Source organism: Citrobacter sp. XY323 (assembly GCF_025106035.1).
Taxonomy (GTDB): domain Bacteria; phylum Pseudomonadota; class Gammaproteobacteria; order Enterobacterales; family Enterobacteriaceae; genus Citrobacter; species Citrobacter braakii.
In genome coordinates this window covers 401,683-459,353 of record NZ_JANYUK010000004.1, presented here as the reverse complement: position 1 = coordinate 459,353, position 57,671 = coordinate 401,683, and the positions used below count along the sequence as shown (strand labels likewise).

General features: G+C 52.4%; 51 protein-coding genes and 1 tRNA gene (2 of these 52 only partly in view). 27 read left to right on the top strand and 25 right to left on the bottom strand.

Annotated elements, in window-relative coordinates; genetic code table 11:
* The 6 genes in view from N0B36_RS08645 to N0B36_RS08620 are tightly spaced (each overlapping or abutting the next) and all read left to right on the top strand, a layout consistent with a single transcriptional unit that may run on beyond the window.
* A protein-coding gene (locus N0B36_RS08645) for a heme ABC transporter permease (protein ID WP_016153769.1) crosses the window boundary here: on the top strand, positions 1 to 11 show its final stretch. Its footprint begins 727 nt before the window's first position; only the last 11 of its 738 coding nucleotides appear in the window; its start codon lies beyond the left edge, outside the window; its stop codon occupies positions 9 to 11.
* On the top strand, positions 8 to 220 hold the full coding sequence (ccmD, locus tag N0B36_RS08640; RefSeq protein WP_016157004.1) for a heme exporter protein CcmD: 213 nt from the start codon (positions 8 to 10) through the stop codon (positions 218 to 220). The genes N0B36_RS08645 and ccmD overlap by 4 nt, the downstream gene beginning before the upstream one ends.
* Complete coding sequence (ccmE, locus tag N0B36_RS08635) at positions 217 to 696, top strand: cytochrome c maturation protein CcmE (protein ID WP_016153767.1); 480 nt, start codon at positions 217 to 219, stop codon at positions 694 to 696. Before ccmD ends, ccmE begins: the two co-directional genes overlap by 4 nt.
* Complete coding sequence (locus N0B36_RS08630) at positions 693 to 2,648, top strand: heme lyase CcmF/NrfE family subunit (protein WP_016153766.1); 1,956 nt, start codon at positions 693 to 695, stop codon at positions 2,646 to 2,648. Before ccmE ends, N0B36_RS08630 begins: the two co-directional genes overlap by 4 nt.
* The gene (gene dsbE / locus N0B36_RS08625) at positions 2,645 to 3,202 is read left to right on the top strand and encodes a thiol:disulfide interchange protein DsbE (RefSeq protein WP_003834613.1); all 558 of its coding nucleotides are present in this window, start codon (positions 2,645 to 2,647) and stop codon (positions 3,200 to 3,202) included. The genes N0B36_RS08630 and dsbE overlap by 4 nt, the downstream gene beginning before the upstream one ends.
* Positions 3,199 to 4,248 carry a cytochrome c-type biogenesis protein CcmH gene (locus N0B36_RS08620; RefSeq protein ID WP_259687092.1) on the top strand — a complete coding sequence of 350 codons (1,050 nt, stop codon included), beginning with the start codon at positions 3,199 to 3,201 and terminating at the stop codon, positions 4,246 to 4,248. Before dsbE ends, N0B36_RS08620 begins: the two co-directional genes overlap by 4 nt.
* Positions 4,249 to 4,307: 59 nt before the next feature.
* Here the strand turns inward: N0B36_RS08620 and narP are convergent, their stop codons facing one another.
* The 4 genes from narP to N0B36_RS08600 all read right to left on the bottom strand — a co-directional run bounded on the left by narP (position 4,308) and on the right by N0B36_RS08600 (position 7,333).
* Positions 4,308 to 4,955 (bottom strand): nitrate/nitrite response regulator protein NarP, encoded by a 648-nt coding sequence (narP, locus tag N0B36_RS08615; RefSeq protein ID WP_016153764.1) that lies wholly within the window; start codon positions 4,953 to 4,955, stop codon positions 4,308 to 4,310.
* A gap of 207 nt (positions 4,956 to 5,162) precedes the next feature.
* A tRNA-Pro gene (locus N0B36_RS08610) sits at positions 5,163 to 5,239 on the bottom strand.
* Positions 5,240 to 5,313: 74 nt separating this feature from the next.
* Entirely contained in the window at positions 5,314 to 7,074 is a 1,761-nt protein-coding gene (yejM, locus tag N0B36_RS08605; protein WP_016153760.1) for an LPS biosynthesis-modulating metalloenzyme YejM, read from the bottom strand.
* Between the two features lie 31 nt (positions 7,075 to 7,105).
* Positions 7,106 to 7,333, bottom strand: a complete 228-nt coding sequence (locus N0B36_RS08600; protein ID WP_003027506.1) for a YejL family protein — start codon at positions 7,331 to 7,333, stop codon at positions 7,106 to 7,108.
* Positions 7,334 to 7,467: 134 nt separating this feature from the next.
* Between N0B36_RS08600 and yejK the strand changes: the two genes are divergently transcribed.
* A complete protein-coding gene (gene yejK, locus N0B36_RS08595; RefSeq protein WP_016157002.1) occupies positions 7,468 to 8,475 on the top strand; it encodes a nucleoid-associated protein YejK in 1,008 nt (335 codons plus the stop codon).
* 121 nt (positions 8,476 to 8,596) lie between these two features.
* On the opposite strand, the gene rplY is transcribed toward yejK, so the two are convergent.
* Both rplY and N0B36_RS08585 read right to left on the bottom strand, forming a co-directional pair.
* On the bottom strand, positions 8,597 to 8,881 hold the full coding sequence (gene rplY / locus N0B36_RS08590) for a 50S ribosomal protein L25 (protein WP_016153758.1): 285 nt from the start codon (positions 8,879 to 8,881) through the stop codon (positions 8,597 to 8,599).
* A 124-nt stretch (positions 8,882 to 9,005) separates the two neighbouring features.
* On the bottom strand, positions 9,006 to 10,766 hold the full coding sequence (locus tag N0B36_RS08585) for a DEAD/DEAH box helicase (protein ID WP_259687090.1): 1,761 nt from the start codon (positions 10,764 to 10,766) through the stop codon (positions 9,006 to 9,008).
* 150 nt (positions 10,767 to 10,916) lie between these two features.
* Between N0B36_RS08585 and rsuA the strand changes: the two genes are divergently transcribed.
* The 3 genes from rsuA to N0B36_RS08570 all read left to right on the top strand — a co-directional run bounded on the left by rsuA (position 10,917) and on the right by N0B36_RS08570 (position 13,508).
* The gene (gene rsuA / locus N0B36_RS08580) at positions 10,917 to 11,624 is read left to right on the top strand and encodes a 16S rRNA pseudouridine(516) synthase RsuA (protein ID WP_016153756.1); all 708 of its coding nucleotides are present in this window, start codon (positions 10,917 to 10,919) and stop codon (positions 11,622 to 11,624) included.
* Positions 11,625 to 11,639: 15 nt separating this feature from the next.
* Positions 11,640 to 12,830, top strand: a complete 1,191-nt coding sequence (locus tag N0B36_RS08575; protein ID WP_016153755.1) for a Bcr/CflA family multidrug efflux MFS transporter — start codon at positions 11,640 to 11,642, stop codon at positions 12,828 to 12,830.
* A 333-nt stretch (positions 12,831 to 13,163) separates the two neighbouring features.
* Positions 13,164 to 13,508 (top strand): YejG family protein, encoded by a 345-nt coding sequence (locus N0B36_RS08570; protein WP_029139605.1) that lies wholly within the window; start codon positions 13,164 to 13,166, stop codon positions 13,506 to 13,508.
* A 3-nt stretch (positions 13,509 to 13,511) separates the two neighbouring features.
* On the opposite strand, the gene yejF is transcribed toward N0B36_RS08570, so the two are convergent.
* The 9 genes from yejF to N0B36_RS08525 all read right to left on the bottom strand — a co-directional run bounded on the left by yejF (position 13,512) and on the right by N0B36_RS08525 (position 25,173).
* Positions 13,512 to 15,101 (bottom strand): microcin C ABC transporter ATP-binding protein YejF, encoded by a 1,590-nt coding sequence (gene yejF / locus N0B36_RS08565; RefSeq protein WP_049282330.1) that lies wholly within the window; start codon positions 15,099 to 15,101, stop codon positions 13,512 to 13,514.
* Between the two features lies 1 nt (position 15,102).
* Entirely contained in the window at positions 15,103 to 16,128 is a 1,026-nt protein-coding gene (locus N0B36_RS08560) for an ABC transporter permease (protein WP_200101123.1), read from the bottom strand.
* The gene (locus tag N0B36_RS08555) at positions 16,128 to 17,222 is read right to left on the bottom strand and encodes a microcin C ABC transporter permease YejB (RefSeq protein WP_016153751.1); all 1,095 of its coding nucleotides are present in this window, start codon (positions 17,220 to 17,222) and stop codon (positions 16,128 to 16,130) included. The genes N0B36_RS08560 and N0B36_RS08555 overlap by 1 nt, the downstream gene beginning before the upstream one ends.
* Complete coding sequence (locus N0B36_RS08550) at positions 17,223 to 19,037, bottom strand: extracellular solute-binding protein (RefSeq protein ID WP_047500957.1); 1,815 nt, start codon at positions 19,035 to 19,037, stop codon at positions 17,223 to 17,225. It abuts the gene before it with no gap.
* A 99-nt stretch (positions 19,038 to 19,136) separates the two neighbouring features.
* Complete coding sequence (locus N0B36_RS08545; protein ID WP_200080083.1) at positions 19,137 to 20,696, bottom strand: cyclic di-GMP phosphodiesterase; 1,560 nt, start codon at positions 20,694 to 20,696, stop codon at positions 19,137 to 19,139.
* A gap of 172 nt (positions 20,697 to 20,868) precedes the next feature.
* On the bottom strand, positions 20,869 to 21,438 hold the full coding sequence (gene mepS, locus N0B36_RS08540) for a bifunctional murein DD-endopeptidase/murein LD-carboxypeptidase (RefSeq protein WP_003027474.1): 570 nt from the start codon (positions 21,436 to 21,438) through the stop codon (positions 20,869 to 20,871).
* A gap of 413 nt (positions 21,439 to 21,851) precedes the next feature.
* Entirely contained in the window at positions 21,852 to 22,565 is a 714-nt protein-coding gene (locus N0B36_RS08535; RefSeq protein ID WP_019077242.1) for a phosphatase PAP2 family protein, read from the bottom strand.
* Between the two features lie 35 nt (positions 22,566 to 22,600).
* The gene (locus tag N0B36_RS08530) at positions 22,601 to 23,587 is read right to left on the bottom strand and encodes a GTP-binding protein (protein ID WP_181635326.1); all 987 of its coding nucleotides are present in this window, start codon (positions 23,585 to 23,587) and stop codon (positions 22,601 to 22,603) included.
* Positions 23,588 to 23,706: 119 nt separating this feature from the next.
* Positions 23,707 to 25,173, bottom strand: coding sequence for a mannitol dehydrogenase family protein (locus N0B36_RS08525; protein ID WP_200080084.1), 1,467 nt, complete (start codon positions 25,171 to 25,173; stop codon positions 23,707 to 23,709).
* Positions 25,174 to 25,375: 202 nt separating this feature from the next.
* Between N0B36_RS08525 and uxuA the strand changes: the two genes are divergently transcribed.
* Positions 25,376 to 26,566: a mannonate dehydratase gene (gene uxuA, locus N0B36_RS08520; protein ID WP_200080085.1), complete on the top strand. Its 1,191-nt coding sequence runs from the start codon at positions 25,376 to 25,378 to the stop codon at positions 26,564 to 26,566.
* Between the two features lie 45 nt (positions 26,567 to 26,611).
* On the opposite strand, the gene N0B36_RS08515 is transcribed toward uxuA, so the two are convergent.
* Positions 26,612 to 28,084 carry a PLP-dependent aminotransferase family protein gene (locus N0B36_RS08515; RefSeq protein WP_259687088.1) on the bottom strand — a complete coding sequence of 491 codons (1,473 nt, stop codon included), beginning with the start codon at positions 28,082 to 28,084 and terminating at the stop codon, positions 26,612 to 26,614.
* A gap of 165 nt (positions 28,085 to 28,249) precedes the next feature.
* On the opposite strand from N0B36_RS08515, the gene torC reads away from it, so the two are divergent.
* The 3 genes from torC to torD are packed head-to-tail and all read left to right on the top strand — an operon-like array spanning position 28,250 to position 32,513.
* Positions 28,250 to 29,389: a pentaheme c-type cytochrome TorC gene (torC, locus tag N0B36_RS08510; RefSeq protein ID WP_235116890.1), complete on the top strand. Its 1,140-nt coding sequence runs from the start codon at positions 28,250 to 28,252 to the stop codon at positions 29,387 to 29,389.
* Between the two features lie 3 nt (positions 29,390 to 29,392).
* Positions 29,393 to 31,891: a trimethylamine-N-oxide reductase TorA gene (gene torA / locus N0B36_RS08505; RefSeq protein WP_259687085.1), complete on the top strand. Its 2,499-nt coding sequence runs from the start codon at positions 29,393 to 29,395 to the stop codon at positions 31,889 to 31,891.
* Positions 31,881 to 32,513: a molecular chaperone TorD gene (gene torD / locus N0B36_RS08500; RefSeq protein ID WP_047500967.1), complete on the top strand. Its 633-nt coding sequence runs from the start codon at positions 31,881 to 31,883 to the stop codon at positions 32,511 to 32,513. The genes torA and torD overlap by 11 nt, the downstream gene beginning before the upstream one ends.
* A 56-nt stretch (positions 32,514 to 32,569) precedes the next feature.
* On the opposite strand, the gene yeiP is transcribed toward torD, so the two are convergent.
* Entirely contained in the window at positions 32,570 to 33,142 is a 573-nt protein-coding gene (gene yeiP / locus N0B36_RS08495) for an elongation factor P-like protein YeiP (protein ID WP_016153740.1), read from the bottom strand.
* A 157-nt stretch (positions 33,143 to 33,299) separates the two neighbouring features.
* Between yeiP and N0B36_RS08490 the strand changes: the two genes are divergently transcribed.
* Positions 33,300 to 33,554 carry a YkgJ family cysteine cluster protein gene (locus tag N0B36_RS08490; protein ID WP_016153739.1) on the top strand — a complete coding sequence of 85 codons (255 nt, stop codon included), beginning with the start codon at positions 33,300 to 33,302 and terminating at the stop codon, positions 33,552 to 33,554.
* On the opposite strand, the gene setB is transcribed toward N0B36_RS08490, so the two are convergent.
* Positions 33,551 to 34,732: a sugar efflux transporter SetB gene (setB, locus tag N0B36_RS08485; RefSeq protein WP_016153738.1), complete on the bottom strand. Its 1,182-nt coding sequence runs from the start codon at positions 34,730 to 34,732 to the stop codon at positions 33,551 to 33,553. The two genes, N0B36_RS08490 and setB, sit on opposite strands and share 4 nt — an antisense overlap.
* 368 nt (positions 34,733 to 35,100) lie before the next feature.
* Between setB and fruB the strand changes: the two genes are divergently transcribed.
* Genes fruB through fruA form a run of 3 tightly spaced genes read left to right on the top strand, consistent with a single transcriptional unit; the run spans position 35,101 to position 38,874 of the window.
* Positions 35,101 to 36,231 (top strand): fused PTS fructose transporter subunit IIA/HPr protein, encoded by a 1,131-nt coding sequence (gene fruB / locus N0B36_RS08480; RefSeq protein ID WP_016156988.1) that lies wholly within the window; start codon positions 35,101 to 35,103, stop codon positions 36,229 to 36,231.
* Positions 36,231 to 37,169, top strand: a complete 939-nt coding sequence (gene fruK / locus N0B36_RS08475; RefSeq protein ID WP_003834544.1) for a 1-phosphofructokinase — start codon at positions 36,231 to 36,233, stop codon at positions 37,167 to 37,169. The genes fruB and fruK overlap by 1 nt, the downstream gene beginning before the upstream one ends.
* Positions 37,170 to 37,185: 16 nt before the next feature.
* The gene (gene fruA, locus N0B36_RS08470; RefSeq protein WP_016153736.1) at positions 37,186 to 38,874 is read left to right on the top strand and encodes a PTS fructose transporter subunit IIBC; all 1,689 of its coding nucleotides are present in this window, start codon (positions 37,186 to 37,188) and stop codon (positions 38,872 to 38,874) included.
* 79 nt (positions 38,875 to 38,953) lie between these two features.
* Here the strand turns inward: fruA and N0B36_RS08465 are convergent, their stop codons facing one another.
* Together N0B36_RS08465 and N0B36_RS08460 are read right to left on the bottom strand one after the other, a co-directional pair.
* On the bottom strand, positions 38,954 to 40,252 hold the full coding sequence (locus N0B36_RS08465; protein ID WP_259687084.1) for an anaerobic C4-dicarboxylate transporter: 1,299 nt from the start codon (positions 40,250 to 40,252) through the stop codon (positions 38,954 to 38,956).
* Positions 40,253 to 40,328: 76 nt separating this feature from the next.
* A complete protein-coding gene (locus tag N0B36_RS08460) occupies positions 40,329 to 41,048 on the bottom strand; it encodes an aspartate/glutamate racemase family protein (RefSeq protein ID WP_141875432.1) in 720 nt (239 codons plus the stop codon).
* A 353-nt stretch (positions 41,049 to 41,401) separates the two neighbouring features.
* Here N0B36_RS08460 and hypT point away from each other — a divergent pair, with 353 nt between their 5' ends.
* From hypT to N0B36_RS08440, 4 genes are all read left to right on the top strand, one after another.
* Positions 41,402 to 42,313 (top strand): hypochlorite stress DNA-binding transcriptional regulator HypT, encoded by a 912-nt coding sequence (gene hypT / locus N0B36_RS08455; protein ID WP_019077233.1) that lies wholly within the window; start codon positions 41,402 to 41,404, stop codon positions 42,311 to 42,313.
* Between the two features lie 303 nt (positions 42,314 to 42,616).
* A complete protein-coding gene (locus N0B36_RS08450; RefSeq protein ID WP_200080090.1) occupies positions 42,617 to 43,558 on the top strand; it encodes a pseudouridine kinase in 942 nt (313 codons plus the stop codon).
* Complete coding sequence (locus tag N0B36_RS08445; RefSeq protein WP_016156984.1) at positions 43,546 to 44,481, top strand: pseudouridine-5'-phosphate glycosidase; 936 nt, start codon at positions 43,546 to 43,548, stop codon at positions 44,479 to 44,481. The genes N0B36_RS08450 and N0B36_RS08445 overlap by 13 nt, the downstream gene beginning before the upstream one ends.
* A gap of 96 nt (positions 44,482 to 44,577) precedes the next feature.
* Complete coding sequence (locus N0B36_RS08440) at positions 44,578 to 45,828, top strand: NupC/NupG family nucleoside CNT transporter (RefSeq protein WP_047359178.1); 1,251 nt, start codon at positions 44,578 to 44,580, stop codon at positions 45,826 to 45,828.
* A 43-nt stretch (positions 45,829 to 45,871) separates the two neighbouring features.
* On the opposite strand, the gene N0B36_RS08435 is transcribed toward N0B36_RS08440, so the two are convergent.
* The 3 genes from N0B36_RS08435 to N0B36_RS08425 form a co-directional block, all read right to left on the bottom strand.
* The gene (locus N0B36_RS08435; protein WP_047359177.1) at positions 45,872 to 46,960 is read right to left on the bottom strand and encodes a sugar kinase; all 1,089 of its coding nucleotides are present in this window, start codon (positions 46,958 to 46,960) and stop codon (positions 45,872 to 45,874) included.
* A 2-nt stretch (positions 46,961 to 46,962) separates the two neighbouring features.
* Positions 46,963 to 47,820: a deoxyribonuclease IV gene (gene nfo, locus N0B36_RS08430; RefSeq protein WP_046275457.1), complete on the bottom strand. Its 858-nt coding sequence runs from the start codon at positions 47,818 to 47,820 to the stop codon at positions 46,963 to 46,965.
* Positions 47,821 to 47,891: 71 nt separating this feature from the next.
* Positions 47,892 to 48,941, bottom strand: coding sequence for a YeiH family protein (locus N0B36_RS08425; protein ID WP_016153726.1), 1,050 nt, complete (start codon positions 48,939 to 48,941; stop codon positions 47,892 to 47,894).
* 244 nt (positions 48,942 to 49,185) lie between these two features.
* Between N0B36_RS08425 and yieE the strand changes: the two genes are divergently transcribed.
* Positions 49,186 to 50,058, top strand: a complete 873-nt coding sequence (gene yieE, locus N0B36_RS08420; RefSeq protein ID WP_259687082.1) for a DNA-binding transcriptional regulator YeiE — start codon at positions 49,186 to 49,188, stop codon at positions 50,056 to 50,058.
* A 203-nt stretch (positions 50,059 to 50,261) separates the two neighbouring features.
* The gene (lysP, locus tag N0B36_RS08415) at positions 50,262 to 51,731 is read left to right on the top strand and encodes a lysine-specific permease (RefSeq protein WP_047500979.1); all 1,470 of its coding nucleotides are present in this window, start codon (positions 50,262 to 50,264) and stop codon (positions 51,729 to 51,731) included.
* 64 nt (positions 51,732 to 51,795) lie between these two features.
* Here the strand turns inward: lysP and N0B36_RS08410 are convergent, their stop codons facing one another.
* Both N0B36_RS08410 and fghA read right to left on the bottom strand, forming a co-directional pair.
* Complete coding sequence (locus N0B36_RS08410) at positions 51,796 to 53,781, bottom strand: ligand-gated channel protein (RefSeq protein ID WP_016156980.1); 1,986 nt, start codon at positions 53,779 to 53,781, stop codon at positions 51,796 to 51,798.
* Between the two features lie 348 nt (positions 53,782 to 54,129).
* Entirely contained in the window at positions 54,130 to 54,966 is an 837-nt protein-coding gene (fghA, locus tag N0B36_RS08405; protein ID WP_049042014.1) for an S-formylglutathione hydrolase, read from the bottom strand.
* A 321-nt stretch (positions 54,967 to 55,287) separates the two neighbouring features.
* On the opposite strand from fghA, the gene folE reads away from it, so the two are divergent.
* The 3 genes from folE to galS form a co-directional block, all read left to right on the top strand.
* Positions 55,288 to 55,956 carry a GTP cyclohydrolase I FolE gene (gene folE / locus N0B36_RS08400; RefSeq protein WP_003027410.1) on the top strand — a complete coding sequence of 223 codons (669 nt, stop codon included), beginning with the start codon at positions 55,288 to 55,290 and terminating at the stop codon, positions 55,954 to 55,956.
* 14 nt (positions 55,957 to 55,970) lie between these two features.
* Positions 55,971 to 57,128: a DUF418 domain-containing protein YeiB gene (gene yeiB, locus N0B36_RS08395; protein ID WP_200080091.1), complete on the top strand. Its 1,158-nt coding sequence runs from the start codon at positions 55,971 to 55,973 to the stop codon at positions 57,126 to 57,128.
* Positions 57,129 to 57,272: 144 nt separating this feature from the next.
* On the top strand, positions 57,273 to 57,671 hold the beginning of the coding sequence (gene galS / locus N0B36_RS08390; protein ID WP_047359172.1) for an HTH-type transcriptional regulator GalS. The gene runs 627 nt beyond the window's last position; only the first 399 of its 1,026 coding nucleotides appear in the window; the start codon lies at positions 57,273 to 57,275; the stop codon falls past the right edge of the window.

The following is a 57,671-nucleotide window of genomic DNA, read 5'->3' as shown; positions in this document are numbered from 1 at the left end:
GCCGCCAATGACCCCTGCATTTGCATCATGGAGTGATTTTTTCGCGATGGGCGGTTACGCCTTGTATGTCTGGCTGGCTGTGGCGATGAGCGTTATCCCGCTGGTGGCGCTGGTGCTGCATTCTGCGTTACAGCATCGTGCCATCTTACGCGGTGTCGCGCAGCAGCGGGCGAGAGAAGCGCGTATGCGCGCGGCGCAAGTGCAACGGGAGGCGGCGTGAATATTCGACGTAAAAATCGGTTATGGATAGCCTGCGCGGTCCTGGCAGGTCTGGCTTTGACCATTTCGCTGGTGCTCTACGCGCTGCGTTCCAATATCGATCTGTTCTATACGCCGGGAGAGATACTCTACGGTAAGCGCGAAACGCAGCAAATGCCTGAAGTCGGCCAGCGCCTGCGCGTGGGCGGTATGGTTATGCCTGGCAGCGTAAAGCGCGATCCGCAGTCGTTGAAGGTGAATTTCAGCATCTATGACGCCGAAGGTGTGGTGGATGTCACCTATGAAGGCATTCTGCCGGATCTGTTCCGCGAAGGGCAGGGCGTCGTCGTTCAGGGCGAACTGGACGGGGGAAATCATGTGCAGGCTAAAGAAGTGCTTGCTAAACATGATGAAAATTACACCCCGCCGGAAGTCGAAAAAGCGATGCAGGAAAACCACCGTCGCCCGGAAAGTGTTTATAAGGATAAAACGTCATGATGCCTGAAATTGGCAATGCGCTGTTGTGCCTTGCGCTTGGCGTTGCATTACTGCTGTCGGTCTATCCTCTGTGGGGCGTAGCGCGCGGCGACGTGCGGATGATGGCCTCCGCGCGTCCCTTTGCCTGGGTACTGTTTATCTGTGTGATGGGGGCGTTCCTGATTCTGGTCAACGCCTTCGTGGTTAATGACTTTACCGTGACCTACGTCGCCAGCAACTCCAATACCCAGCTTCCGGTCTGGTATCGGGTGGCGGCGACGTGGGGGGCGCATGAAGGCTCGCTGCTGCTGTGGGTGCTGCTGATGAGCGGCTGGACGTTCGCCGTTGCAGCGTTCAGCCAGCGCATGCCGCTGGATATCGTCGCCCGCGTGCTGGCGGTCATGGGAATGGTCAGCGTCGGTTTCCTGCTGTTTATTCTGTTTACCTCCAACCCGTTTGCCCGCACGTTGCCGAACTTCCCGATTGAAGGACGTGACCTGAACCCGCTGTTGCAGGATCCGGGGCTGATTTTCCATCCGCCGCTGCTGTACATGGGGTATGTCGGCTTCTCGGTCGCCTTTGCGTTTGCGATTGCTGCGCTGATGAGCGGACGACTGGACAGCACATTCGCCCGTTTTTCGCGTCCGTGGACGCTGGCGGCGTGGGTGTTTCTGACGCTGGGCATTGTGCTCGGTTCGGCCTGGGCCTATTACGAGCTGGGCTGGGGCGGCTGGTGGTTCTGGGATCCGGTTGAAAACGCCTCGTTTATGCCATGGCTGGTGGGAACGGCGCTGATGCACTCGTTGTCGGTAACCGAACAGCGCGCCAGCTTTAAAGCCTGGACGCTGTTGCTGTCAATCTGCGCATTCTCACTTTGTCTGTTAGGTACTTTCCTGGTGCGCTCCGGCGTACTGGTGTCGGTGCATGCTTTCGCCTCCGATCCGTCGCGCGGAATGTTTATTCTGGCCTTTATGGTGCTGGTAATTGGCGGCTCCCTGCTGCTGTTTGCGGTGCGCGGTCACAAGGTTCGCTCACGGGTGAACAACGCGCTGTGGTCGCGTGAATCGCTGCTGCTGGGGAATAACGTCCTGCTGATTGCCGCCATGCTGGTGGTGCTACTGGGCACACTGCTGCCGCTGGTGCACAAACAGCTGGGGCTGGGCAGCATTTCGATTGGCGAGCCGTTTTTCAACACCATGTTCACCTGGCTGATGGCGCCGTTCGCACTGTTGTTGGGGATTGGGCCATTAGTGCGCTGGGGCCGTGACCGACCGCGTAAACTGAAAACGTTATTGCTTATCGCGTTTGTCACCACCCTTGTTCTGTCACTGCTGCTGCCGTGGCTGCTTGAGGATCGCATTGCCGCCATGACAGTGGTGGGGCTGGCGATGGCGTGCTGGATATTCGTACTGGCGATGTCCGAAGCGTTCCTGCGTATTTCCCGTGGGACAAAGCTAACGCCAAGCTACTGGGGCATGGTATCGGGTCACGTCGGGCTGGCGATTACCATTGTTGGTATTGCCTTTAGCCAGAACTACAGCGTTGAACGCGATGTGCGCATGAAAGCGGGTGATAGCGTTAGTATCCATAACTATCAGTTCACTTTCCGCGAAGTGAAAGATATTACCGGGCCAAACTACCGGGGTGGCGTTGCCATTATTGGCGTTACCCGAGATGGTAAGCCAGAAGCCACGCTGCATGCGGAAAAACGCTTCTATAACAGCACCAGTTCGATGATGACCGAAGCGGCAATTGACGGCGGATTCACGCGCGATCTTTACGCTGCGCTGGGTGAAGAACTGGATAATGGCGCATGGGCTGTACGCCTGTACTACAAACCGTTTATTCGCTGGATTTGGGCCGGAGGATTGCTGATGGCGCTGGGCGGGTTGTTCTGCCTGTTTGATCCACGCTATCGCCAGCGGACGCGACCTCGCGCCGCGGTGCAAAAAAATGCGTCGGAGGCTGTATGAAGCGCAACGCACTGTTAATTCCGTTTATTATTTTTCTCATCATTGCGGCGGCGCTGTTGTGGCAGCTCGCGCGTAACGCTCAGGGGGACGATCCCACTAATCTGGAATCGGCGCTGATCGGCAAACCTGTTCCGACATTCCGCCTGGAGTCACTGGAAAATCCGGGTCAGCACTATCAGGCCGATGTGCTGACGCAGGGCAAACCGGTATTGCTGAACGTCTGGGCGACCTGGTGCCCAACCTGTCGCGCCGAGCATCAGTATCTGAATCAGCTGTCTGCGCAAGGCGTGCGGGTAGTGGGTCTGAACTATAAAGATGATCGTCAGAAAGCCATTGTCTGGCTGAAAGAGCTGGGTAATCCTTACTCATTAAGTCTGTTTGACGGCGACGGTATGCTCGGTCTGGATCTTGGCGTGTACGGTGCTCCGGAGACGTTCCTGATCGACGGCAAAGGCATTATTCGCTATCGCCATGCCGGCGATCTGAACGCCCGGGTGTGGGAGAGCGAGATCAAACCGTTATGGGACAAGTACAGTAAGGAGGCTGCGCAATGAGATTTTTACTGGGCCTGCTAATGCTGGTTATCTCGGGATCCGCGCTTGCGACTATCGACGTGATGCAGTTTAAGGACGAAGAGCAGGAGCAGCAGTTCCGCCAGCTTACTGAACAACTGCGTTGTCCTAAATGCCAGAACAACAGCATTGCCGATTCTAACTCGATGATTGCTACCGACCTGCGTCAGAAAGTGTACGAACTGATGCAGGAAGGAAAAAGCCAGAAAGAAATTGTCGATTACATGGTGGCGCGCTACGGCAACTTCGTCACGTACGATCCGCCGTTAACGCCGCTCACCGTGCTGCTGTGGGTGATGCCGGTGGTAGCGATTGGTCTGGGGGGCTGGATTATTTTCGCCCGTACTCGCCGACGCGTCCGGGTGAAACAGGAAGCGTTTCCTGACGATATTATTCCGAATGGCAAGCGCGGTGGATTCGGGTTGTTTGTGCCTGGGATCGTGGTGGCGCTGGTGGTTGGCGCAGTAAGCTATTACCAAATCGGCAGCTATAAGCAGGTTCAGGTCTGGCAGCAGGCCACCGCTCAGGCTCCGGCGCTGCTGGAGCGGGCGTTGGATCCGAAAGCGGAACCGCTCAATGAAGAAGATATGGCGCGTCTGGCGCTGGGGCTGCGCACGCGTTTACAAGCCGATCCCGCAAATGTTGAAGGCTGGATCATGCTTGGACGCATTGGCATGGTTCTTGGTAACGCCAGTACGGCCACTGAAGCCTATGCCAATGCCTATCGACTGGATCCTAAAAACAGCGATGCGGCGCTGGGCTATGCGGAAGCGCTGACCCGTTCTTCCGATCCTGATGATAACCGTCGGGGAGGGGAGCTGCTACGCCAACTGGTGCGTGGCGAACATGCCAACGTTCGGGTTCTCAGCATGTACGCTTTCAACGCCTTTGAACAGCAGCGCTTCGGCGAGGCGGTTGCGGCGTGGGAGATGATGCTGAAACTATTACCTGCCAACGATACCCGTCGGGCGGTAATAGAACGGAGCATTAAGCAGGCGATGGAGCAGCTAACGCCGCAGGAGAAATAAGTATCCAGAATAGCCCCGATAGCGCTTCGCATATCGGGGCTATCCGGCCTCTTCATGGATTACTGCATCCCGCGCGTTTGTAAAAACAGGATGGTGGCAGCAACGCGAGAGCGCACATTGAGTTTGCGCAGCAGGTTGCGAATATGCACTTTCACGGTCTGTTCGGAAATATTCAGCACTGACGCAATCTGCTTGTTCGACAGCCCCTGAGCCAGTTCATGCAATACATCCAGTTCACGTTCGGTGAGAATGCTGAAGGGATCTTCTTGTGCACCGAACAGATCGCGTTCGCGCAGATATTCGCTGACGCGTGTGCTAAAAGCTTTACCGCCTTTGGCGCCGCTGCGAATGGCCTCCAGCAAGACTTCAGGATCGCTGTCTTTGAGTAAATAACCATCCGCGCCGGCATCAATTAAGGCGTACACATCGCTGGCTGCATCCGAGACGGTAAGAATAATAATTTGCGCGGTGACGCCATCCCGGCGCAGCGCATTCAGGGTGTCCAGTCCGCTCATGCCTTTCATATTGAGATCCAGCAGGATCACATCCAGGTCCAGACGGTTAGCCAGATCGATAGCGCTGGCGCCGTCACCTGCTTCCGCGACTACGTTAAATGCGGGATCCAGTTGCAATAATTGACTAATTCCTCGCCGCATTAGTGGGTGGTCGTCGACAATCAGCACCCGAAAAGGCGTTGCTTCAGGCATACTATTCTCCTGAGTTTTTATTAGTATCATTATTGTTTTCAGCGCATCACTCGTCTAGTTTCATCGCGCTGATGAGAGGGTAAATTTTACCCCAATTTGTGCATGGGTAAGTAGTAAAACCTGTGCTAAAGGCCGGGGTAATAATAAGGAACGTGGAATCGCGGGCATAAAAAAACCAACCATGAAGGTTGGTTTTTCTGGGATTTTTGGTCGGCACGAGAGGATTTGAACCTCCGACCCCCGACACCCCATGACGGTGCGCTACCAGGCTGCGCTACGTGCCGACGCTATGGCTGCTAATACTACTGCTTTCCGCTGCGAATGCAAGGGGAAGCATCGCTAAGTGATTTATAATTAATCAGTTAGCAATAAATCGTTTCTCATCCGTCAGAACCTGTAGCAGCAGGCTTAGCTGCGGTTTCTGATCTTTTATTTTTTCGCCGCGTAAATCATAGGTCTGATAATTACCGTTGTTGTTCAGCACCAGCGTCATCTCTGGTGTGGTAACGGCCATCGTGCTGCCGTCGGCGGCGGTAACCCAGTAATGGCGGCGGTTTGCATTGAACAGATCCTGCCCCTGCGAGTATTCGTTAGCAGGCGTGCTGACGTGCAGCAGGCGCTGCATGAGCGTTGTCATCAGGTCTGTATGATCGGTCAGGCTATTGATGCGTTGGGCAGGCGTTCCCGGCCAGTGAATAACCAGCGGAACCTGCAGATGGCCACGCGACCAGGCAAAATTGTTCTCTTCCTGAGTCAGCGGCACGCCCCGACCTGCGGTAATAATCACTACCGTGTTGTTCAGTTTACCGGAGTCGCGCAGGGCGCTAAGAATACGGTTAATATTGGCATCCACATCCTGAGCGGCGCTGGCATAGCGTTTGGCAAAGTTCTTCTGGTTGCTGTTATCAAGGTTCGTCCCGTTAAAGGAGACCCACGAGAACCAGCGGTTATCTTCCTGCGCGTAGCGCCCCAGCCAGTTAATCCACTGGCTTGCGGTTTGTTCGTCAGATTGCGTTTGTACGCTTGGCATGGAGAAGTCTGACAGCAGCGCCTGGCGATACAGCGGGCTGGTAAAGCCATCCGAGGAGAATAGCCCTAACTGGTAACCCTGCTGGTTCAGTGCAGTAATCAGCGCCGCAGGCGTACGGGTCGACAAAATGCCGTCCATGTAGCTTGGCGAAACACCATAGAACAGGCCAAAGATGCCGTTATCCGTGGTGTTGCCTGAGCTCATGTGACGCGTAAACGAGATATTCTGCCCGGCGAATTCAGCCAGCGCAGGCATCTGTTTTTCAAAGCGTGAGTAGTTCAGACCGTCGACGGTAATCAGCAGCACGTTCTGACCGGTGCCCATATCGCGATAGCGCAGTTCGCTGAGCGGGTACTGCACGGAAACCGCTTCCGGATTGCCCTGTTCGATCAGGCGACGCTGATACTCTTGCGCATCCAGCAGGCCATGTTTTTCCAGGAATTTACGTGCCGTCATCGGGTAGGAGAGCGGCAGATTCGCACGCTGCATGGTAATCGGGCGATAGAAATTGGCATCCGCCCAGATATACACCACGTGCGAGGCGATAAAGGAAACGAAGAAGAATGCTGCTAACGGTTTGGCAAAATGGCGACGACGCGTCAGGCTGCGCAGCTTTTGCCAGCTCCAGGTCGCAAACAGCATTTCAATTAACAGAATAACCGGTACGCTGATAAACATCAGCTGCCAGTCACGCGCCGCTTCATTCTGGTCTGGGTTGATGACCAGTTCCCAGACGATCGGATTGAGATGCAGGTGGAAGCGGGTGAAAACTTCGCTGTCGATTAGCAACAGCGTCATGCCAGCCGTCGCCAGAATAGCTGATAAGAATCGCATCAGCCTCTGGGACATGACGATAAACGTCAGGGGAAACAGGATCAGCAGATAGGTGGCGAACACCAGAAAGCTAAAATGCCCGACAACGCTCAGGTAGGAATAAACACGACCTGCAAGGGTTGTCGGCCAGTCGGCGACAAACAGGTAACGGCTACCGAGCACCATGGCCAACAGAATGTTGAACAAGGCAAACCAGTGCCCCCAGCTAACCATCTGGGAGACTTTCTCACGGTAGCGTTGACGATGAGTTACCATAAACTGTTGTTCGTTTCCCCGGAGCAGGCTCTTAATGCGCTTGGTCGTCGTTTACCGAAGACTGCAATGCGCGGGCAAAAGAGTTGGCAATCGCCTGGCGCTGGGCCGGTGCGATGCTTGTATTGATAAGGTTAGTCACCATATTTCCCAGTACCATCAGGGAAAGGTCGGTCGGCGCCTTATGTTTTTCCAGTACGTTGAGCATCTCATTCAGCAGTTGTTCAACGTGTTCGTCACTATAGCGGGAAATTTGTGGCATAAATCGAAATCAGTCTGTTCATGAAAGGGCAACATATTACCGTACAGACAGTTTTTTTTCTGCTTTTTTATCTTCTATTGCGTCACTGCCCGGCAGGTGGTTGAATACCGCCCGGTCTAAAAGGAGAGTTTATCATGAGTCTGGATATCAACCAGATTGCCCTGCACCAGCTTATCAAACGTGACGAGCAGAACCTTGAGCTGGTCTTGCGCGATTCATTACTGGAACCGACAGCGACCGTTGTCGATATGATGGCTGAGTTGCATCGGGTGTACAGCGCCAAGAATAAAGCTTATGGCCTGTTTAGCGCAGAGAGTGAACTGGCGCAAACGCTGCGTTTACAGCGTCAGGGCGAAGAGGATTTTCTGGCCTTTAGTCGTGCAGCGACAGGGCGCTTGCGGGACGAACTGGCGAAATATCCTTTTGCTGATGGCGGCATTGTCCTGTTCTGCCATTACCGCTATCTGGCGGTAGAGTATCTGCTGGTTGCCGTGCTGAACAATTTAAGCAGTATGCGCGTCAATGAAAATCTGGATATCAACCCGACGCACTATCTGGATATCAATCATGCGGATATCGTGGCGCGTATTGATTTAACCGAGTGGGAAACCAACCCGGAGTCCACGCGCTATCTGACGTTCCTGAAAGGGCGGGTAGGGCGCAAAGTCGCCGATTTCTTTATGGACTTCCTGGGTGCCAGCGAGGGTCTTAACGCTAAAGCGCAAAACCGCGGCCTGTTGCAGGCGGTCGATGACTTTACCGCCGAGGCGCAACTCGATAAAGCTGAACGCCAGAACGTGCGTCAGCAGGTCTACAGCTACTGCAACGAGCAATTGCAGGCCGGTGAAGAGATCGAGTTGGAGTCGCTGTCCAAAGAGCTTTCCGGCGTCAGTGAAGTCAGCTTCAGCGAATTTACCGCTGATAAAGGCTACGAGCTGGAAGAGAGCTTCCCGGCAGATCGCAGCACGCTGCGCCAGTTAACCAAATTTGCCGGAAGCGGCGGCGGGTTAACCATCAACTTCGACGCCATGTTACTGGGTGAGCGTATTTTCTGGGATCCAGCCACAGATACTTTGACCATCAAAGGTACGCCGCCGAACCTGCGCGATCAGCTACAGCGTCGTACTTCGGGCGGGAAATAAAGCCGTTTGCCGGATGGGGGCGTTAACGCCCCCATCCGGCCTGTGTGATTCATCTTTACCGCCAACAAAATCCCATAAAAAAACCCCGCCGAGGCGGGGTTTTTCTTCAACTTGTAAGCGATTACGCGCGAACGAAGTCGATGTGTGCCAGCTTCGGCTTGAACGGGTGACGCTGTACTGCCTGAGCTTTAACTTTCACTTCTTTACCGTCAACAACGATGGTCAGAACTTCGCTGTAGAATTCAGCTTTAGCTTGCATGTTCATAACTGCATCGTGATCCAGTTCGATAGCAACCGGGGCTTCTGCGCCACCATAGATGATTGCCGGGAACTTGTTAGCGGCACGCAGGCGGCGGCTCGCACCCTTACCCTGCTCTTTACGTACTTCAGCGTTGATAGTAAACATTTAAATCTCTCTTTAATAATTCCTGCTACAGGCGACCCAGCAACAGGTAAGTGATCTGCTTTGCGTATGCAAAAGCGGGCGAGATTCTATACTTAAACGGCTGGTACATCAATCAAAAGTACGATTAACCGCGTAATTCATGTGCCCGACGATAGCGTCCTTCATAATCGAAGACCTTTTCACGGACCTGCCAGTACTGACCTTTCATGCGCGCCACCACGAAATCAGGATGACGTAACAGCGCCTGCTGGGCGAGGATATCGGCGGCGGTTATCCAGCGTAAGGGAATGCCGGGCGTTCGGGTGTGCGGGCGAATAAACAGTTGCTCGAAAGCCGTACGCTGCGCGGGAGTATGCAGGCGAAAGCGTTCGCTAACGTCGGCACCATCTTCATCGTAATAGGTGATTTTTAGCCATTCGCCTTTTTCATCCTGGCCGTTTTGTAACACCATGCCGCTACAGCGCAGGACCAGCGCATCTTTGAGCCTGAGCGCGGCTTTCAGCATGTCATCCGGGTCAACCAGCACCGTGTCGCACTCCCGACAGCGGCGGGCGGCGATATCATTTTCCGCGTTGCATTGTGGGCAGTTTTTAAAACGAAAACGAAAATCGCACTGTTCGCGATGGCCGTCATCATCTTCAAACCACCCCTGACAGCGGCGGCCAAAGTGTTCAATCAGTGTGCCGTCTGTCGTTGTTTTGCCCCAGAAGGTGTTTGCAAACCCGCAGGCGGGACAGAACACCTGCACCGGAACGTTATCGCTTTTCCCTTTCGGCGCCCCCACTTCCGGCGCGTAAAGATCGTGCGGGTTACCGGCATAATCGAGGATCAGACAGTCGGTTTTACCCGGTGCCAGGCGCAGGCCGCGACCGACAATTTGTTGGTAAAGGCTAACTGACTCCGTCGGGCGCAGAATGGCGATAAGGTCGACGTGCGGGGCATCGAAGCCAGTGGTCAGGACCGACACATTCACCAGATAGCGAAAGCGCTGGGCTTTGAACTCTTCAATCAGCACATCACGCTCTGCGCCAGGCGTGTCTCCGGTGATTAGCGCGGCATCGTCAGCAGGCAGCAGGCCCAGAATTTCTTTGGCGTGCTCCACTGTAGCAGCGAAAATCATCACCCCTTTGCGCGTCTGGGCAAACTCGACAATCTGGCTGATGATATGCGGCGTTATTCGCTGCTGCTTTTTCAGTTCCTGATTGAGATCCGTTTCGCTAAACAGGCCGTTACTCTGCGCCTGCAGGCGGCTGAAGTCATACTGCACTACCGGCATGTCGAAGCGTTCTGGCGGCGTCAGGTAGCCGTGTTTAATCATGTAACGCAACGGTAATTCATAAATGCAGTCACGAAACAGCGCTTTTTCATCGCCGCGCACCATACCGTGATAATGAAAGTGATAAATCCAGCCTTTGCCCAAACGAAAAGGAGTGGCAGTAAGCCCGAGCAGGCGTAAGTGGGGATTTACTTTGGTCAGGTGAGTGAGGATTTGCTGATATTGACTCTCGTCATCATCACCAATACGGTGACATTCATCGACGATAAGCAGCGAGAATTCTCCCTGAAAGGCGTCAAGATTACGCGCCACCGACTGTACGCTGCCAAATACCACTTTCCCGTGGCTCTCTTTACGCTTCAGTCCTGCGGCAAAAATATCGGCTTCCAGCCCCAACGCGCGATATTTGGCATGGTTTTGCGCGACCAGTTCTTTAACGTGCGCCAGTATCAGCACGCGACCACGCGCCACGCGGGCCAGTTCAGCAATCACCAGGCTTTTTCCCGCACCGGTTGGTAGGACGATAACCGCTGGCGTGCGATGGTGGCGGAAATGGTTGAGCGTGGCATCCACGGCTTCTTTTTGGTACGGGCGAAGAGTAAAAATCATGGGCTCATTAAGGTAAGCAGCAACAATGTATAGTATGCCATGAATCATTTCCCTTGAGGGATGGTGTAACGCCGCTATACTGGGCGGATAATCGTCCCACTTTTCGGGCGCAATCCCGCTTCTTGTTTTTTACAGGCAAAAATCACACTCATGCGACTTGATAAATTTATCGCTCAGCAACTCGGCGTCAGCCGCGCTATTGCCGGGCGTGAGATCCGTGCTAACCGCGTTACCGTCGACGGTGAAATCGTCAAAAACAGTGCCTTTAAGCTGCTGCCAGAACACGACGTAGAATATGACGGCAATTCCCTGATTCAACAAAATGGCCCGCGCTATTTTATGCTGAATAAACCTCAGGGCTATGTTTGCTCAACGGATGACCCGGATCACCCGACAGTGCTCTATTTCCTTGATGAGCCGGTTGCCTACAAACTGCATGCGGCAGGGCGTCTGGATATCGACACCACCGGACTGGTGCTGATGACCGATGACGGACAGTGGTCGCATCGCATCACTTCGCCACGTCACCATTGTGAGAAAACCTATCTGGTGACGCTGGAGTCGCCGGTGGCAGATGATACCGCTGAACAGTTTGCCCATGGCGTACAACTGCATAATGAGAAAGACCTGACCAAACCGGCCGTGCTGGAGGTTATTACGCCAACTCAGGTGCGATTGACCATCAGCGAAGGGCGCTATCATCAGGTTAAACGTATGTTTGCCGCCGTCGGTAACCACGTTGTGGAACTGCACCGTGAACGGATTGGTGACATCAAGCTTGATGAGGATCTGGAGCCGGGTGAATACCGTCCATTGACCGAAGAAGAAATCGCCAGCGTTAACTTAACCCCGCGTTAATTTCAGGAGCTAAATGTGACCACCCGGCAGAACTCGTCAATTGCCATTGTCTTTATCCTTGGCTTGTTAGCCATGCTGATGCCGTTGTCGATTGATATGTATCTTCCGGCGCTACCTGTTATCTCTGAACAGTTTGGTGTGCCTGCAGGTAGCGCGCAGATGACCCTCAGTACCTATATTCTTGGGTTCGCGGTGGGGCAGTTACTCTATGGTCCAATGGCTGACAGCATTGGGCGCAAGCCGGTGATTCTGGGCGGGACGCTGGTGTTTGCGGCGGCGGCAGTTGCCTGTGCGCTGGCACAAACTATCGATCAACTGATCGTGATGCGTTTCTTCCATGGTCTGGCTGCGGCAGCGGCGAGCGTGGTTATCAACGCCCTGATGCGCGATATCTATCCGAAGGAAGAGTTTTCGCGCATGATGTCCTTTGTCATGCTGGTCACGACAATTGCACCCTTACTGGCACCCATCGTGGGCGGCTGGGTATTGGTATGGCTGAGCTGGCACTACATCTTTTGGATCCTCGCCGTGGCGGCTATTCTGGCGTCGGTGATGATCTTTACGCTGATCAAAGAGACCTTGCCGGTTGAGCGCCGCCAGCCGTTTCGCTTGCGTACTACTCTCGGCAACTTTGCCTCGCTGTTTCGCCACAAGCGTGTACTGAGCTATATGCTGGCCAGTGGGTTTAGTTTTGCCGGGATGTTCTCGTTCCTGAGCGCCGGACCTTTTGTTTACATTGAGATTAACCACGTTTCACCGCAGCATTTCGGCTATTACTTCGCGCTGAACATTGTTTTCCTGTTCGTGATGACCATCATCAACAGCCGCTTTGTTCGTCGGGTTGGGGCGTTGAATATGTTCCGTACTGGCCTGTGGATCCAGTTCGTGATGGCGGGCTGGATGGTCTTTAGCGCGCTGTTCGGGGTTGGTTTCTGGGCGCTGGTGGTGGGCGTTGCGGCGTTTGTTGGCTGCGTGTCGATGGTGTCATCCAACGCCATGGCAGTCATTCTGGATGAATTTCCGCATATGGCGGGAACGGCGTCATCGCTGGCAGGGACGTTCCGTTTTGGCATTGGCGCCATCGTTGGGGCGCTGCTGTCACTGGCGACCTTTAACTCGGCCTGGCCGATGATCTGGTCGATAGCGTTTTGCGCTACCTGCTCAATTCTCTTCTATCTCTACGCCAGCCGCGCCAAAAAACGGTGATCTATTACACAACCTGGGGGCGATAGGGCCTCCAGAGTTGATGTACATCAACCGAAAATCTATCAATTTCCCCGCTTATGTTTATTTTATGTAAAATCAATTTATGTAAAAAGTCACATCATTGTAGTTAAAAAGGTTGAGTTAGATCGCAGAAACGAGTACATATAGCGCGGAAATATGCCAGAACCGTTGAATAAATTTAAATATTTGGTTCGGAAAGTGGCATAAAGTCAGGGTGTAAACGTTTACGAACTGTTTAAAGACGTATTGTCAATGATGTGTTAATATTGATGTAAAATAATTGTGAAGTGATTGTACTTCCAGGGAAAGAAAGTGATGACATTACAACTCTCAATCGTTCATCGTCTGCCACAGTGCTATCGTTGGTCGGTGGGTTTCGCAGGTTCAAAGGTTGAACCGATTCCGCAAAACGGTCAGAGCAATGAGAACAGCCTGGTGGCGCTCAAATTGCTTAGCCCTGATGGCGACAGTGCGTGGTCAGTCATGCATAAACTCAGCCAGGCCCTCAGCGACATTGAGGTACCTTGTTCCGTGTTGGAATGCGAAGGAGAGCCGTGCCTGTTTGTGAATCGCCAGGATGAATTTGCCGCGACCTGCAGACTGAAAAATTTCGGCGTGGCCATCGCAGAGCCGTTTTCAAATAACAATCCGTTTTGAGCGTCAGCTTAGCGCGAGCAGCTGACGCGTATATGCCTGCTGTGGCGCGTTAAATACGTGCTCGCATTGTCCTTGCTCCACGACCTCTCCCTGCCTTAGCACAATAACCTGATGGCATAACGCGCGTACTACGTGCAAATCATGGCTGATAAAGATATAAGCCAGGCGATGCTTTTCCTGTAAAGACTTTAACAACGTCAGGATTTGCGCCTGTACGGTTCTGTCGAGCGACGATGTTGGTTCATCCAGAATGATCAGGGAAGGCTTGAGAATCAAGGCTCTGGCAATGGCTATGCGTTGACGTTGACCGCCGGAAAACTCCGCCGGGTAACGATGCCGCGTTTCGCTATCCAGTCCCACTTCCGCCATTACCGCTTTCACCTGCGCTTCGCGCTGTTCGGCTGACAGGGTTGGCTGATGAACGCGCAGTCCCTCCTCAATAATCTGTAGCACGCTCAGGCGCGGGTTCAGCGAGGAGTTGGGATCCTGAAACACGACCTGAATGCGGTGACGTACTGGTAACAGCTGGCGGCGATTTAAGGTATGCAGCGCCAGGCCATCGAACACAATGCTTCCCTGTGAGGTGATTAACCTCAGTAGCGCCAGCCCGGTAGTGCTTTTCCCCGATCCTGACTCCCCGACCAGCCCCAGCGTTTCACCGGGCCGGAGGGAAAAACTGACGTTGTTAACCACAACGTTATGGTCCACCACGCGCTTCAGGATACCTTTACGGATGGGGAAGGCAACGCAGAGTTTTTCCACTTCCAGCAATGGCGCTTGCCCGGCAGGTACAGGTACTGGATCGCCGGAAGGTTCGCTGTTTAACAATTTCTGCGTGTAGGGATGTGTTGGCGCAGTGAGCAGCTGTGCTGCTCGATTTTGCTCAACGCACTGGCCGTTTTGCATCACCGCAACGGTATCGGCGAGTTTTTTCACAATGCTGAGGTTGTGGGTGATAAACAGTAATCCCATGTTCAGCTCGCGCTGTAGCTCCCGCAGCAGCTGCAGGATTTGCGCCTGTACGGAGACATCCAGCGCGGTGGTCGGTTCATCGGCAATAAGCAGCTCCGGTCGCGTCAGCAGCGCCATGGCGATCATCACGCGCTGGCGTTCACCGCCGGACAGCTGGTGCGGATAGTCTGCGAGACGTTTGGCCGCCTGACGGATGCCGACCCGATCCAGACAGGTCAGTATTTCTGCCCGCGCGGCCTCCCGACGCATTCCCCGATGCAGCGACAGCACTTCATACAGCTGTTTTTCCAGGTTGTGAAGCGGGTTTAGCGACACCATTGGCTCCTGGAAAATCATGGCGATTTTATTCCCGCGAACGCCGCGAAGCGTCTGCTTATCGGCATGAAGCAATGATTCGCCATGAAAACGGATGTCGCCGGAAAGGTAGACTGCGGGAGGGGTCGGTAATAACCGTAGAATAGAAAGTGCGGTCACGCTTTTACCCGAACCGGACTCGCCCACCAGCGCCAGAGTTTGCCCGGCTTCAACCCTCAGTGAGAGGGTATTGACCACGGTGCGCACGGTCTCCTGTTGGCGAAAACCTACCGATAAATTTTCAATAGTTAATAGCGGTTGTGTCATCTTAAATCGCCTTGTTGGGATCGAACGCGTCGCGTACCGCTTCACCAATAAATATCAGTAGCGATAATAGCAGGGCAACGGAGATGAACGCGGTGATACCAAGCCACGGTGCCTGCAGGTTGTTTTTACCCTGTAACAGGAGTTCTCCCAGCGATGGCGATCCAAGCGGTAAGCCGAAGCCAAGAAAATCCAGCGAGGTCAGAGTGGTGATCGAGGCGCATAATATAAACGGTAAAAAGGTCAGGGCGGCGACCATCGCATTGGGCAGCATATGGCGCAGAATAATACTGTGATCGCTCACGCCAAGCGCCTGAGCGGCACGAATGTAATCAAAGTTTCGGGTACGTAAAAATTCCGCGCGTACCACGCCAACCAGGCTCATCCAGCCAAACAGCACGGTAATGCCCAGTAGCCACCAGAAGTTTGGCTGGACCACGCTCGACAGCAGTATGATCAAAAACAGCGTTGGCATACCTGACCAAACCTCAATGAATCGTTGCCCCCACAAATCCACCTTGCCGCCATAATAGCCCTGGATTGCGCCAGCCATGATCCCCATCACGCTGGAGCACAGGGTTAGCATTAATCCGAACAGGACAGAAATACGTGTGCCGTAGAGGATCCGTGCCAGCACATCACCACCGTTGGCGTCCGTTCCCAGCCAGTTTTGTGCAGAAGGCGGGGAAGGGAAGGGCTTATCAGTGGCAAAGTTAATGCTGGTGGCTCCAAAGCGTATCGGCGCCCACAGGATCCAGCCCCGGTTTTCCAGGCGCTGCTGTAACCACGGATCCTGATAATCAGCCTGGGTCGCCAATGGTCCGCCGAAGTCGCTTTCACTGTAGTTTTTGAACAGGGGGAAATACCAGCTACTGTCGTAGCGCACCAGTAGCGGCTTATCATTGGCAATCAGTTCTGAACACAGGCTAAGGCCGAAGAGCAGTAGAAAAATCCACAGCGACCAATAGCCGCGACGGTTATGGCGAAAACGCGCCCAGCGGGCCTGATTGACGGGGCTTAATCGCGACATTAGCGTCCCTCAAAATCAATACGGGGATCGACCAGCGTATAGCTGATGTCGCTGAGGATATTCAGCAGCAGACCGATCAGGGTGAAGATATAGAGCGTGCCAAACATTACCGGGTAGTCACGTGATACGGTGGATTCATAACCCAGTAGTCCCAGACCGTTAAGCGAAAACATCACTTCAATCAGCAGCGAACCGGTAAAAAACATGCTGATAAACGTTGCCGGGAAGCCAGCGATTACCAGCAACATGGCATTGCGAAACACATGTTTCCACAGAATGTTTTTCTCGCTGACCCCTTTGGCGCGCGCGGTGACGACATACTGTTTGCGTACCTCATCCAGAAATGAGTTTTTGGTCAGCATGGTTAGCGCGGCAAACCCCCCAACCACCGTCGCCAGCACTGGCAGGGTAATATGCCAAAGGTAGTCGGTCACTTTCTGATACCAGGGCAGGGAATCAAAATTGGCGGAAACCAGTCCGCGAAGCGGGAACAGGTCGTAATAGCTGCCCCCGGCAAAAAAGACGATCAGTAAAATCGCAAACAAAAAGGCCGGTATGGCATAGCCAATAATAATGAATGCGCTGCTCCAGACATCAAATCGGCTGCCGTTGTGAACGGCTTTGCGGATCCCAAGCGGTATCGACACCAGATAGATAATGAGCGTACTCCATAGCCCCAGTGTGACGGAAACAGGCAGGCTGTCTTTGATAAGCGTCAGCACTGAGGCGCTACGAAACAGGCTGTCGCCGAAATCGAAACGAATATAGTCCCAGAGCATTTTGAAATAACGCTCATGAATGGGCTTATCGAACCCGTAACGGCGAGTGATTTCGGCGATCACTTCCGGGTCAAGACCACGGCCACCTCGGTAATTACTGTCGCTGATATTGCCGACGCCGGTTTGCGCGTGGCTGGCGCGAATGCCTTCACTACCCGCGCCGGGTAATGCCCCGCTTTGTCCGAACTCAATAGCGGCGACGGCCTGCTCAACCGGACCACCGGGGGCAATCTGCACGATAAAAAAGTTGATGGTGATGATGGCCCAAAGCGTTGGGATCACCAGTAGCAGACGTCGAATCAGATAAGCGCCCATTTATTCTCCCTGCCGTCTGGCTGCTGGCAGTTTCGCCGCTTTGTTAACGTCGTACCACCAGTTGTCGAGACCAATGGTATAAATGGGGCGAATAGCTGGATGCGAAAACTTATCCCACCAGGCGATGCGATCCTCTGCCATAAACCACATCGGCAACATGTAGTAGTTCCAGGTTAATACCCTGTCCAGTGCCCGACCGAGTGGGATTAGTTTGGCTTTATCACCCTGCGCCGCGATGATTTGGTTGATCAGTTTATCAATCACCGGGCTTTGCACGCCCGGGGCGTTATAGCTGGAGTCAATATATTCAGAGGCCCAGAGAATTTGCAGGTCCGAACTTGGCCACGGCATTGCGCGATACAATCTCGGCATCATGTCATAGTCACGACTGCGCAGCCGGTTTGTGATTTGTGAGTTATCAACCTGGCGGATGTTCATTGTAATGCCTAAGCGCTGCAGGTTGTGCTGGAACGGCAGCACCCACTGACTGTTACTGCCCGCCGGGAGCAACAGTTCAAAGCTCAGAGGTTTACCGTTGGCGCTGTTTACGCGCTGTTGTCCCTTAAGTACCCATCCGGCCTGCTCCAGTAAGGCATCGGCTTTCAACAGGTTGTCACGATCGTAGCCATCGCCTTTTGATTTCGGCGGCTGATAAATTTGGCTGAAGACCTCAGGAGGGAGATCTTTTTTCAAGGGCGCAAGTATCACCAGTTCATCCGCATCGGGGTAATTTTTAGCGGCATACTCGGTATTCTGAAAATAGCTGTTGGTCCGGCTCCAGGCGTTATAGAACAGAGCTTTATTCATCCATTCAAAATCAAAGGCCAGGGTGATGGCTTCTCGCACCCGTCGGTCGCTGAACACCGGGCGCTGAATATTAAACGCCAGCCAACGCGTATCCTGGGCGGATTCGTTTTTTTGCTCATCTTTGATGATGTAATGATTCGCGAAATTTTTACCGGTATAACGTGTCGCCCAGTTTTTAGCATCGTTTTCAAGACGCAGGTCAAACGCTCCGGCCTTAAACGCTTCAAAGGCGACGTTGTCATCCAGATAGTAGTCGTAGCGGATGGTATCAAAGTTCCAGCGGCCACGGTTGACGGGCAGATTAGCAGCCCAATAATCGTTGACGCGCGAATAGACAATGTACTGACCCATCTTCCATTTCGTGATGCGATAAGGACCGCTGGCGAGCGGAGGCGATGATAAGGGATCGCTGAGTTTATGATCTTTCCAGTATTTCTCTGGCATCACGGGTAATGAAAACAGGCTGAGCATGTCCTCTTTACCCGGTTTGGCTAATTCAATACGTACGGTTAATGGCGCGATCGCTTTTACCGTTGTTCCCTTGTAGACCAGGCGAAATTGCGGCACGCCTTCAGTCATAAATTTGTGGAAGGTGAATGCGACATCGCTGGCGGTAATGGGGGAGCCATCGTGAAAACGCGCTCGCGGATTAATGGCGATTTCTACCCAGGAATAGTCATCAGCATAGCGTGCGCTGTCGGCGATGAGCGGATAATAGCTGCCAGGTTCATCGTCAGAGGTAGTAAACAGCGTATCGTAAAGCGTTTCGGTACGTGCTCCGGGATTACCGCGCATCGCATAGCGGTTGAAGTTATCGAACGTGCCGATGGCGGAGAGGGTGATTTGCCCGCCTTTGGGAGCCGCAGGGTTGACATAATCAAAGTGATTAAAGTTAAACGCGTACTTCGGTTCGCCCAGTACGGCAAAAGCATAGCTTTCTTTGATGGACTGCGCCTCGGCGCTAAACCCGATGAGGGCGATAAACAGCAGCAATACGCGAGGGATCATTAAATGCGATTTCCTTTTCCTGCCACAACCCGACGGGCATCATGCCTGAAAGATAAGGGATGTGGCGGCGAGTGAGAGTATATGATTCGCATACTGCGATCACCACGTCGGCTTATTGGGCTGCGCCATCCAACGCACGAAATCAGCAAGTTTTAATGGTCGGCTAATCCAGTATCCCTGGAAAAAATGCACTCCACGATCGCGTAGCCAACGGGCTTGCTCAGGCGTTTCAACCCCTTCAGCAACCGTCAGCATATTAAGACGCTTAGAGAGTGTCAACACGGCGTCCAGAACCGGAGAGGTCAGGGTCTCTGTTCCAATGGCGTTAATAAAGCCGCGATCGATTTTCAGGTAGTCAACGGTAAAGCGTTCCAGATAAATCAGCGCGCTATGACCGGTGCCAAAATCATCAATGGCAATTTCAAAACCTGCGGAATGAAGCCATTCAAAAAGCTTTGTGGCTTCGTGTTGATTAAGCATATCCCGTTCGGTGATTTCCAGCACCATCTGGAAATGGTTTGCGGGAAGCGAGGTCTGCAGGTGATGAATGTCGTCTTTAAACGTCTCGCCGTGCAGATGCGTTGGCGCGATATTAATCCCCAATTTTGCACCAGCGGGTAACACTTTTTGCAGCATCGGTGCGTCCTGGGCTATCAACTTAAAGAGATGCTGGGTCAGCGGGACAATCATTTTCTGGGATTCGGCGTAGTGAATAAAAGCATCCGGTGGGATCTCACCCGTTGTCGGATGATTCCAGCGTAATAACACCTCTACACCTTTCACCTCCAGTGTCTGCACCTCTACGACGGGCTGGTACACCACATAAAACTGGTTATGTTTGATAGCGTTGAGGATATCTTTGCCCGGACGTAAACGGATGGTGTAGATGTAGTACCAGAGAAGAAGCGCAGCAATAATCCCCGCCATGCATCCCAACATAATCGAATACCAGACATCGGTATAGGTCCACTCATCGGCATATAAACGAATCTGTAGCGGAATACCTTCCAGGGTCGCCTGCCGCCAGTGAGAGTGGGGCAGAGCGGAGGCATCAATAATCCGTGATGAAAATGTTGAAATCGCGTTATCACCGACGACTATGGCAATGCCGTTAAAATCATCCTGTCGGGCGGTATAAAGCAGATAAGGGGCCAGATTAATATTCAGTGAGGTAAACACGCCGCTATCAGTGAACGATGGGTTCCGGTGCCAAATCATTATCGCCGGCTTGTTCGGCATCATGGGCGTACCGGGGAGTAATTCCACATCAATATTTCTGCTGATATCGAGACTTGGGACCAGATCTAAAATCGGGGTGAACATTGCGCCCGTTGCGGAGGAGCAGAAAGCAATGCCGTTTTTGACCAGTAAAAATGCGCGAACGTTGAGGCTAAAGGCTGCGCTGGAGGTCAGTTGAGCAGCGACTTGTTGGCAACTGTTGGCGACCAGTGGCTGAAGGTCATCTGTGGTGGATTTGAGATCGGCGAAGTAGCTGCTGACATAATTCTGGATATCGGAAAGGAGCGTGTCGTACTTAATGTCTCGTTTATGCCAGGTCACGAAAAATTGCAGGGTACTCACCAGGAGCGCGACGATAAGCCCCGTTAACATACAGGAAAGCAGGATTTTCTGATTGGATGAAGAGGAGCGTTTAAACATAGTTCCTTATGTTTACCTGAGTTAACCGCTTATTCTGTATGAATATAACCTGAAATGACTCACCTTGTGAGATTTTTCTTAGTCACAAGACAAAGCAAAAAAAAAGCACCGCCGAAGCAGTGCTTTTCAAAATGTCTCATCAGGATAGCCAAGGGATAGCTGCCAAACGAAATTAACTGCGGCTCAGGACCCGGCGAGCTTCGTTGTAACGTTTTTTCCAGTAAGGTTCGTTCATGCTGGAAATGATAACGCCGCTGCTGGTCGAGGCGTGTACGAACTGGTTGTTGCCGATATAAATACCGACGTGACGGCCAGTGGAGCCAGCACGGAACAGAACCAGATCGCCTGTGCGCAGGTTAGTGCGCGAAACGGATTTACCCGTTTCCTGTTGTTCGTAGGTTGAGCGAGGAAGCTCTAAACCAAATTGCTCGCGGAACGTACGTTGTACGAAGCTTGAACAATCAATACCTTTTTTGGTGCTGCCGCCAAGGCGGTAACGCACGCCTTTCCAGTCAGCATACTGGTCCATAATACGTGATTTAACATCGATATTACGGACCATATTTTCAAATTCATCCTGAGAGGCTTGCAGTGAAGAGTTATCTCCATTGCCCACAGCATGCGTCTCAGAATGCATATTCCTGGCGGTGTTCGTTGTGCTACATGCAGAAAGCAGAACCGCAACTGCTATCGCGGGTATGCCCCGCAAGATATATCTCAAAATCGGTTGAGATTTGACCATTTTGTTTGTTTTCCCTTGAAGTCCTTAACGATAAATATCGTTATAAAAAATGCCAAACGTGACGAGACTAATTACCATCGCACGATGAGACAATTCTTTAAGGTCAAATCTGTGGCAGAACGCACAAATTTATTCCTGAAGAGAATAATTATCCCGCGAGGCAAAACGAGTTCGAGATTACCCGATCGGTCCGGTCATTGCGAGTGAATTTACGTGATTTCTTATAAGAAAAATTGATACAGAAAGTGAATAACCGGCATTGCCTAAATTAAGAACAATCGGGATAAAAAAGACGCAACCCAATCATTTTAAAGATGAATAAGATGACGGGAGAATGACAGCCAGAATGATGAAATATTGACAAGCATCATCAGGGAATCAGAGTTTTCCCTGATGATGTTAATTACTGTGCGTTATTTGTTTAAAAAATGTTTGTTTTTACCGGGCAGATAATTCGCAAACAGAGTGACTAATCGGTCGCTTAACGGTGTCATTAGCCACCAAGGAAGACCAATCAAGACGACAGTCATGGAACCGATCACGATATCGGTGAGCCAGTGAGCGCCAATCATTATGCGTGGAAAGGCAAAAACCACAGCGATAATAAGGCCGATTATTCCGGCGACTTTTCCGAAATAACGCAGCATAAATGCGGAAAAAATAAGCAGCATCATACCGTGATCGCCGGGGAAACTGTCTCTGGACGCATCTTTAGTCGGAATATGCAGCAGTTCGCTGACGCGATAAATATTATCCAGCATCAGAGTAGGGCTGGCGCGTTTAACGGGAATAAGCGCCTGGCCTAACTGATTTAATACCACTGCGGTGAGCAGCATAACCAGGCCAATAGCGACAATGCGTCGGCGACCTTCCGACGTTTCTTTCAGCCAAAAATGCAGCATCAAGGCGCCCATTGCCAGCAATGAGCAACCATCAAATGCTCGGTTATTGGTAATAGCAACAATCCACAAGAACTGCGGGCTTTCCACCAGTTTCTGGTTAAAGAAGCGGAAAACGCCCGTATCCAATGAAGACCAGATCCCATGTCCGGCAGGAAGATACCAGGACAGAAACAGCGCCAGCCCCGCAATATTGAGTAGGAGAATAAGAGGGTATCGGGTTTTCATCATCGTTTACCATTGCTATAAAAACGAAGGCAACCTTACGCGTTAGCGTCTAAACGAAGTCTCAACAATGCACTCTGTAGCGTATTCCAGTCGGTCTCAGTATCGGCGATGAGTTCAATACGGCTATCCGGTGGCGCGACGTTTTGCGTCTCAATATGCCAGTCCTCTCCCTGGCGGTTAATGCGCACCAGCCCTTCCTTTATACGCATGACACCTTTCACGCGCCCCACGGGGGCAAGACGGGACCATTCCAGCAGACCGATGGTATCGAACACCGTATCGGCGTCAAAAATCCAACCGCAGGCCTGATGGCCCTGGCCGCTGTTCAGGCTGCGCCGCCAGCGCTGCTGTGACGGCAGACTCAATGCCGCCAGTCCCTTTTTGTCTGCATGGCTATGGGCGTGCTCTGCGCTTGCAGGAAGCTCTGCCAGGTTTAGTCGGGGTAAATCCAGTAACTGCCCGTCAATTTGCCCATGGTCGGCATGAACCAACTGGCGATTGGCGCCGTAGTGTTGCCACCAGGTTTGCAAGGCGTTTTCGCTTTCCGCTGTGGCGCGGTCGGCTTTATTGGCAACAATGATATCTGCGGCGGCCAGCTGATCGCGGAAATTGTCATTGGCGACGCTTTTTTCATCCAGTAACAGCCGGGGGTCAAGAATACAGAGGGTCGCGCGCAGATCGATCCACGGTTCGTAAACCGGTGCGGTGAGTAAATCCAGAATTTGTTTAGGGTGTCCGAGGCCAGTAGGTTCAATCAGCAATCGATCGGGTTTTCCCTGACGCAGCAGCGTATTGAGGCCAACCTGCATCGGTAGACCGTTAACGCAGCACATACAGCCGCCGGGGATCTCTTTTAGCAATGCGCCGCTGTCGGCTAACAGGGCGCCATCAATACCTACTTCACCAAACTCATTGACCAGCACGGCCCACTTCTCTGCGGGATCCTTGTTCGCCAATAGATGAAGAATAGAGGTGGTTTTGCCACTGCCGAGAAAACCAGTGATGAGATTGGTTTTAGTCACAATTACTCCAGAATCATAAATTACCGTAATGGCATTTAACAATCCTGGCGAAAAATGGGGAAAAAGAGAAGGGGTGAGGGGACGAAGACGTGCTTCGTCCTGTTTAATGGCAGAAATCGTTAATTTTTTAACGTTTCAATGACAGCCTGATGCGCACCGTATTGGGCAATACGTTGCCAGGCCTGCTGAATGACCGCGACAAACTGCGGATTCTGTACGAGATCGGCGGCGAAAATCTCATGCAGCGAAAGCAGGGCGCTGACGCGTTCTGATTCAGTGCTCTGTGCCACCAGAGAGGCAATTTTCTCACTGAGCGGGTCACGAATATCAATCGTAGCGCCTGAATCATCCACACCGCTCACGTAGCGGATCCAGCCTGCGATGCCGAGCGCCAACAGCGGCCACTCGCTTTGACGTGCTAAATGCACGCGGATCCCTTCCAGCATTCGCTGGGGTAATTTCTGGCTACCATCCATCGCGATTTGCCAGGTTTTGTGTTTCAGCGCCGGATTGGCAAAGCGGTCCAGCAGGCTTAAGGCATACTGATTTAAATCAACATCGGTAATTTGCAGCGTGGGGGCCTGTTCGGTGAGCATCAGCCGGTAAGCGGCTTCACGAAATGCGCTATCCTGCATACAGTCGCTGATGTGCTGGAATCCGGCCAGATAGCCGAGATAAGCGAGAAACGAATGGCTGCCGTTCAGCATCCGCAGTTTCATTTGTTCCCACGGCAAGACGTTTTCAACCATCTGGACACCCGCGGTTTCCCATTGCGGACGACCACAGACAAAGTTGTCTTCAATCACCCACTGAATAAACGGCTCGCAGCTGATTGCGCAAGGATCGGCAACGCCCAGCTCGTGGGCGATTTCAGCCAGCGACTCTTCGGTGGCGGCGGGAACAATCCGATCCACCATAGTACCCGGGAAACTGACGTGTTCCTGGATCCAGTGCGCCAGCTCAGGAGAGCGTTTTTCCGCCATCCCCAGTACGGCATTTTTTACCACATGACCATTGTCCGGGATGTTATCGCAGGAAAGGACGGTAAACGGCTGCAGTCCACGTTCACGTCGGCGGTGCAGCGCTTCTACGATTATACCGGGGGCGGAGTGCGGTTCAGCCGGTGTCTGCAGATCGTGAATAATACGCGCATTAGAGAGATCTAACGAACCCGTCGCCGGATCGATGCAGTAGCCTTTTTCCGTGATGGTTAACGAGACAATCGCGACCTGAGGCTCGCAGAATTTTTCAATAATGGCCGCCAGCGAATCCAGCGTGGCGTTCAGGCATTCGTTAACGGCACCGATAACAATAGGCTGGTTGCCGTTAGCCCCTTTTTCTAACACGGTAAATAAATGATCCTGTTCGCGAAGCTGACGCATCAGCCGATCGCCACTGAAAAGGCTAATCTCGCAAATCCCCCAGTCTCCGCCCTGCGCATTCAGCACCCTGTCGGTTAATAACGCCTGATGGGCGCGGTGAAAAGCACCGAAACCAAAATGTACAATCCGCGTTTTTAATTGTTGGCGGTCGTACTGCGGCATCATGACATTTTCCGCCAGAGGCGCTGAGGCAATAGTTTTCATTAAATACACCTGATTAACCATTAATTAACAATGGCAGTATAAAGTTATATGACAGCAAATTGAATTGGTGTGCCTCATTTATCCGGGGAATGTGAGCTGGATCAATCAATGATAGGCCATCTGTTGAACATCTCCGGGATGGCTGTATGGTAGTCGTCATTCAGGTAGTTTAATTTGGTATAACAACTTGTGGGGTGAAACAATGGAACAAACCTGGCGTTGGTACGGACCTAACGATCCGGTATCGCTTGATGATGTGCGTCAGGCTGGCGCAACGGGTGTTGTGACCGCCTTGCACCACATTCCCAACGGTGAAGTGTGGCCGGTAGAAGAGATTCAACAGCGTCAGGCTATTCTGGCTGAAAAAGGGCTGACCTGGTCGGTGGTGGAAAGTATTCCTGTCCACGAAGATATCAAAACGCGTTCAGGCCAGTACCAAACGTGGATTGCCAATTATCAGCAGAGTATCCGTAATCTGGCGACCTGCGGCATCGATACCGTGTGCTATAACTTCATGCCGATCCTCGACTGGACACGTACCGATCTCGAATATCAGCTGTCGGACGGCTCCAAAGCGCTACGTTTTGACCAGATTGCTTTTGCAGCCTTCGAACTGCATATTCTTCAGCGCCCTGGCGCCGCAGCGGATTACACCGCAGAAGAACAACGCCAGGCGCTGAATTACTTCAATGCTATGAGCGATGCCGATATCGAAAAGCTGACCCGCAATATCATTGCCGGCCTGCCCGGTGCGGAAGAGGGCTATACGCTGGATCAGTTCCGTGCGCGCCTCGCTGAATATGACGGCATCAGCAAAGACGATCTGCGCGATAATATGGCGGTATTCCTGCGGGCGATTGTGCCTGTGGCGGAAGAAGTCGGCGTGCGTCTGGCTGTCCACCCTGACGATCCGCCGCGTCCGATCCTCGGCCTGCCGCGCATTGTTTCGACTATCGAAGATATGCAGTGGCTGAAAGAAACCGTCGACAGCATCAATAACGGTTTCACCATGTGCACCGGTTCCTACGGCGTGCGCGCCGATAACGATCTGGTGAAAATGATCGAAACCTTTGGCGATCGAATCCACTTCACGCATTTGCGCTCCACCTGCCGTGAAGATAACCCGAAAACCTTCCACGAAGGTGCGCACCTGCAAGGCGATGTGGATATGGTATCGGTGGTTGCTGCCATCCTGAGCGAAGAACAGCGCCGTAAAAAGGCGGGCGATTTGCGTCCTATCCCGATGCGTCCGGATCACGGACACCAGATGCTTGACGACCTGCACAAGAAAACCAACCCAGGCTACTCCGCGATTGGTCGCCTGAAAGGGCTGGCGGAAGTTCGCGGCGTTGAACTGGCGTTAAAACAAACGCAGTTCCGCGATCTGCTGTAAGGTTAACAACAGGGATTGTGCCGCAGGCGCGATCCCTGAAATTCATCAAGGCTGCGCTAGCGCCTGCTCCAGTACCGACAGCACCTTTTTGATCTGCTGTATCTGCAATCCGCCAAACCCGAAAAACATAACAGCATCGCTGTTCTCCCGACGCCATGCGGCTCCTGAGCCATTTTCTATATCTGGCAGAGTGTCAAAGCGGATCCCTGCCAGCAGGCAGCGCTGTTGCAGCCTGGCTATCATATCTGGGTGTCTGTCAACGCGTAACGAGAGGTGCAGACCCGCCGTTGCGCCAGCGATTTTCCCTGACGGAAACAGAACAGAAAGGCCATCACGTAACAGATTGAGGCGCGCCGCATAGTTGCAGGCCAGCTTGCTGATGTGCGAATAAAACACCTGATTTTGCATTAATTCGGCTAAAAATTGCTGCAATAGCCACTGACTGCCGTTGTTGTTGAGCGCTTTCATATTCTTTACTGCCGGGAGCAGTTCATCAGGACAAATGAGATAGCCAAGACGCGTTCCCGGCCCCAGCGTTTTGGAAAATGTCCCCATGTAGATAACCCGGTTGTGATAATCCATAGCTTTCAGGGCAGGAAGGGGGTTCTCGCCATAAGTAAAAACAGCATCGTAGTCGTCTTCAAGGATATAAGCGCCGACGCGCTGCGCCCACGTCAATAATGACTGACGGCGCTCCAGCGAAAGGACGCTTCCCATTGGATACTGGTGAGCCGGAGTCACATAGCAAAGCTGGGTTTCATATTCGGGTAATTTATCTGTTTGCAGCCCGTGGTTATCTACAGCAATTGACGTAATGTCTGCACCGTAATAATTAAACAGATGCCATGCGCCAGAATAGCAAGGGGATTCGGCCACAACGTGGCACTTTTTTTGCTGACTGACGGCATGATGAACAATAAATATTTGACTGAGCAGCGACAATCCTTCCTGAATCCCATTGGTAATGATGATGTTCTCCGCCCGGGTATTAATGCCGCGAGATAAATTAAGGTACCTGGCTAGTTGCTCACGCAGTGAAAATAATCCATTTGATGAATGATATCGGGTAAACAATTGCTCTTTAAGTACGCTTGGCGCGTTATTCCATTTTCGCCAGCTTGCCCAGGGAAAAGCATTGGGATCGGGGACGCCCATCCGGCAGTAGAACTCCCGCCCAGGCTCTGCGTAAACATCGGTAGAGACCCCGGCCGCTTTTGGTGTTACTGGCGGAGAGCCCTGGGGTACGGACACATGCGCTGGGGTTACACGTACAGGCGTGGTGAATATCACCTCATAGCCAATGCCGTGTCGGCTCTTAATTAATCCAGCCGCCATCAGCTTATCATAGGCCATCACTACCGTTATTTTGGCAATGTTCAATGCCTGAGCCTGCTCGCGAATAGAGGGGAGTTTATCTCCACACAGCAAATCACCCCGCTGAATGGCCTGTAAATAAAATTGAAATATCTGCAACTGCAGCGGAGTCCGGCTTTCTCTATCGAGAGTCAGTTTGAGCATGATAAATTCCTTATTTATAGATGGTGATTATATTACGGACTTCTGCTCTTTACTATTTGACGAACCTCATAGAGTGGATGCTGTTCCTATAATCTGCCTTCGCTGTCTCTATTTTTGATTTTTATTATCCCTTAGCGTGTCGCTATTAAAAAAATGGAGGCAAGCATGTCGTGGATAAGAAAAAACGCACTATGGTGCGCATTCGCCGGGGCGGTAGCAATGGCCCTGGCTATTTGGGGAACGTGGCAAGGTGTTCATTACACCAGTTCTAACGAGTTTTGTTTATCGTGTCACTCGATGCGCACATCTGGCGAGGAGTATAAAACCAGCGTGCATTTTCGTAATGCTTCAGGTGTGCGTGCGGAGTGTAAGGATTGTCATATTCCGCCAGGCATCGTCCCAACGCTGGTTCGTAAAACGCAAGCCTTAAACGACCTCTACCACACCTTTATCTCTCCTTCGATCGATACCCCGGAAAAATTTGCCGCAAAGCGGGCGGAATTGGCCCAGCGAGAATGGGCGCGCATGAGCGCGAATAATTCAGCGGCGTGTAAATCCTGCCATAGCTATGAGGCGATGGATCACGGCAAGCAATCGGCAAATGCAGCGGCGCAAATGACCGCGGCGGCGGCAAAAGACAGTAACTGTATCGATTGTCACAAAGGCATTGCCCATCACAAACCCGATATGAGCAGCGGTTTTCGCGATCGTTACCAGCAGCTGCAGCGTCAGGGAGAGCAGTTACCCACGGCGACGACGCTGTATTCGTTAGGCGAAAAATCACTGACTGCGACAGCAGAGAGCCCGGCAGGTAAAGCCATGCTGTACCCGGCAACGCAAGTGCGTGTGCTGAAAAAAGAAGGAAAAAACGTTCAGATAGAGCTGACCGGCTGGCGGGAAAGCAAAGGACGGGGACGGGTGATTACCCAGTATATGGGTAAACGCGTTTTTGCTGCCGTATTAGATGCCTCGCTGATGAGCAACGTGAAGGTTGAGCAAACTCAGGTTGATCCGGAGTCGCATCAGGAGTGGCAGCAGGTAAGCGTGACAGCCTGGAGTTCGGCGGAGGGGTTTACCGACAATATTGACCCCCTCTGGCAATACGCCGATCAGATGTTGCAATCCACCTGTAGCGCTTGCCACAGCACACCGCCGCCGACCCGTTATTCCGCGAATGGCTGGATCGCCGGACTGAAATCCATGTCCACCTACTACCGGCTTAATCCGGTGGAAGACCGTACGTTGTTGAAATATCTCCAGACTCACGCCAGCGATATACCTCAACCTAACAATTCAAAAGGATAATTTATGGATATTCATGATTTTAATCCGTCACGTCGACGGTTTTTAAGTGGAATGCTGGCAGTCGGTGCCGTCAGCGCTTTAGGGCCAAATCCACTGATCTCAAAGGTCTGGGCAGCGGGTGAAAACCCGGAGCAATGGATCCAGTCTGGCTCGCACTTTGGCGCTTTTGAAGCCAAAGTCGTGAACGGTGAATGGGTTGATACCCGCCCCTTCAAACATGACAAATACCCCTGCGATATGCTCAATGCGGTGCGTGAAGTGGTCTACAACCCTTCGCGCGTGCGCTACCCGATGGTGCGGCTGGACTGGCTGCGCAAGCGTGAAAAGTCAGATCGCAACCAGCGCGGCGATAATCGCTTTGTCCGTGTGAGCTGGGATCAGGCGTTGGATCTGTTCTATGAAGAGCTGGAGCGGGTACAAAAGACCTACGGATCCTCTGGCGTCTTTACCGGGCTGGCGGACTGGCAAATTGTTGGCAAATATCATAAGGCCGGCGGCGCGATGGATCGGGGACTCAGCTTGCACGGTAGCTATGTAACGACCGTCGGCGACTACTCGGCAGCCGCAGCGCAGGTCATTTTGCCGCATGTGATTGGTTCGCTGGAAGTTTACGAGCAGCAAACGTCACTCCCGCTGGTTATCGAAAATACCCAAACCATCGTGCTGTGGGGCTGCGATCCTATCAAGAATCTGCAGATCGAGTTCCTGGTTCCCGATCACGATGCGTTTGGCTATTGGCAGCAGATTAAAGAAGCGGTTGCGCAGGGTAAGATGCGCGTTATCAGCGTTGATCCGGTGCGTAGCAAGTCGCAAAACTATCTTGGCTGTGAGCAGCTGGCGCTGCGACCGCAAACGGATGTCGCGTTATTGCTGGCGCTGGCGCATACCCTGTACGAAGAAAAACTGTATGACGCGGCGTTCATTAACGATTATACCGTGGGCTTTGAACAGTTCTTGCCGTATCTGCTTGGGGAAAGCGACAAGCAGCCGAAAAACGCCGAATGGGCGGCGGAAATCTGCGGTCTGACGGCGGAGCAGATCCGCGACTTCGCCCGCCTGCTGGTCAAAGGCCGGACACAGTTTATGGGCGGCTGGTGCGTGCAGCGTATGCACCATGGCGAGCAGTATCCGTGGATGCTGGTGGTGCTGGCCAGCATGGTTGGCCAAATTGGCTTGCCGGGCGGTGGAGTAGGGTTTGGCTGGCACTATAACGGCGGCGGGACGGTCACTTCTGCCGGTCCTGTCCTGTCCGGCCTCGGGAGCATCAACAATCCCCCGGCCGCGAAATACAAAGCGGATTTCCGCGGCGCTTCAGAGCATATTCCTACCTCGCGAATGATTGATTGTCTGCTGGCGCCAGGCAAAAAGATCGCTTTCAACGGTGAAACATTAACTTTCCCTGATATCAAAATGGCGATTTTCAGCGCCGCCAATCCGTTCCATGCGCAGCAGGATCGTAACCGCATGATCGAGGCGTGGAAGAAGCTGGAAACCGTGGTCGTTCTGGATCATCAGTGGACAGCATCCTGTCGTTTTGCCGATATCGTCCTGCCGGTGACCACGCGCTTTGAGCGTAATGACATTGAGCAGTTCGGTACACACTCGAATAAAGGGCTGATGGCGATACATCAGGTGGTTAAACCGCAGTTTGAAGCGCGACATGACTTTGATGTCTTTGCCGGTCTGTGCAAACGCTTTGGTCAGGAAGAGACATACCGCGAAAAGCGGGATGAAATGCAGTGGATAAAAGCCATTTATGATGAGGGCGCGAAAACGGGAGCGTCCCTTGGCGTGAGTATGCCGAACTTCGAGAGTTTCTGGCAGGGCGAAGGATACATTGAATATCCTGCCGGGAAGCCGTGGGTGCGTCATGGAGAATTTCGCGAACAGCCGGATATCAATCCGTTAGGAACACCCTCTGGTCTGATTGAAATTTACAGCAAAACCATCGCGGGCTTTGCCTACGAGGACTGCCCGGGGCATCCGGTGTGGATGGAACCCTTTGAGCGTACCCATAGCAGCAAAACAGATAAATATCCGCTGCATCTGCAGTCCTGCCATCCGGATAAACGTCTGCACTCCCAGTTGTGCTCAAGCGAGGCGTTTCGTAACACCTATGCGGTGGCAGGAAGAGAGCCGCTGTACATGAGCGAGTCGGATGCCCGCGCACGTGGCCTGAAAGCCGGGGATATTGCGCGCGTGTTTAACGCCAGAGGCCAGGTGCTGGCCGGGGTGGTGATCAGTCCGGATTACGCGCCTGGCGTCGTCCGGATTCATGAAGGCGCGTGGTATTCGCCGCAGGAAGGCGGGAAAGCGGGCACATTATGCACTTATGGCGATCCGAATGTGCTGAGTGCGGATATCGGTACATCGCAACTGGCGCAGGGGCCTTCAGCGCATACGGTGCTGGTCGAGGTGGAGCGGTACCAGGAGAATGCTCCGCAGGTCACGGGCTTTGGCGGGCCGGAGGTTGTGAAAGAGGAGGGGGCAAGTGCAGCATAATCATATTCATCGACAGCGGGCGGCGGTGTACCAGTGGTTTTCGCAACTGCTGTTCCGCGAGCTGGACGAGGAGCAACTCATCCGCCTGGAAAGTGGGGAAAGCCGAAAGTGGCTGGCGTCGTTGACGGCTATCCCTGGGTTATCCGTTGATGTCAAAAACCTGGAACGTAGTCTCGTTCGGGCGCTGTGCCGGGAAAGCCGACAGCTGGAGCTGGCGGCGGACTATGCCTCGTTGTTTTTGCTGGCACCTCCTGGCGGTGTTTCACCTTATGCGGGGCATTATCCGCATACGACCGCGCCTGAAGAACGCAAGGAAATGAATGTGCTGTTAGTCGAGTATGGGCTGACCCCGCAGGACAACGAGCCTGCCGACCATATTGCTGTACAGCTGGCACTGATGGCGAGAATGGTTACCAAAAAGGAGACGTTATCGGCGCAATATTACTTTTTGCATCATCACATTATGTGCTGGGCACCCCTGCTACGGGAAAGTTGTTTACAGCGGGACGAAGAGGGGGTTTATCCTCAGGCGGTTAACGTCATAACGCATTTTATGCGTGAGGATGAGCTGTATCTGGAATCTCTGTTGGTGGATGATTTTTACCTCAGCAGCCAGGGCTGAAAATAACAAAGGGACAGCAAATGCTGTCCCTTTTCACCGCTGTCGCAGCAGAAAAATTAGTCTGCGCGGCCCATATAGCGGCGCTCTTCGATGTGAATGCGAATTTTCTCACCGGCGCTCAGATATTCAGGAACCAGGATAACCAGACCGGTGCTCATGGTCGCTGGTTTGTTACGCGCACTTGCTGACGCGCCTTTAATGCCTGGTGCCGTTTCAACGATTTCCAGGTCTACCGTTTGCGGCAGTTCAAGCGCCAGCAGTTGGCCGTCCCAGGTCAGTACCTGCATATCCGGCATTCCGCCTTCCGGGATGAACAGCAATTCTTCTTCGATCTGGTCTTTGGTGAAGGTATACGGGGTATAGTCTTCTTTATCCATGAAGACGTATTCGTTGCCATCGACATAGGAGAAATCAACGCCACGACGGCTCAGGGTGACGGTATCAACGATGTCATCGCCTTTGAAGCGCTCTTCAACTTTCAGACCGGTACGAACATCAGAAAAACGCATTTTGTACAGCGTGGCGGCGCCACGTGCGGTTGGTGATTGAATATCAATATCTTTTACAATCAGCAGTTTGCCGTTGTAATTCAGTACCATACCTTTTTTAATTTCGTTCGCTCTTGGCATCGAAAAAATCCTGTAATGAGGAGTGTCTAAAATATCGCGTAAAACTACTCGCGCCGGGGCATTCAGGCAAGCGGAATTGATGCTTTTGCTGGTGCAAAAAAGGTGTTACTGTGCGCTTCCTGCACAATCCGATGGTTTACGATAAAGAGAGTACTGTATGGAATGCCGTCCGGATTGTGGTGCATGTTGCACCGCGCCTTCAATTTCCAGTCCCATCCCCGGCATGCCTGATGGCAAGCCCGCTAATACACCATGCGTTCAGCTGGATGAATCCCTGCGTTGTAAAATTTTTGCTTCGCCTCTGCGGCCAAAAGTGTGCGCCGGTTTACAGCCCAGTGCGGAAATGTGCGGACAGACGACGCACCAGGCCATGGTCTATCTCATCGAGCTTGAGGCGCTGACCGCACCTTAAACGTCTTTGATGCGCGTCAGACACGCGACGGTGGCGACGATCATCACCAACGCAAACCAGAATACCGCGTGATAGTTCCAGATTTCAGCGGCAATACCCGCCAACGATCCGGCAATAATCCAGCCCACGCGAATGGTATTTGTATAGAGAGTTGTGGCTGAACCCGCTTGTCCCGGCATAAGATCCTGGAAATAGAGCATGCCAATCCCGCCGAGGATGCCGATGTAAATCGCGTTCAGCAGCTGTAAGCCAAGCAATATCGCCGGAGAGTGGGCCAACAGCATGCCGGCATAAAAGAAAAATCCGGCGACAACGGCGATTCTCATCAACAGGCGTTTGCCCAGACGCTTCGCGAAGTATCCGGCAATCAACATGGTTGGGATTTCCAACCCCGCGGCAGTTCCCATCATGATGCCCGCCAGCTTTTCCGGCAGATGCAGCTCGTTGATAATAAACAACGGCATATTAATGATATAGAGACTGTTGGTCCCCCACATTAATGTGCAGATAACAAACAGTAGCAGCGTGTCGCGTCGATTGCGGCGCGGGGCTTCTACCGCGCCTGTCGCGAGAGGCACGTTTTTACTCATCGAGGGTAAGAACAGCCAGACCATTACGCCGCAGACAACAAACGCCACCGCCGCGCTGAGGTACATCACCGTAAAGCTAAACCCCATGGCGAGCGCGTAGGCCAGCGGCGGGCCAATCACCCAGGCCAGCGAAACCTGCGCACGTAATATTGAACTGAACATGACGGCTTCCCGACCCGTACGGTCGGCGTGCTCGCGGGCGAGAGCAAACATTTGCGGGTTGGCGGTCGAACCAAAACTGCTGAGGAATACCCCGACAAACAGCAGAATAAAATAGTTACGGTTCCAGGCGAACAGCACGCAGGCCAACATCCCCAGCACGCAGCAAAACACAATCAGGTTTTTGCGATCGCCTTTTTTATCCGAACGTCCGGCCAGAAACTGACTCACCAAAATGCCGATCACGGCGCTACCGGTAAAAAAGAACCCGACCATGCCGGGACGGGCATGGACTTCATCCGTCAGAAAAAGGCTGAGCGTTGGCGTCTGCAACGCACCGGCGATACCCGTCAGAAATGCGACAAGCAGGAACGCCGAAGACGTTAAATCAAACGCCTTGGGTGTGGCGGCTACGGGGGTGTTGTGCATGTTTTGATATCAATAATGTGAAGAGACGCGGAGTTTACGCTGCTTGTCAGAAAATAAACAGGGAGCTAAATCAAAATCGGCATCAAAAATCAAAATAGCATTTCAGTCAGAGAATGCTGCTTGCTGACGCTGCTGAATCTGACAAGCTGACGCCGTTTTTGCGTCAGCAATTTTTTCTCCTCCGCGGAAAAAATGTGCGTTATCTCTAAATTCAGCAAGTAATTTGTCAACTTTACTTGTGTGCTGAAGAAAAAAGAGCAAGACTTCTTGAAACGTTTCAGCGTCATCTTGCCATAACTGATGGAGTCAGGTGACGCCTTTTTTCTCATGTTAGCTGAATCGTTTCAAATCAGCGGGAGAGGAGAACCATGTTCCAGTTATCTGTTCAGGATATTCACCCGGGCGAACAGGCCGGGAATAAAGAAGAGGCTATTCGCCAGGTTGCCGCTGCCTTAGTGCTGGCAGGTAACGTAGCGGAAGGCTACGTCGATGGCATGCTGGCGCGTGAACAACAGACGTCCACGTTCCTCGGCAACGGTATTGCTATTCCTCACGGTACGACGGACACGCGCGATCGGGTGCTGAAAACCGGTGTGCAGGTGTTTCAGTTTCCGCAGGGTGTGATCTGGGGTGAAGGGCAGGTTGCTTATGTGGCAATCGGCATCGCCGCCAGCTCTGATGAGCACCTCGGTTTACTGCGTCAGCTGACGCATGTGCTGAGCGATGACTCCGTCGCTGAACAGCTGAAATCTGCGACCACGGCGGAAGAGTTGCGCGCGTTGCTGATGGGGGAAAAGCAAAGCGAACAGCTGAAGCTTGATAACGAAACGCTGTCGCTGGACGTCGTTGCCAACTCGCTGGTCACGCTGCAGGCGCTCAACGCCGCACGGCTGAAAGAGGTCGGCGCGGTTGACGCCACCTTTGTGGCCAGAGCCATTAATGAGCAACCGATGAATCTCGGTCAGGGGATCTGGCTGAATGACTGTGCTGAAGGCAATGTGCGCAGCGCCGTTGCGGTCAGCCGCGCAGCAACAGCGTTCGATGTACAAGGTGAAGCGGCAGCCCTGCTGGTGACCGTCGCCATGAATGACGAACAACCGGTTGCGGTGCTGAAGCGCCTTGGCGATCTGCTGCTGAATAATAAAGCTGACCGTTTGTTGAAAGCCGATGCGGCAACGGTGCTGGCGCTGCTGACCAGCGATGATGCCTTAACTGATGATGTACTGAGCGCCGAATTTATAGTGCGCAATGAGCATGGTTTACACGCCCGCCCGGGCACCATGCTGGTGAATACGATTAAACAATTTAACAGTGAAATTACCGTGACAAATCTTGATGGAACCGGCAAGCCGGCGAATGGACGCAGTCTGATGAAAGTTGTGGCATTAGGCGTGAAGAAAGGACATCACCTGCGCTTTACCGCCCAGGGTGAAGATGCTGAACAGGCGCTGAAAGCGATTGGCGAAGCCATCGCGGCGGGTCTTGGGGAGGGCGCGTAATGAGCAGACGTGTTGCTACTATCACCCTTAACCCAGCCTACGATCTGGTGGGTTTCTGCCCGGAAATTGAACGCGGTGAAGTGAACCTGGTTAAAACGACCGGTCTGCATGCGGCAGGGAAAGGGATTAACGTCGCTAAGGTTCTGAAAGATTTAGGTATCGATGTAACGGTGGGCGGTTTCCTCGGTAAAGACAACCAGGATGGTTTTCAGCAGTTGTTCAGCGAGCTGGGTATCGCCAACCGTTTTCAGGTTGTACAGGGGCGTACGCGTATCAACGTCAAGCTGACCGAAAAAGACGGCGAAGTGTCCGATTTCAATTTCTCCGGCTTTGAAGTCACCCCGGCTGACTGGGAACGCTTTGTGAATGACTCGCTGAGCTGGCTGGGCCAGTTCGACATGGTGTGCGTCAGCGGCAGTTTGCCGACCGGCGTTAGCCCGGAAGCATTCACCGACTGGATGACGCGCCTGCGCAGTCAGTGTCCTTGCATTATCTTTGATAGTAGTCGTGAAGCATTAGTGGCCGGTCTGAAAGCGGCACCGTGGCTGGTGAAACCAAACCGTCGTGAACTGGAAATCTGGGCAGGCCGTAAGCTGCCAGAAATGAAAGATGTGATTGAAGCTGCACATGCGTTGCGCGAGCAGGGTATTGCTCACGTGGTGATTTCACTTGGCGCGGAAGGTGCGCTGTGGGTTAACGCTTCGGGTGAGTGGATTGCTAAACCGCCGTCAGTCGAGGTGGTAAGCACCGTAGGCGCGGGTGATTCAATGGTTGGTGGCCTGATTTACGGCCTGCTGATGCGTGAATCCAGTGAACACACCCTGCGTCTGGCAACCGCTGTTGCCGCCCTGGCGGTAAGCCAAAGCAATGTGGGCATTACCGATCGTCCTCAGTTGGCCGCAATGATGGCGCGTGTCGACTTAAAACCGTTTAACTGACAGCAGGAGAGGCATAATGAAAACGCTGCTGATTATTGACGCTAATCTCGGCCAGGCTCGCGCTTATATGGCGAAAACCCTGCTTGGAGCGGCGGCGCAGAAAGCACATCTGGAAATTATTGATAATCCTAATGATGCCGAACTGGCAATTGTTCTGGGCGACACGCTGCCTGCCGACAGTTCGCTGAACGGCAAAAAAGTCTGGCTGGGCGATATTGGTCGTGCGGTTGCGCATCCTGAACTTTTCCTCAGCGAAGCGAAAGGCCACGCAAAACCTTATAGCGCTCCGGTTGCGACAGCGTCCGTGGCCAGTAGTGGTCCAAAACGCGTGGTGGCGGTGACGGCTTGTCCAACTGGCGTTGCCCATACGTTTATGGCCGCTGAAGCTATTGAAACGGAAGCGAAAAAACGTGGCTGGTGGGTGAAGGTTGAAACCCGTGGTTCTGTTGGCGCAGGCAATGCCATTACGCCGGAAGAGGTGGCTCAGGCGGATCTGGTGATTGTGGCGGCTGACATTGAAGTTGATCTGGCGAAGTTTGCCGGAAAACCAATGTACCGTACTTCTACTGGCCTTGCGCTGAAGAAAACGAAGCAGGAGCTGGATAAAGCGCTGGAAGAAGCAACGCCGTACCAGCCTGCCGGCAAAGCGCAGTCTGCAACCACTGAAGGTAAGAAAGAGAGCGCTGGCGCGTATCGTCACCTGCTGACGGGCGTATCCTACATGCTGCCGATGGTGGTTGCTGGCGGTCTGTGTATTGCACTCTCATTCGCTTTTGGTATCGAAGCGTTCAAGGAACAGGGTACGCTGGCGGCGGCGCTGATGCAGATTGGCGGTGGTTCAGCTTTCGCGCTGATGGTGCCGGTTCTGGCGGGCTACATCGCGTTTTCCATCGCTGACCGTCCGGGTCTGACGCCTGGTCTTATCGGCGGTATGCTGGCGGTGAGCACCGGTTCCGGCTTTATTGGCGGGATTATTGCCGGTTTCCTTGCCGGTTATGTGGCGAAGCTCATCAGCACGAAGCTGAAACTCCCGCAGAGTATGGAAGCGCTGAAACCGATCCTGATCATTCCGCTGCTCTCAAGCCTGGTGGTTGGTCTGGCCATGATCTACCTGATCGGTAAACCAGTGGCGGGCATTCTGGAAGGTCTGACCCACTGGCTGCAAACCATGGGAACCGCGAACGCGGTGCTGCTTGGAGCGATTCTTGGCGGCATGATGTGTACCGATATGGGCGGTCCGGTCAACAAAGCGGCGTATGCTTTCGGTGTGGGCCTGCTTAGTACGCAAACCTATGCGCCGATGGCGGCGATTATGGCGGCGGGTATGGTGCCTCCGCTGGCCCTGGGTCTGGCAACGCTGGTGGCGCGTCGTAAGTTCGACAAAGCACAGCAGGAAGGCGGTAAAGCTGCGCTGGTATTGGGCCTGTGCTTTATTACCGAAGGGGCTATCCCATTCGCTGCCCGTGACCCGATGCGCGTTCTGCCTTGCTGTATCGTTGGCGGCGCGATTACCGGGGCTATCTCGATGGCGGTGGGGGCTAAGCTGATGGCGCCGCACGGCGGTCTGTTCGTGCTGTTAATCCCTGGCGCAATCACTCCGGTGGTTGGATACCTGCTGGCCATTATTGCCGGTACGCTGGTAGCCGGTCTCTCCTACGCGGTGCTGAAACGCCCGGAAGCAGAGGTTGTGGCAAAGGCGGCCTGATTTAACGCTGACATCCGGGGCAGAGATTTCTCTGCCCCTTTTTTTATCCATAAGATCTGCCTGGTAGTGTTAAACCGGTTCAGGCAATCATTGGCGCGATGATAAAACCAAAGGCAACGCCAGCAATGATCCCACCAAGCCCTGGCAACATAAACGGATGGTTTAAGACATACTTACCCACGCGCGTTGTCCCGGTGGTGTCGAACTCCATTGCCGCCAGCGAAGTCGGATAAGTTGGCAGAACAAACACGCCGGTCACTGCGACATAGGAAGCCAGAATGGCCCATGTGGGTACGCCGAGCGCGACGGCAAGAGGGATAATCAGCGGCGTGGTGGCTCCCTGCGAATAGAGAAGCGCGCAGGTACCAAACAGCACCAGCGCCAACAGCATCGGATAAGCCCGTAGGATATCGCCCGCGATATCCTTTATCCCCGTTAAGTGGGCATCAATGAAAGTTGTGCCCAGCGTAACAATCCCCAGAATCACAGCCAACGAACTCATACCCGCCCGAAACGTGGATGTCAGGACAATCGCGTCTGTTGATGTTTTGCATAGCACCACCATCAGACACGCGGCAGCTAGCATGCAGATAATGATAATATCCCGGGTATTCATTGCGTTACCTGCATCGAATCCAGGGCGCAATTGAGGGCATGCGGCAAGAATAACGATGACCACCGTTGCCAGCATAAACAGGGCGACTGACAGTCTGGCACCTGGCGTTGTGCTGTTTTGCCCTGCATATTTACGCACCAGTCCTTTTTGCAGGCGTTCCAGATAGACTTCATCATCCTGTAGCTCACATCCCTGACGTGAGGCGATAAAAGCGGCGACCATCGCGGCGACAAATGAGGCAGGCAGACAAACCGCCATGACCTGAATAAAGCTGATACCGTTGCCTTCCATAATAGTCAGCATAGCGGCCATTGCGGCACTGATCGGCGAACCGGATATCGCCACCTGAGAAGCGACTACGGAGCCTGCGAGCGTACGGGAAGGGCGAATACCTGACTCTTTGGCAACTTCGGCAATCACTGGCAGAGTAGAAAAGACGATGAACCCTGTTCCCGCCATAATCGTCATCGACCAGGTGATAATCGGCGCAATAATATTGATATATTTAGGGTTACGGCGCATAAAATTACCGGCAATGCGAACCAGATAATCCATGCCTCCGGTGGCCTGTAGCGCCGATGCCGCCACCACCACCGTCATAATAATGAGAATAACGTCAACGGGTGGTGAACCAATTTGCAGCCCAAATCCCAGCGTTAAAATAGCCAGCCCCAGCCCGCCACATAAACCAATACCAATTCCGCCAAGGCGGATACCGAAAAATATTGCGCCCAACACTACGATAATTTCTAGCCAAATCATAATGGCCTCCGCCAGAGAGTAATTTGTAATTAAAATGGATTTTTATTTAATGCAACAATTAAACAGGTATGGACATTCATTGTGCCAAAAGGTGATTTTTACCCACGCGTTTCTCGTACCATTTAATACCGGCACGAACCAACGAACCGGTTGAATCAATATATTTTTCAGGTGACTTTTTGACGGCTTCAGCAAGAATGACAGGAACTTCAGTACATCCGAGCACGATGACTTGTGCCCCGCGTGAGAAGAGTGCTTCAGCCTGTTCATTCATCAGCGTTTGCGCCCGCTTAGCATCACCAGCTTTTAAGCAATAAATGCTTTCCATCACTTTTTCCTGACTGGATGAGTCAGGGCTGATGCAGGTTAACCCAAGAGATTCTATGCCTTTTTGATAGAGGCCCATGTATAAAGTGGCGTTGGTGGCGAGTAATCCGACTTGCGATTTCCCGCAGTTTTTAACCTCATTGATGGTCGTTTCAACGATACTGAGCAACTCTGTATGGCAGCACGCTTTTAATTCATTAAACCAAAAGTGGGCGGTGTTACAGGGGATCACAATACACTCGGCGCCAGCATCTTCGAGTTTATGCATATAATCGCGCATTGCCGGAAGAGGGGAATGACCATGATGCATTAACGCGTCGGTTCGGTCAGGAATGTCAGGAATAGATGAAATAATTAAGGGGATATGTTCCTGGTCACGTTGCGCAGCGGTAAAAGTGACGAATTTATTAAACAGATCGACCGTTGCAGCAGGTCCCATACCACCAAGCACGCCAATTAAACCTTTCACGATATATACCTCAATTCACCGATGATTAATATTCAGAGCCGGGTTGTGTCTGCTGATAATGTTTAACAGCAGTGAGACGTGAGGAGAAATGCAATAATGTATGGCTTAATGCAAAAACCGCATGACTGTGGTTTATTGTGTAACCTCAGCAGGCCGGTATTAGGCCAGAGGCTCCGCGTTACGCGGCGGACAACCGGTCGTAACCGATAGGGAGAGAAGTATGTTAATGTTAAAAATGAAGCCTTGATGCAAAAAACGAATCACCAGGCGCTAATGATGAATGTCATCTTCGGAACTATTCAGGCATGATGCTTTAAGGCTAATAGGCATATTTAAATATCCGCGTGATAAGCATGAAAAATATTGAGACAAAATGGTTATATGACTTTCTGACGTTGGAGGCATGCCGTCATTTTTCCCAGGCAGCTGAGGAGCGTAACATATCCCAACCGGCATTTAGTCGGCGGATCAAGGCGCTCGAATCAGCCGTGGGTGTGCTGCTTTTTGATCGCACAACGAGCCCACTGCAACTCACGGAGGAGGGCAAGCTATTTCATTCGCAAACCCGTAGTTTGTTGCAACAGCTGGAATGTAATCTGGATGAGCTAAGCGGCCACAATTTACTGGGTGTACCCAATATCAAAATAGCGGCGGCACATTCTTTGTCGCTGACGATGTTGCCCAGATTGGTGCACTCAATGGCGGCCTGGGGGGAGGAGTTTGTCTATCACGTTGAAGCTATTGATGTTGTTCAGGCGGTGAATACTCTGCGCGAGGGGAAAAGCGATTTTATTATCTCCTTTCGGGATGAAGACTTAATGCAGTCACCTTTCTGCGGCTTGAAGGTTTTTGAGTCTGAACTGTACCCCGTTTGTGCTGCAGATGCGCAGGGTAAGGCGTTGTTTGATATCTATCAGTCGCAGGCACCGATTCTGAACTATACCAGCACATCCTACATGGGAAGATTGGTAAACCGTCATCTGGCGGAAGTAGGCGGCATTTCAGCCCGAACGCTGTTTATGTCTTCGATGAGTGAGTTATTAAAAAATATGGCATTGGATGGGCATGGTATCGCCTGGCTGCCGGCGTGGACAATCGTAAACGAACTGCGCGAAAAGCGGCTGGTTTGTCTGCAGACGCCGGAACTGATGGTGCCTATTCAGGCTTATATTTACCGAATGGATACCCGGTTGAATAAAACGGCTGAGCACTTCTGGCGGATTTTGTACAACCATATGCCAGAAGACCTTGTTTCGCTCAGTTGATACGAACCGGTTCGCCTGGCGCATCTGAAAAATCTCCGGTTATGCCGGAGTTAAACTCTTTAGACTGCTTGAATTGTGTACTACCTCTCATTTTCTCTTTCCTTTACAGACTGTAACTATAAAAAATTGTGATTCTGTTCATATCTATTGAGTTTAGATCTTGAATATGGATTTACTTTGTCAAAAACACGCTTACTATGAACATGTGTTTGATAGTGAACATGTGCTCTAATAACCTAATGTGTGGCGTTGGTTATTTTTAACGAACTCATTTGTGGCAAGCTAATTGCCAGGGGACGTGCTATGCGTGAAAAGGAATACATAGTAACTATTGGCTCGGCCAATATGGATGTTGCTGGGTATTCGCATGCTTCTCTAAATTATGCGGATTCGAATCCAGGAAAGATAAAATTCACCCCCGGCGGAGTTGGACGTAACATTGCACATAATCTCGCGCTGCTGGGGAAAAATTCATGGTTACTGACGGCGGTTGGTAATGATTTTTATGGACAATCGTTATTGGCGCAAACCAATCAATCCGGAGTTCATGTTGATAAGTGTCTTATCGTTCCCGGAGAGAATACGTCCAGTTATTTATCATTGCTTGATAATACCGGTGAAATGTTGGTTGCCATTAATGATATGAGCATTACCGAACATATTTCAGCAGATTTTTTATCACAGCATCATGATTTTATTCGGCAGGCGAAAGTCATCGTCGCCGATTGCAATATCAGCGAAGATGCCCTGGCATGGGTGCTGGAAAATGCCGGAGAGGTTCCGGTGTTTGTTGACCCGGTATCGGCATGGAAATGCGTCAAAATTCGCGAGCGGCTTGCACAAATTCACACTCTTAAACCCAACCGGCTTGAAGCCGAAACGCTAAGCGGTATTGCGCTTTCCGGGCGTGATGACGTGGGTCAAGTCGCCGCCTGGTTTCATGATCGCGGCTTAAATAGGCTGGTGCTCAGCATGGGCGGCGACGGTGTTTATTACAGTGATATTGCGGGGAGTCGTGGTTGGTCGCTGCCGATTAAAACTCACGTCATTAATGTTACCGGGGCTGGCGATGCGATGATGGCTGGACTGGCTTCCTGCTGGGTAGACGGCATGCCCTTTATTGATTCGGTTCGATTTGCGCAGGGTTGTTCATCAATGGCGTTAGCCTGTGAATATACCAATAACCCTGATTTGTCTGTTGCGAATGTAAGCTCATTAGTGGAGAACACAGAATGTCTGAATTAACTCTTTCCTCTGAATTATTACAAATATCTCCAGAAGTACAGGAAGCATTAAACAGTAAGAAGCCGATTGTTGCACTTGAATCAACCATTATTTCTCATGGTATGCCATTTCCGCAGAATGCCCAGACAGCGATTGAAGTAGAAGAAACTATTCGTAAACACGGTGCGGTTCCTGCGACCATTGCCATTATTGGCGGAATAATGAAAGTTGGTTTAAGCAAAGATGAAATTGAGCTGCTTGGGCGAGAAGGTCATAGCGTTACGAAAGTAAGTCGTCGTGATTTGCCGTTTGTGGTCGCGGCAGGAAAAAATGGTGCAACGACTGTTGCCTCAACCATGATTATTGCCGCCCTGGCGGGAATTAAAGTATTTGCGACAGGGGGAATAGGTGGGGTTCATCGTGGTGCTGAACATACCTTTGATATTTCCGCGGATCTGCAAGAACTGGCGCATACCAATGTCACGGTAATTTGTGCCGGGGCGAAATCTATTCTTGATCTCGGCTTAACTACTGAATATTTAGAAACCTTTGGTGTGCCGTTAATTGGTTATCAAACCAACGCGTTGCCAGCATTTTTCTGCCGTACCAGTCCGTTTGAGGTCAGTATCCGTCTGGACAGTGCGCAAGAGATTGCCCGTGCCATGGCGGTGAAATGGCAAACGGGTCTCGACGGCGGTCTGGTTGTTGCGAACCCCATCCCAGAGCAGTTTGCGATGGCCGAAGAGAAAATTAATGCGGCAATCGATCGGGCGGTAAAAGAAGCGGAAGATCAGGGCGTTGTGGGCAAAGAGAGTACGCCGTTCCTGTTAGCGCGGGTTGCAGAGCTGACCGGTGGTGACAGCCTGAAATCAAATATTCAGCTGGTGTTCAACAATGCGGTACTGGCCTGTGAAATTGCGAAGGAGTATCAGCGCCTCGTCTGACAGAATTTCCCGGGCAGAATGCGGTCGCCCGCGAATATCAAACCTACCAAAACCTGGCGATAACGCCGGGTTTCCTGGCATGAAGGGAATTTCATTATGGATATAATGAGAAGTGTTGTGGGTATGGTGGTATTACTGGCCATCGCGTTTCTGCTGTCAGTAAATAAAAAACGTATCAGTCTGCGCACGGTCGGGGCTGCACTGGTACTGCAAATCGCAATCGGCGGCATTATGCTGTACTTCCCGCCGGGAAAATGGCTGGTTGAACAGGCTGCGCTCGGTGTCCACAAGGTGATGTCATACAGTGACGCGGGAAGCGCATTTATCTTTGGCTCCCTGGTTGGGCCAAAAATGGATGTGCTGTTTGACGGAGCCGGGTTTATCTTTGCTTTTCGGGTGCTACCGGCCATCATTTTTGTGACCGCACTGATCAGTCTTCTCTACTACATTGGCGTGATGGGGCTGTTGATCCGCATCCTCGGCGGTATTTTCCAGAAAGCGCTGAACATCAGTAAGATCGAGTCATTTGTCGCCGTAACGACGATTTTCCTCGGGCAAAACGAGATCCCGGCGATAGTGAAGCCGTTTATTGACCGCCTGAATCGCAATGAGCTGTTTACCGCTATTTGTAGTGGGATGGCCTCGATTGCTGGCTCAATGATGATTGGTTACGCCGGAATGGGCGTTCCGATTGACTATTTGCTGGCGGCATCGTTGATGGCAATCCCTGGCGGTATTTTGTTCGCGCGTATGCTGAGTCCGGCTACTGAAGAATCTCGCGTCACCTTTGAGAACCTGTCATTTACTGAAACGCCACCGAAAAGCATCATCGAAGCAGCGGCGAGCGGAGCGATGACCGGGCTGAAAATTGCTGCTGGCGTGGCGACGGTCGTAATGGCATTTGTCGCCATTATCGCGCTGATTAACGGCATTATTGGCGGAATTGGTGGGTGGTTTGGCTTTGGTCACGCCACTCTGGAAGGGATCTTTGGCTATGCGCTAGCCCCGCTGGCGTGGATTATGGGTGTGGACTGGGGCGATGCGACGCTGGCAGGCAGCCTGATCGGACAGAAGCTGGCGATTAATGAGTTTGTGGCTTATCTCAACTTCTCACCCTATTTACAGACGGGCGGCACGCTGGATGTGAAGACCATTGCGATCATCTCGTTCGCCCTGTGTGGTTTTGCCAACTTTGGTTCCATCGGCGTGGTGGTGGGGGCATTTTCGGCGATTGCGCCGCAGCGTGCGCCGGAAATCGCCCAGCTGGGGATGCGGGCGCTGGCAGCAGCAACGCTGTCAAACCTGATGAGCGCCACTATAGCCGGTTTCTTTATCGGGCTGGCATAGCGAAAATAATGCCGGATACGCGTAGCGCCATCCGGCATTACATTTAAGCAGTTTGCAGCAAATACAAGGCGTTATCTGCTGAGAGGGTTGGGTTGTTGATGCTGACGCTGGCTCGCGATAATGCCGCGCAGGCCATGGCAAAGTGAGCGCTTTCACGAAATTCACTACCTTCCAGAAAGCTGTACAGCAATCCCGCCATAAAAGCATCGTCGGCGCCAAAACTGTCTACAACCGTATGCTCAGGAGGCGTCAGTAAAAACTGTTCTCCGTCCTTTTCGCTGCAAAAAACGGATTCATCTTCCAGGCAAACAAAGATTCGTTTTACCCCTTGCTGATGGAGACTATTGACGGCCAGTACGCGATCGGCATCTGAATGAATAGGTTGACCCCACAAAATCGCCAGCTCTTTCTGCGTTGGTTTTAGCGTATGAATACGCGTAAACCAGGTCTTCATTTTTGCCGCTTTAAACTCTGAAACGGTGTCAATGAATACCGGAATATCATCAGCAATAGTAAAGACCCACTCAATGGCTTCGGCAGTCAGATTGCAATCTGCCAGTACGACACCGGAATGGCGGATCAAATCTCGCGAACTGTTCAGTAACTGCGGCGTCAATTGTTGCAGGATATGGGTATCGTTAATTGCCAGTACGGTCTCTTCCTGCTGATTAGCGATCGACAGGTAAGTTGAGGTGTTATGTCCATGCAGGCGTATGCAACTGGAAACGTTAACACCGGCCTGACGCGTTTGTTCCAGCAATGTTTCGCCATAGAAATCACTGCCAACAGCGGAAATTAAGTGGACGTCACGGCCCAGCAGCGCCAGGTTGTGGGCGATGTTGCGTCCCACGCCGCCTGCCGAGCAGTGAATGTTACCAGGGTTAGAGGCAGCCTGAGGATAGTGGATGTCAGCAACACCACGAATATCCATATTGATCGCCCCGACAACCACGCAATAATCCTGTTCGGTAAGGATATAACCTTTACCTTTGATCATGCCTTTACGCATCAAATCCATAATATGGGCAGCGACGCGTGAACGGCTGATCTGCAAAATATCGGCGATTTCATTCTGCTGAATCAACGGATTGCGACGCAGGATCTTAAGGATCTGCTTTTCCCTGTCGTTCATGATTATGCCACCGCTTTTTCTGTTTGCTGGGCTTTCAGCCAGGCAATCTCTTCTGCCCAGATATCCGGATTAATCGTTTCCAGCACCAGCGGAATGCCGTCAAAACGATTGTCCTGCATGATCCAACGGAAGGCATCGTGGCCAATATTGCCTTCACCTAAGCTGTGGTGACGGTCAACGCGACTGCCAAATGCGCTCTTGGCGTCGTTCAGGTGCATACCGCGTAGGTACCTGAAGCCGACAATACGCTCAAATTCCGCAAACGTCTTTTCGCATTCCTCGACGGAGCGCAAATCGTAACCGGCCGCGAAGGCATGGCAGGTATCAATACAGACGCCGACGCGGGACTTATCTTCGACGCCGTCGATAATGGCGGCAAGGTGCTCAAACTTAAATCCAAGGTTGCTGCCTTGTCCGGCGGTATTTTCGATAACTGCCGTAACGCCCTGGGTCTGAGCAAGGGCGATGTTGATGGATTCGGCAATGCGCGCCAGACATTCATCTTCCGGGATCTGCATCAAATGGCTGCCCGGGTGAAAGTTCAGCAAGGATAAGCCCAGCAGTTCACAGCGCTGCATTTCATCTATAAACGCATCACGTGATTTTTCCAGCGCATCGCTAACCGGATGACCGAGGTTAATCAGGTAACTGTCGTGAGGCAGGATCTGGGCGGCGGTATAGTGATACTTCTCGCAGGCAGATTTAAAATCATCAATGATTTCGGTGGTCAGCGGCGCGGCACGCCACTGGCGCTGATTTTTGGTGAACAGGGCGAATGCGGTCGCTTCGATTTCTGCGGCTCGAATAGCGGCGTTAGCCAGACCGCCAGCGGCGCTTACGTGCGCTCCGATATATTTCATAAATTTAACCCGCCATACTCAAATACAAAAAGGGAGAGTATAGCGGGTTAATAGAGGTGAGTCGTGATCGTTTATGCCATCAGCGCGTGGATAGCGACGTTAATCGCACCACCACCCACAATCAGCCAGACAAACAGCAGCAGGGCCATCAGTAACGGTTTGGCACCGGCTTTTTTCAGCGCGCTAACGTGCGTGGTCAGCCCCAGGGCAGCCATCGCCATTGCCAGCAAAATGGTGTCCAGCGTTACCAGCATGTTCACTACTGACTGTGGCAGCAGGTGGAACGAGTTAAAAATTGCGACCACAATGAACAGGATGGCAAACCATGGAATGGTTATTTTGCTCTTCTCACCGCCCGTGGCCGGAGACAGTTGTTTAACGCGTGCGGCCAGGAGGATAAGGAACGGTGCCAGCATCATAACGCGCAGCATTTTGGCAATAACCGCGGCGTTTTCCGCATCCGGGCTAATGGCGTGCCCGGCAGCCACAACCTGTGCAACTTCATGCATGGTGGAGCCAATGTAAATGCCGTAGGTTTCTGGGCTAAACCAGTGTGAAAGCAACGGATACATCGCCGGATACAGGAAGATTGCGATAGTACCGAAGATAACCACGGTGGCGACAGCGACGGTCACTTTACTGGCTTCTGCTTTCACCACTGGTTCGGTTGCCAGCACGGCGGCGGCACCACAAATGCTGCTACCCGCGCCAATCAGCCAGCTGGTGTGACGGTCCAGACCAAATACTTTCTGCCCCAGGAAACAGGCAATCATAAAGGTGCTGCTTAGCGTTAACACATCAATCACGATACCGCTGACGCCGACGTCAGCAATTTGCGCGAAGGTGAGGCGGAAACCGTAGAGGATAATCCCCAGACGTAATAAATGTTGTTTCGCGAACAGCACGCCGCCGTCACAGCTTTTCCAGATGTGCGGATAGACGGTGTTGCCGAGAATCATCCCCAATAAGATGGCTAAGGTGAGGGCGCTGAACCCGGCACCTGCGACGGCGGGAATAGATCCTCCCCATAAGGCGACCCCAGTGATAACTGCACTCAGGGCAAGCCCCGGAATAAAATGCCACGCTGTACGACGATGAGTCTGTAAGGTGAGTTCTGTCATATCCTTCTCCTTTATCTGGGTAAAAGAGTAAGGCGAAGTGGTTTAAAAATAAAATTGATTATATATTTATAATTAATCTATATAAGTGGTATACCCGTCATACTTCAAGTTGCATGTGCGTTGGCTGCGCTCGTTCACCCCAGTCACGTACTTAAGTACGCTCCGGGGGTTGCTCTCTCTTGCCGCCTTCCTGCAACTCGAATTATTTAGGGTATAAGTAACGGCTATCCGGTGGAAAACGACTATGCATATCACCCTGCGACAACTTGAAGTGTTTGCTGAGGTACTAAAAAGCGGCTCAACGACCCAGGCATCTGTCATGCTGGCATTGTCGCAGTCGGCGGTGAGTGCGGCGCTTACCGATCTGGAAGGGCAACTTGGCGTGCAGCTGTTTGACCGTGTCGGCAAACGGCTGGTGGTTAACGAACACGGACGCTTGCTTTATCCGCGCGCGCTGGCGTTACTTGAGCAAACGACCGAAATCGAACAGCTTTTTCGCAAAGATAATGGCGCCATTCGGGTCTATGCCAGTAGCACCATCGGTAATTATATTCTGCCCGCCATGATCGCCCGTTATCGCCAGGACTTCCCCGATTTGCCGCTGGAACTTAGCGTGGGCAACAGCCAGGACGTGATCAATGCGGTGCTGGATTTTCGGGTAGACATCGGGCTGATTGAAGGGCCGTGTCACAGTACGGAAATCATCTCTGAACCGTGGCAGGAGGACGAACTGGTGGTGTTTGCCGCACCGTCGTCACCGCTCACAAAGGGGCCCGTTACGCTGGAACAGCTGGCTGCTTCGCCGTGGATCCTGCGTGAGCGAGGATCGGGTACGCGTGAACTGGTGGATTACCTGCTGTTGTCTCATCTGCCAAGATTTCAGATGGCGATGGAGTTGGGGAACTCCGAGGCCATTAAGCATGCGGTGCGCCATGGTCTCGGGATCAGCTGTTTGTCGCGTCGGGTCATTGCGGAGCAGTTACAGGCAGGGACGCTGAGCGAAGTTACCGTGCCACTGCCGCGTTTAGTGCGCACTCTCTGGCGCGTTCATCACCGGCAAAAACATATCTCCAATGCCATTACGCGTTTTTTATATTACAGCGACCAGGTTGAGTAGGGCGAATAGCGCGCTAACTCTCGTCAGGCCACCCTATCCATAATGGCTGTTACGTCTTAACCGCCTTGTGCCGCCCGTTTTCTGCTTTACTTATAATCCGCGGCCAGTCATGAAGGTCTCTTATAACAGCGCATTTGTGCCGGAAGAATGCCATTTCGTCTGCTACAATCGCGCCTCATTTTTTGGATGGATAGCATTTTCACATGGTTTCCGAAACTAAAACCACAGAAGCGCCCACGCTACGTCGTGAACTGAAGGCGCGTCACCTGACGATGATTGCCATTGGAGGCTCCATCGGTACAGGTCTTTTCGTTGCATCTGGTGCAACTATTTCTGCGGCGGGTCCTGGCGGCGCGTTGTTCTCTTATATCCTGATCGGTCTGATGGTGTACTTCCTGATGACCAGCCTCGGTGAACTGGCTGCCTATATGCCGGTTTCCGGCTCGTTCTCCACTTACGGTCAAAACTACGTAGAAGAAGGCTTTGGCTTCGCGCTGGGCTGGAACTACTGGTACAACTGGGCGGTAACGATTGCCGTTGACCTGGTGGCCGCACAGTTGGTGATGAGCTGGTGGTTCCCGGACACGCCGGGCTGGATCTGGAGCGCACTGTTCCTCGGCGTTATCTTCCTGCTGAACTACATTTCCGTTCGCGGATTTGGTGAAGCGGAATACTGGTTCTCGCTGATCAAAGTCACCACTGTAATTATCTTCATCGTGGTTGGCGTGATGATGATTTTCGGTATCTTCAAAGGTACTCAGCCAGTGGGCTGGAGCAACTGGACGACCGGTGATGCACCGTTTGCCGGGGGGTTTGCCGCTATGATTGGCGTGGCGATGATCGTCGGCTTCTCCTTCCAAGGAACTGAGCTGATCGGTATCGCGGCAGGCGAATCTGAAGATCCTGAAAAGAACATTCCACGTGCGGTGCGTCAGGTGTTTTGGCGAATCCTGCTGTTCTATGTGTTCGCGATTTTGATTATCAGCCTGATTATCCCGTACACCGATCCGAGCCTGCTGCGCAACGATGTGAAAGACATCAGCGTTAGCCCGTTCACGTTGGTATTCCAGCATGCGGGTCTGCTGTCAGCCGCAGCAGTGATGAACGCGGTTATCCTGACGGCGGTACTGTCAGCGGGTAACTCCGGGATGTATGCCTCCACGCGTATGCTTTACACCCTGGCATGCGACGGTAAAGCGCCGCGTATTTTCGGCAAACTGTCTCGTGGCGGTGTTCCGCGTAACGCGCTGTACGCGACGACTGTGGTGGCGGGGCTGTGTTTCCTGACCTCTATGTTTGGTAACCAGACCGTGTACCTCTGGCTGCTGAACACCTCCGGGATGACGGGCTTTATCGCCTGGCTGGGGATCGCGATTAGCCACTATCGTTTCCGTCGCGGTTATGTGCTGCAGGGGCGCGATGTGAAGGATCTGCCGTACCGTTCTGGCTTCTTCCCGCTGGGTCCGATCTTCGCCTTTGTGCTGTGCCTGATTATCACTCTGGGCCAGAACTACGAAGCGTTCCTGAAAGATAGCATTGACTGGGGCGGCGTGATGGCAACCTATATCGGTATCCCGCTGTTCCTGATTATCTGGTTTGGCTATAAGCTGGCGAAAGGAACTCATTTTGTTCGCTACAGCGAAATGAAATTCCCGGATCGCGTGAAGAAATAACAGTATACAAAGCATAACAAAAACCCCGGCATGATGAGTGCCGGGGTTTTTTATTGCGCCAGACTTAGAAGCTGTAAGTCAGGCCAACCGTGTAACGACGACCATCGAGAACAGTGTCGTAGGTATCGTAATCGATTTGCTTATCCAGCACGTTATACACGCCAGCGGTCATCAGCAGATCTTTGTTTGCATAATAGCGCAAACCAACATCGACCTGAGTATAGGACGGGGTGCCCTGCGCCATGGAGGTACGGCTCAGGTATTCAGACGTTTTCCCGCGCAGATTCAGACGGCTCCAGAAACCGAGATCCTGCGTGGCCTGCCAGTCCAGCGTGGTGTTGAACATATGCTTTGGCATTTTGTTCAATGGCTGACCGGAGAACTGACCGCTTTTCTGTTCAGATTCCGTGTAAGTGTAGTTCGCCGTCCAGTTGATGTCGGAAGTCATCTTCCAGCCGAAAGTGGATTCTACGCCGCGCATATTGGCTTTATCGACGTTAACGCGATCGCTGACGAAGTCATAGTGGGTATTGCCGATGGTACAGGCCGGATCGGAGCTGCTGTTACAGCGGCGCACTTCGGTGATTTTGTCTTTGAAGTCAGTATTGAACAGCGTGACGCCCGCGTTGAGATCGTTGCCGTTATCCCACAGTAAACCGATCTCTTCGCTGAGGCTTTTCTCCGGCTTCAGGTCCGGGTTGCCGACAATGATGCCGTTCAGTCTACCGCCGCCAGTGACCTGTCCCCAACTGGCAGACGACTGGCGCAGATCCGGTGCGCGATAGCCCGCTGAAACGCCGCCTTTTAAGGTCCATTGATCGCTCAGATGCCATACGCCATAACCGCGCGGCGTCCAGTTGTCGCCGTAGTTTTCATCTTTATCCATACGCAGACCGCCAGTCAGCGTGAAGGTATCGGTAACGGCCCACTCATCTTCAGCAAACAGCGCCCAGCTCCAGCGGGTCAGTTTGTTCAGTCCATCAGCAGCTTGCAGCTGGTTGCCGTTATCACTCAGTTTTTCATAACGGTATTGCCCGCCCAACGTCAGGGTGTGCGCCCCAAGGAAGACCTGGTTCTGGTTATTGAAAATCGTGTTGTAGGACTTCATCTGGCGACCTGGGTTTTCGGTCTCTTCCTGCTGGACATAGCTGGTGGAGTTGAAGTCGTCGTAATAACCGCTGTGGGTTAGTGAATACGTTGTGTGCACATACTTGTTTTCGCTTTTACTGTTGGGCTTGCAGCTTCCGTTGCGGCAGCTTTCCTCGGCCATGGATTTGCCTGGCGTACTGTCGCGATCCTGCAGTTCACGTGCGTAATCGAAGTCGATGTCATTTTTATCATCTGGCGTAAAGTTCAGGGTTAAGCCCCCGTTACGCATACGCTGTTCATTGTAGCCATTGAGGATTTTGTCCTCTGCCCGATGAGAGAATAACCCGGTCACTTTTGCGCCGAGTAATCCGTCAATCAGGGGCCCAGACGCATAGGCGTTGGTCTGATAAATATCGCCGGAGTCTCTGTCTTCCTGGAAAGTGGCATCGCCGTGCAGAGAGCCGGTCCAGGCTTTGGTATTCGACACTTTCTTGGTGATGACGTTGATGACGCCGCCCATCGCATCGGAGCCGTACAGAGATGACATTGGGCCACGGATTACCTCGATACGCTCGATGGATTCCAGCGGCGGCAGCCAACCTTGCTCAATACCTGAGTTGTCGCTGTTAGGACGTGTGCCGCGTGTGCTGATGCGTTTACCGTTGACCAGGAAGAGCGTGTATTGCGAAGCCATACCACGAATACTGATATCGCTGCTGCTACCCCCGCCGGTGACGACGACGCCAGGGACATCTTTTAGCGCATCGGTAACATCGCGATAGGCTTTGTCCTCAATCTGCTGCTTGGTAATAACAGATATCGAAGCGGGGGCGTCCTGAATTTTCTGTTCGAAGCCGGTGGCGGTAACCACCACGGTGTCTTGTTCAGCGGCATGCCCGAGTGATGGGAGACTGGCGACGCATACTGCGGCAGCTACAGCCTTAACGTGAGGTATAGTCATTTGTATCATTCCATTTAAATGAATTTACCCGGCATACTTCAAGTTGCAGATGCGTGGCTACGCGCGTTCATACAACTCGAATTATTTAGGGTAACGATCAGCGCGTCATGTGAAAGGCCATGACAATTGTATGTATTTGTCTTTTAAGGACTCTTTTCAGTAAAGAAGCGAATGGATTGTACAAAAGTATGAATGTTTGTAAACACAAATGATAATCGAAATCATTTGTGTTTGATATCGTTTTGATGGTAATGCTTTTTAAATCAATAGGATAGTGGAGAAAGAAAAAAGGAGAAAAAGTGAAGGAATGATGGAGAAATGAAGAGGGCTGGCGCCCTCACTCAGGCGTTACTTCAACAAATACTGGGCGTGGAAGCGCAGGTGATCCTCAATAAACGACGCAATAAAGTAATAGCTATGGTCGTAACCTGGCTGGATGCGTAGCGTCATTGGCCATGCGGTTTGACGGGCCGTTTCGGCCAGCACCGCGGGTTGCAGCTGATCGGCGAGAAACTGATCGCTGTCTCCCTGATCAATAAGCGTCGGAATCGCGTCTGCGGGCTTGCTGGCCAACATTAACTCGCAGCTGTCCCACGCGGCCCACTGTGATTTATCTTCACCCAGATACGCGCTAAAAGCCTTCTCCCCCCACGGAACGCGGCAAGGATTTACGATCGGTGCAAAGGCGGAAATGCTGGTGTATTTCCCGGGATTTTTCAGCGCCATAATCAATGCGCCGTGACCGCCCATGGAGTGTCCACTGATGGCGCAGCGATCGCTGACGTTAAACTGCGATTGAATCAGTGCCGGCAGCTCATCACGCAGATAGTCATACATGCGAAAATGCGTTGCCCACGGCTGTTGGGTGGCATTGAGGTAAAATGCCGCCCCCTGGCCTAAATCGTAGCCATCATCATTGGCAACCTGTTCGCCGCGCGGACTGGTGTCCGGCATCACCAGTACAATGCCCAGCTCAGCCGCGATGCGTTGTGCGCCGGCTTTAGTCGTGAAGTTTTCATCATTGCATGTCAGACCCGACAGCCAGTACAGCACCGGAGGCGGGGTGTTATCGCGCGGGGGAGGAAGAAAAATACTGAAGGTCATGGTGCAATTTAACGTGGCGGAGTCGTGACGCCAGCGTTGCTGCCAGCCTTCAAAACAGCGGTGCTCTTCAAGCATTTCCATGCGGGGCTCCTTGTTGTGTTGAACCTGAATATGTTTGCGAACTCACCATAATACAGATTATTCATGGCACTGTGAGCAACTTTCACTTCCGCATTGAGCAAACATACTTCATCATCTATATAACTTTACATTAACACTCGACGTCGCCGCGTAGAACGACAAGTGAAATCGCTACGCTGAAAGGCTGTGCCAATTTCAATAATTATCGCGGTGAATACTGGATTATGTGCGCCGCCTCACGCACAATGTTCTGGCTGTGTCACAGCCTAAAAACTTTGCCCCATGCAGGGCAGAGGCGCCCCACCTGCAGGAGAAGAAGAAATGTCATCACTCAGTAAAGAAGCGGCCCTGGTTCATGAAGCGCTGGTCGCGCGTGGTCTTGAAACGCCACTACGCCCGCCCGTGCAAGAGATGGATAACGAAACGCGCAAACGTCTTATCTCGGGCCATATGACCGAGATTATGCAGTTGCTCAATCTCGATTTGAGCGATGACAGTTTGATGGAAACTCCGCATCGCATTGCGAAAATGTATGTCGATGAGATTTTCTCCGGCCTCGACTACGCCAACTTCCCGAAAATTACCGTCATTGAAAACAAAATGAAGGTGGACGAGATGGTCACGGTCCGCGATATCACGCTGACCAGCACCTGCGAACACCACTTTGTTACTATCGATGGCAAAGCGACGGTGGCGTATATCCCAAAAGATTCGGTCATTGGTCTGTCGAAGATTAACCGCATTGTGCAGTTTTTCGCACAGCGTCCGCAGGTTCAGGAACGTCTCACCCAGCAAATTCTCACCGCGCTGCAAACGCTGCTCGGGACGAATAATGTGGCGGTGTCGATTGATGCGGTACATTACTGTGTGAAAGCGCGCGGCATTCGCGATGCGACCAGTGCGACCACGACCACTTCTCTTGGCGGATTGTTTAAGTCCAGCCAGAACACACGGCAGGAATTCCTGCGCGCAGTACGTCATCACAACTGATTAGGGCAGGGACCATGGAGCGTAATGTCACGCTGGATTTTATTCGTGGCGTCGCCATTCTTGGTATCCTGCTTCTCAATATTAGCGCCTTTGGCTTGCCAAAGGCGGCATACCTCAATCCCGCGTGGTATGGCAACATCACCTTATCCGACGCCTGGACCTGGGCGCTGCTCGATCTCTTCGCGCAGGTAAAATTCCTCACGCTGTTTGCGCTGCTGTTCGGTGCCGGTCTGCAAATGCTGCTCCCGCGCGGTAAACGCTGGATCCAGTCGCGGCTTACGCTGCTGGTTCTATTGGGTTTTATTCACGGTTTACTCTTCTGGGATGGCGATATCCTGCTGGCATATGGCTTAATCGGCCTAATTTGTTGGCGGTTGATCCGTGATGCGCCGTCGGTAAAAAGCTTATTTAACACCGGTGTACTGCTTTATCTGGTGGGCGTTGGCGTATTGCTGCTGCTGGGGGTAATCTCCGGGAGTGAAACCAGTCGTGCCTGGACGCCGGATGCCTCAGCGTTGCTGTATGAAAAATACTGGAAAATAAACGGTGGAATGGAAGCCGTCAGCAATCGCGTGGATATGATGTCCAATAGTTTGCTGGCGCTGGGCGCACAGTACGGCTGGCAACTGGCGGGGATGATGCTGCTCGGCGCGGCATTGATGCGCAGCGGTTGGTTAAAAGGGCAGTACAGCTTACAGCATTACCGACGCACCGGTGTACTGCTGGTCATTCTCGGGATGGCGATTAACCTGCCTGCTATCGTCGCTCAGTGGCATCTGGACTGGGCATATCGCTGGTGTGCCTTCTTGCTACAAGCCCCGCGAGAGCTGGGCGCGCCGTTGCAAACCATTGGTTACGCCGCGCTGATGTTCGGCTTCTGGCCGCAGCTTAGCCGCTTAAAATGGGTCATTGCCATCGCCTGTGTGGGGCGCATGGCATTAACTAACTATCTGTTACAAACCTTAATCTGCACCACGCTGTTTTACCAGATCGGCTTATTTATGAAATTTGACCGACTGGAGCTGCTGTATTTCGTCATTCCGGTTTGGGCCGTTAACCTACTTTTCTCCGTCATATGGCTACGTTTTTACCGCCAGGGCCCGGTGGAATGGCTGTGGCGTCAATTAACCCTGCGTGCTGCGGGGACATCATTGCCGCGTACATCCAGATAACGATCTGGATCACATTCGTTAACAAAACGGATGTAAGCGCTTTCATTCCTGTGACATCTCTCACGCAGTGCGTTTCATTGTGCTGACAAAATACCCAGCCTGGGGTGTCTGCGGGCAACCGCAATCTAAAACAGGGCAGTGAATATGATCACCATACGTGATGTGGCACGACAGTCTGGCGTTTCTGTAGCGACCGTTTCCCGCGTACTGAACAACAGTGCGCTGGTGAGTCCCGATACGCGTGAAGCGGTAATGAAGGCAGTTACTCTGCTGGGCTATCGACCTAATGCCAACGCGCAAGCGCTGGCGACGCAGGTGAGCGACACGATTGGTGTTGTGGTCATGGATGTATCAGACGCCTTTTTTGGCGCGCTGGTAAAAGCCGTGGATATGGTTGCCCAGCAGCATCAGAAGTATGTCCTGATTGGCAACAGCTACCATGAGGCTGAAAAAGAACGTCATGCCATTGAGGTGTTGATTCGTCAGCGCTGTAACGCACTGATTGTACACTCGAAAGCACTGAGCGATCGGGAACTCGCCGAG

Bases quoted from the DNA above. Each gene is read 5' to 3' on its own strand.
- lysP (WP_047500979.1), top strand. From the start codon at position 50,262: ATGGTTTCCGAAACTAAAACCACAGAAGCGCCCACGCTACGTCGTGAA.
- N0B36_RS08525 (WP_200080084.1), bottom strand. From the start codon at position 25,173: ATGAAAACTATTGCCTCAGCGCCTCTGGCGGAAAATGTCATGATGCCG.
- mepS (WP_003027474.1), bottom strand. From the start codon at position 21,438: ATGGTCAAATCTCAACCGATTTTGAGATATATCTTGCGGGGCATACCC.
- fruK (WP_003834544.1), top strand. From the start codon at position 36,231: ATGAGCAGACGTGTTGCTACTATCACCCTTAACCCAGCCTACGATCTG.
- yejM (WP_016153760.1), bottom strand. From the start codon at position 7,074: ATGGTAACTCATCGTCAACGCTACCGTGAGAAAGTCTCCCAGATGGTT.
- N0B36_RS08410 (WP_016156980.1), bottom strand. From the start codon at position 53,781: ATGACTATACCTCACGTTAAGGCTGTAGCTGCCGCAGTATGCGTCGCC.
- nfo (WP_046275457.1), bottom strand. From the start codon at position 47,820: ATGAAATATATCGGAGCGCACGTAAGCGCCGCTGGCGGTCTGGCTAAC.
- rsuA (WP_016153756.1), top strand. From the start codon at position 10,917: ATGCGACTTGATAAATTTATCGCTCAGCAACTCGGCGTCAGCCGCGCT.
- N0B36_RS08425 (WP_016153726.1), bottom strand. From the start codon at position 48,941: ATGACAGAACTCACCTTACAGACTCATCGTCGTACAGCGTGGCATTTT.
- fruB (WP_016156988.1), top strand. From the start codon at position 35,101: ATGTTCCAGTTATCTGTTCAGGATATTCACCCGGGCGAACAGGCCGGG.
- N0B36_RS08555 (WP_016153751.1), bottom strand. From the start codon at position 17,222: ATGGGCGCTTATCTGATTCGACGTCTGCTACTGGTGATCCCAACGCTT.
- folE (WP_003027410.1), top strand. From the start codon at position 55,288: ATGTCATCACTCAGTAAAGAAGCGGCCCTGGTTCATGAAGCGCTGGTC.
- N0B36_RS08490 (WP_016153739.1), top strand. From the start codon at position 33,300: ATGGAATGCCGTCCGGATTGTGGTGCATGTTGCACCGCGCCTTCAATT.
- N0B36_RS08515 (WP_259687088.1), bottom strand. From the start codon at position 28,084: ATGCTCAAACTGACTCTCGATAGAGAAAGCCGGACTCCGCTGCAGTTG.
- torA (WP_259687085.1), top strand. From the start codon at position 29,393: ATGGATATTCATGATTTTAATCCGTCACGTCGACGGTTTTTAAGTGGA.
- N0B36_RS08550 (WP_047500957.1), bottom strand. From the start codon at position 19,037: ATGATCCCTCGCGTATTGCTGCTGTTTATCGCCCTCATCGGGTTTAGC.
- N0B36_RS08445 (WP_016156984.1), top strand. From the start codon at position 43,546: ATGTCTGAATTAACTCTTTCCTCTGAATTATTACAAATATCTCCAGAA.
- N0B36_RS08620 (WP_259687092.1), top strand. From the start codon at position 3,199: ATGAGATTTTTACTGGGCCTGCTAATGCTGGTTATCTCGGGATCCGCG.
- rplY (WP_016153758.1), bottom strand. From the start codon at position 8,881: ATGTTTACTATCAACGCTGAAGTACGTAAAGAGCAGGGTAAGGGTGCG.
- yejK (WP_016157002.1), top strand. From the start codon at position 7,468: ATGAGTCTGGATATCAACCAGATTGCCCTGCACCAGCTTATCAAACGT.
- ccmD (WP_016157004.1), top strand. From the start codon at position 8: ATGACCCCTGCATTTGCATCATGGAGTGATTTTTTCGCGATGGGCGGT.
- fghA (WP_049042014.1), bottom strand. From the start codon at position 54,966: ATGGAAATGCTTGAAGAGCACCGCTGTTTTGAAGGCTGGCAGCAACGC.
- N0B36_RS08440 (WP_047359178.1), top strand. From the start codon at position 44,578: ATGGATATAATGAGAAGTGTTGTGGGTATGGTGGTATTACTGGCCATC.
- fruA (WP_016153736.1), top strand. From the start codon at position 37,186: ATGAAAACGCTGCTGATTATTGACGCTAATCTCGGCCAGGCTCGCGCT.
- yeiP (WP_016153740.1), bottom strand. From the start codon at position 33,142: ATGCCAAGAGCGAACGAAATTAAAAAAGGTATGGTACTGAATTACAAC.
- N0B36_RS08560 (WP_200101123.1), bottom strand. From the start codon at position 16,128: ATGTCGCGATTAAGCCCCGTCAATCAGGCCCGCTGGGCGCGTTTTCGC.
- torC (WP_235116890.1), top strand. From the start codon at position 28,250: ATGTCGTGGATAAGAAAAAACGCACTATGGTGCGCATTCGCCGGGGCG.
- setB (WP_016153738.1), bottom strand. From the start codon at position 34,732: ATGCACAACACCCCCGTAGCCGCCACACCCAAGGCGTTTGATTTAACG.
- N0B36_RS08600 (WP_003027506.1), bottom strand. From the start codon at position 7,333: ATGCCACAAATTTCCCGCTATAGTGACGAACACGTTGAACAACTGCTG.
- yejF (WP_049282330.1), bottom strand. From the start codon at position 15,101: ATGACACAACCGCTATTAACTATTGAAAATTTATCGGTAGGTTTTCGC.
- N0B36_RS08450 (WP_200080090.1), top strand. From the start codon at position 42,617: ATGCGTGAAAAGGAATACATAGTAACTATTGGCTCGGCCAATATGGAT.
- N0B36_RS08535 (WP_019077242.1), bottom strand. From the start codon at position 22,565: ATGAAAACCCGATACCCTCTTATTCTCCTACTCAATATTGCGGGGCTG.
- N0B36_RS08585 (WP_259687090.1), bottom strand. From the start codon at position 10,766: ATGATTTTTACTCTTCGCCCGTACCAAAAAGAAGCCGTGGATGCCACG.
- uxuA (WP_200080085.1), top strand. From the start codon at position 25,376: ATGGAACAAACCTGGCGTTGGTACGGACCTAACGATCCGGTATCGCTT.
- N0B36_RS08435 (WP_047359177.1), bottom strand. From the start codon at position 46,960: ATGAACGACAGGGAAAAGCAGATCCTTAAGATCCTGCGTCGCAATCCG.
- narP (WP_016153764.1), bottom strand. From the start codon at position 4,955: ATGCCTGAAGCAACGCCTTTTCGGGTGCTGATTGTCGACGACCACCCA.
- N0B36_RS08545 (WP_200080083.1), bottom strand. From the start codon at position 20,696: ATGTTTAAACGCTCCTCTTCATCCAATCAGAAAATCCTGCTTTCCTGT.
- dsbE (WP_003834613.1), top strand. From the start codon at position 2,645: ATGAAGCGCAACGCACTGTTAATTCCGTTTATTATTTTTCTCATCATT.
- yeiB (WP_200080091.1), top strand. From the start codon at position 55,971: ATGGAGCGTAATGTCACGCTGGATTTTATTCGTGGCGTCGCCATTCTT.
- hypT (WP_019077233.1), top strand. From the start codon at position 41,402: ATGAAAAATATTGAGACAAAATGGTTATATGACTTTCTGACGTTGGAG.
- N0B36_RS08630 (WP_016153766.1), top strand. From the start codon at position 693: ATGATGCCTGAAATTGGCAATGCGCTGTTGTGCCTTGCGCTTGGCGTT.
- yieE (WP_259687082.1), top strand. From the start codon at position 49,186: ATGCATATCACCCTGCGACAACTTGAAGTGTTTGCTGAGGTACTAAAA.
- N0B36_RS08465 (WP_259687084.1), bottom strand. From the start codon at position 40,252: ATGATTTGGCTAGAAATTATCGTAGTGTTGGGCGCAATATTTTTCGGT.